Annotated in this window: 55 protein-coding genes and 1 pseudogene (1 of these 56 only partly in view); 16 read left to right on the forward strand and 40 right to left on the reverse strand. The window is 67.7% G+C overall.

The window, feature by feature from the left end:
* Nucleotides 1–154 precede the first annotated feature (154 nt).
* The 9 genes from mnhG to F817_RS0100575 form a co-directional block, all read right to left on the reverse strand.
* The gene (gene mnhG, locus F817_RS0100535) at nucleotides 155–550 is read right to left on the reverse strand and encodes a monovalent cation/H(+) antiporter subunit G (RefSeq protein ID WP_024325812.1); all 396 of its coding nucleotides are present in this window, start codon (nucleotides 548–550) and stop codon (nucleotides 155–157) included.
* Nucleotides 543–818 carry a cation:proton antiporter gene (locus tag F817_RS0100540; protein WP_024325813.1) on the reverse strand — a complete coding sequence of 92 codons (276 nt, stop codon included), beginning with the start codon at nucleotides 816–818 and terminating at the stop codon, nucleotides 543–545. Before F817_RS0100540 ends, mnhG begins: the two co-directional genes overlap by 8 nt.
* A gap of 15 nt (nucleotides 819–833) precedes the next feature.
* Nucleotides 834–1307 (reverse strand): Na+/H+ antiporter subunit E, encoded by a 474-nt coding sequence (locus tag F817_RS0100545; protein ID WP_024325814.1) that lies wholly within the window; start codon nucleotides 1305–1307, stop codon nucleotides 834–836.
* Nucleotides 1304–2803 (reverse strand): Na+/H+ antiporter subunit D, encoded by a 1500-nt coding sequence (locus F817_RS0100550; protein WP_024325815.1) that lies wholly within the window; start codon nucleotides 2801–2803, stop codon nucleotides 1304–1306. Before F817_RS0100550 ends, F817_RS0100545 begins: the two co-directional genes overlap by 4 nt.
* Complete coding sequence (locus F817_RS0100555) at nucleotides 2800–3147, reverse strand: Na+/H+ antiporter subunit C (protein WP_024325816.1); 348 nt, start codon at nucleotides 3145–3147, stop codon at nucleotides 2800–2802. The genes F817_RS0100550 and F817_RS0100555 overlap by 4 nt, the downstream gene beginning before the upstream one ends.
* Nucleotides 3147–3572 (reverse strand): Na+/H+ antiporter subunit B, encoded by a 426-nt coding sequence (locus F817_RS0100560; protein ID WP_024325817.1) that lies wholly within the window; start codon nucleotides 3570–3572, stop codon nucleotides 3147–3149. Before F817_RS0100560 ends, F817_RS0100555 begins: the two co-directional genes overlap by 1 nt.
* Nucleotides 3569–5869, reverse strand: coding sequence for a putative monovalent cation/H+ antiporter subunit A (locus F817_RS0100565; RefSeq protein WP_024325818.1), 2301 nt, complete (start codon nucleotides 5867–5869; stop codon nucleotides 3569–3571). Before F817_RS0100565 ends, F817_RS0100560 begins: the two co-directional genes overlap by 4 nt.
* A 199-nt stretch (nucleotides 5870–6068) precedes the next feature.
* The gene (locus F817_RS0100570) at nucleotides 6069–6770 is read right to left on the reverse strand and encodes a TIGR04211 family SH3 domain-containing protein (RefSeq protein ID WP_024325819.1); all 702 of its coding nucleotides are present in this window, start codon (nucleotides 6768–6770) and stop codon (nucleotides 6069–6071) included.
* A gap of 110 nt (nucleotides 6771–6880) precedes the next feature.
* A complete protein-coding gene (locus F817_RS0100575) occupies nucleotides 6881–8218 on the reverse strand; it encodes a hypothetical protein (RefSeq protein ID WP_024325820.1) in 1338 nt (445 codons plus the stop codon).
* Between the two features lie 203 nt (nucleotides 8219–8421).
* Here F817_RS0100575 and F817_RS0100580 point away from each other — a divergent pair, with 203 nt between their 5' ends.
* Together F817_RS0100580 and fabA are read left to right on the forward strand one after the other, a co-directional pair.
* On the forward strand, nucleotides 8422–8736 hold the full coding sequence (locus tag F817_RS0100580) for a hypothetical protein (RefSeq protein ID WP_024325821.1): 315 nt from the start codon (nucleotides 8422–8424) through the stop codon (nucleotides 8734–8736).
* Nucleotides 8737–8828: 92 nt separating this feature from the next.
* The gene (gene fabA / locus F817_RS0100585) at nucleotides 8829–9341 is read left to right on the forward strand and encodes a 3-hydroxyacyl-[acyl-carrier-protein] dehydratase FabA (RefSeq protein WP_018866911.1); all 513 of its coding nucleotides are present in this window, start codon (nucleotides 8829–8831) and stop codon (nucleotides 9339–9341) included.
* Nucleotides 9342–9636: 295 nt separating this feature from the next.
* Here the strand turns inward: fabA and F817_RS14790 are convergent.
* From F817_RS14790 to F817_RS0100595, 3 genes and pseudogenes are all read right to left on the reverse strand, one after another.
* Nucleotides 9637–9856: pseudogene (locus tag F817_RS14790) on the reverse strand (hypothetical protein).
* A gap of 363 nt (nucleotides 9857–10219) precedes the next feature.
* Entirely contained in the window at nucleotides 10220–11815 is a 1596-nt protein-coding gene (locus F817_RS0100590) for a hypothetical protein (protein ID WP_024325822.1), read from the reverse strand.
* Nucleotides 11816–11828: 13 nt separating this feature from the next.
* A complete protein-coding gene (locus tag F817_RS0100595; protein WP_024325823.1) occupies nucleotides 11829–12413 on the reverse strand; it encodes a cytochrome b in 585 nt (194 codons plus the stop codon).
* 127 nt (nucleotides 12414–12540) lie between these two features.
* On the opposite strand from F817_RS0100595, the gene F817_RS0100600 reads away from it, so the two are divergent.
* The 4 genes from F817_RS0100600 (at nucleotide 12541) to F817_RS0100620 (ending at nucleotide 19555) form a co-directional block, all read left to right on the forward strand.
* Nucleotides 12541–13287: an HAD family hydrolase gene (locus F817_RS0100600; RefSeq protein ID WP_024325824.1), complete on the forward strand. Its 747-nt coding sequence runs from the start codon at nucleotides 12541–12543 to the stop codon at nucleotides 13285–13287.
* A gap of 189 nt (nucleotides 13288–13476) precedes the next feature.
* Nucleotides 13477–14757, forward strand: a complete 1281-nt coding sequence (locus F817_RS0100605; protein ID WP_024325825.1) for a DNA repair exonuclease — start codon at nucleotides 13477–13479, stop codon at nucleotides 14755–14757.
* Nucleotides 14758–14764: 7 nt separating this feature from the next.
* Nucleotides 14765–18217 (forward strand): ATP-binding protein, encoded by a 3453-nt coding sequence (locus F817_RS0100610; protein WP_024325826.1) that lies wholly within the window; start codon nucleotides 14765–14767, stop codon nucleotides 18215–18217.
* A 477-nt stretch (nucleotides 18218–18694) separates the two neighbouring features.
* Nucleotides 18695–19555 carry a PA4780 family RIO1-like protein kinase gene (locus F817_RS0100620; RefSeq protein ID WP_024325827.1) on the forward strand — a complete coding sequence of 287 codons (861 nt, stop codon included), beginning with the start codon at nucleotides 18695–18697 and terminating at the stop codon, nucleotides 19553–19555.
* Nucleotides 19556–19670: 115 nt separating this feature from the next.
* On the opposite strand, the gene kdsB is transcribed toward F817_RS0100620, so the two are convergent.
* The 10 genes from kdsB to cysM are packed head-to-tail and all read right to left on the reverse strand — an operon-like array spanning nucleotide 19671 to nucleotide 28700.
* Nucleotides 19671–20438, reverse strand: coding sequence for a 3-deoxy-manno-octulosonate cytidylyltransferase (gene kdsB / locus F817_RS0100625; RefSeq protein WP_024325828.1), 768 nt, complete (start codon nucleotides 20436–20438; stop codon nucleotides 19671–19673).
* 8 nt (nucleotides 20439–20446) lie between these two features.
* A complete protein-coding gene (locus F817_RS0100630; protein WP_024325829.1) occupies nucleotides 20447–20641 on the reverse strand; it encodes a Trm112 family protein in 195 nt (64 codons plus the stop codon).
* Nucleotides 20642–20644: 3 nt separating this feature from the next.
* A complete protein-coding gene (gene lpxK / locus F817_RS0100635) occupies nucleotides 20645–21667 on the reverse strand; it encodes a tetraacyldisaccharide 4'-kinase (RefSeq protein WP_024325830.1) in 1023 nt (340 codons plus the stop codon).
* Nucleotides 21668–21669: 2 nt separating this feature from the next.
* Complete coding sequence (locus F817_RS0100640; RefSeq protein WP_024325831.1) at nucleotides 21670–22806, reverse strand: glycosyltransferase N-terminal domain-containing protein; 1137 nt, start codon at nucleotides 22804–22806, stop codon at nucleotides 21670–21672.
* Nucleotides 22796–24577, reverse strand: coding sequence for a lipid A export permease/ATP-binding protein MsbA (gene msbA / locus F817_RS0100645; protein WP_024325832.1), 1782 nt, complete (start codon nucleotides 24575–24577; stop codon nucleotides 22796–22798). Before msbA ends, F817_RS0100640 begins: the two co-directional genes overlap by 11 nt.
* Nucleotides 24567–24995 carry a biopolymer transporter ExbD gene (locus tag F817_RS0100650; protein WP_024325833.1) on the reverse strand — a complete coding sequence of 143 codons (429 nt, stop codon included), beginning with the start codon at nucleotides 24993–24995 and terminating at the stop codon, nucleotides 24567–24569. The genes msbA and F817_RS0100650 overlap by 11 nt, the downstream gene beginning before the upstream one ends.
* On the reverse strand, nucleotides 24992–25630 hold the full coding sequence (locus F817_RS0100655) for a MotA/TolQ/ExbB proton channel family protein (RefSeq protein ID WP_024325834.1): 639 nt from the start codon (nucleotides 25628–25630) through the stop codon (nucleotides 24992–24994). The genes F817_RS0100650 and F817_RS0100655 overlap by 4 nt, the downstream gene beginning before the upstream one ends.
* A gap of 27 nt (nucleotides 25631–25657) precedes the next feature.
* On the reverse strand, nucleotides 25658–26986 hold the full coding sequence (gene rlmD, locus F817_RS0100660) for a 23S rRNA (uracil(1939)-C(5))-methyltransferase RlmD (RefSeq protein ID WP_024325835.1): 1329 nt from the start codon (nucleotides 26984–26986) through the stop codon (nucleotides 25658–25660).
* Nucleotides 26986–27792 (reverse strand): 3'-5' exonuclease, encoded by an 807-nt coding sequence (locus tag F817_RS0100665; RefSeq protein ID WP_024325836.1) that lies wholly within the window; start codon nucleotides 27790–27792, stop codon nucleotides 26986–26988. The genes rlmD and F817_RS0100665 overlap by 1 nt, the downstream gene beginning before the upstream one ends.
* On the reverse strand, nucleotides 27789–28700 hold the full coding sequence (gene cysM, locus F817_RS0100670; RefSeq protein WP_024325837.1) for a cysteine synthase CysM: 912 nt from the start codon (nucleotides 28698–28700) through the stop codon (nucleotides 27789–27791). The genes F817_RS0100665 and cysM overlap by 4 nt, the downstream gene beginning before the upstream one ends.
* Before the next feature lie 146 nt (nucleotides 28701–28846).
* Here cysM and F817_RS0100675 point away from each other — a divergent pair, with 146 nt between their 5' ends.
* On the forward strand, nucleotides 28847–29554 hold the full coding sequence (locus F817_RS0100675; protein ID WP_024325838.1) for a MarC family protein: 708 nt from the start codon (nucleotides 28847–28849) through the stop codon (nucleotides 29552–29554).
* Between the two features lie 17 nt (nucleotides 29555–29571).
* On the opposite strand, the gene F817_RS0100680 is transcribed toward F817_RS0100675, so the two are convergent.
* Nucleotides 29572–30342, reverse strand: a complete 771-nt coding sequence (locus tag F817_RS0100680; RefSeq protein ID WP_024325839.1) for an HAD family hydrolase — start codon at nucleotides 30340–30342, stop codon at nucleotides 29572–29574.
* A gap of 169 nt (nucleotides 30343–30511) precedes the next feature.
* On the opposite strand from F817_RS0100680, the gene dksA reads away from it, so the two are divergent.
* Genes dksA through thpR form a run of 6 tightly spaced genes read left to right on the forward strand, consistent with a single transcriptional unit; the run spans nucleotide 30512 to nucleotide 37013 of the window.
* A complete protein-coding gene (gene dksA / locus F817_RS0100685; RefSeq protein WP_024325840.1) occupies nucleotides 30512–30964 on the forward strand; it encodes an RNA polymerase-binding protein DksA in 453 nt (150 codons plus the stop codon).
* A gap of 13 nt (nucleotides 30965–30977) precedes the next feature.
* Entirely contained in the window at nucleotides 30978–31928 is a 951-nt protein-coding gene (gluQRS, locus tag F817_RS0100690; RefSeq protein ID WP_024325841.1) for a tRNA glutamyl-Q(34) synthetase GluQRS, read from the forward strand.
* 50 nt (nucleotides 31929–31978) lie between these two features.
* Nucleotides 31979–32194, forward strand: coding sequence for a hypothetical protein (locus F817_RS13645; RefSeq protein ID WP_042799033.1), 216 nt, complete (start codon nucleotides 31979–31981; stop codon nucleotides 32192–32194).
* Entirely contained in the window at nucleotides 32184–35111 is a 2928-nt protein-coding gene (locus F817_RS0100700; protein WP_024325842.1) for a sensor histidine kinase, read from the forward strand. Before F817_RS13645 ends, F817_RS0100700 begins: the two co-directional genes overlap by 11 nt.
* Complete coding sequence (locus F817_RS0100705; RefSeq protein WP_024325843.1) at nucleotides 35108–36466, forward strand: sigma-54 dependent transcriptional regulator; 1359 nt, start codon at nucleotides 35108–35110, stop codon at nucleotides 36464–36466. Before F817_RS0100700 ends, F817_RS0100705 begins: the two co-directional genes overlap by 4 nt.
* A gap of 10 nt (nucleotides 36467–36476) precedes the next feature.
* A complete protein-coding gene (gene thpR / locus F817_RS0100710; protein ID WP_024325844.1) occupies nucleotides 36477–37013 on the forward strand; it encodes an RNA 2',3'-cyclic phosphodiesterase in 537 nt (178 codons plus the stop codon).
* Here thpR and F817_RS14795 read toward each other — a convergent pair.
* The 3 genes from F817_RS14795 to F817_RS0100725 all read right to left on the reverse strand — a co-directional run bounded on the left by F817_RS14795 (nucleotide 37010) and on the right by F817_RS0100725 (nucleotide 38954).
* Nucleotides 37010–37570, reverse strand: a complete 561-nt coding sequence (locus F817_RS14795; RefSeq protein ID WP_024325845.1) for a hypothetical protein — start codon at nucleotides 37568–37570, stop codon at nucleotides 37010–37012. The genes thpR and F817_RS14795 overlap by 4 nt on opposite strands.
* 141 nt (nucleotides 37571–37711) lie before the next feature.
* The gene (locus tag F817_RS0100720) at nucleotides 37712–38002 is read right to left on the reverse strand and encodes a nitrogen regulatory protein P-II (RefSeq protein ID WP_024325846.1); all 291 of its coding nucleotides are present in this window, start codon (nucleotides 38000–38002) and stop codon (nucleotides 37712–37714) included.
* A gap of 4 nt (nucleotides 38003–38006) precedes the next feature.
* The gene (locus F817_RS0100725; RefSeq protein ID WP_024325847.1) at nucleotides 38007–38954 is read right to left on the reverse strand and encodes a sodium-dependent bicarbonate transport family permease; all 948 of its coding nucleotides are present in this window, start codon (nucleotides 38952–38954) and stop codon (nucleotides 38007–38009) included.
* Nucleotides 38955–39153: 199 nt separating this feature from the next.
* On the opposite strand from F817_RS0100725, the gene F817_RS0100730 reads away from it, so the two are divergent.
* A complete protein-coding gene (locus tag F817_RS0100730; protein ID WP_024325848.1) occupies nucleotides 39154–39732 on the forward strand; it encodes an NAD(P)H-dependent oxidoreductase in 579 nt (192 codons plus the stop codon).
* An 87-nt stretch (nucleotides 39733–39819) separates the two neighbouring features.
* Here the strand turns inward: F817_RS0100730 and F817_RS0100735 are convergent, their stop codons facing one another.
* The 14 genes from F817_RS0100735 to F817_RS0100800 form a co-directional block, all read right to left on the reverse strand.
* Entirely contained in the window at nucleotides 39820–40341 is a 522-nt protein-coding gene (locus F817_RS0100735; RefSeq protein WP_024325849.1) for a phosphatidylglycerophosphatase A, read from the reverse strand.
* Nucleotides 40342–40354: 13 nt separating this feature from the next.
* Entirely contained in the window at nucleotides 40355–41365 is a 1011-nt protein-coding gene (gene thiL / locus F817_RS0100740) for a thiamine-phosphate kinase (RefSeq protein WP_024325850.1), read from the reverse strand.
* 26 nt (nucleotides 41366–41391) lie between these two features.
* Nucleotides 41392–41919 (reverse strand): transcription antitermination factor NusB, encoded by a 528-nt coding sequence (gene nusB / locus F817_RS0100745; RefSeq protein WP_081644432.1) that lies wholly within the window; start codon nucleotides 41917–41919, stop codon nucleotides 41392–41394.
* A 23-nt stretch (nucleotides 41920–41942) separates the two neighbouring features.
* Nucleotides 41943–42428 (reverse strand): 6,7-dimethyl-8-ribityllumazine synthase, encoded by a 486-nt coding sequence (gene ribE, locus F817_RS0100750; protein WP_024325852.1) that lies wholly within the window; start codon nucleotides 42426–42428, stop codon nucleotides 41943–41945.
* Nucleotides 42429–42637: 209 nt separating this feature from the next.
* Entirely contained in the window at nucleotides 42638–42964 is a 327-nt protein-coding gene (locus F817_RS0100755; protein ID WP_017941277.1) for a P-II family nitrogen regulator, read from the reverse strand.
* Nucleotides 42961–46098: a DUF2309 domain-containing protein gene (locus tag F817_RS0100760; protein ID WP_024325853.1), complete on the reverse strand. Its 3138-nt coding sequence runs from the start codon at nucleotides 46096–46098 to the stop codon at nucleotides 42961–42963. Before F817_RS0100760 ends, F817_RS0100755 begins: the two co-directional genes overlap by 4 nt.
* On the reverse strand, nucleotides 46095–46847 hold the full coding sequence (locus F817_RS0100765; protein WP_024325854.1) for a hypothetical protein: 753 nt from the start codon (nucleotides 46845–46847) through the stop codon (nucleotides 46095–46097). The genes F817_RS0100760 and F817_RS0100765 overlap by 4 nt, the downstream gene beginning before the upstream one ends.
* A gap of 1 nt (nucleotide 46848) precedes the next feature.
* Complete coding sequence (locus F817_RS0100770; RefSeq protein ID WP_024325855.1) at nucleotides 46849–48531, reverse strand: NADH-quinone oxidoreductase subunit L; 1683 nt, start codon at nucleotides 48529–48531, stop codon at nucleotides 46849–46851.
* 288 nt (nucleotides 48532–48819) lie between these two features.
* Nucleotides 48820–49926 carry a bifunctional 3,4-dihydroxy-2-butanone-4-phosphate synthase/GTP cyclohydrolase II gene (gene ribBA / locus F817_RS0100775; RefSeq protein ID WP_024325856.1) on the reverse strand — a complete coding sequence of 369 codons (1107 nt, stop codon included), beginning with the start codon at nucleotides 49924–49926 and terminating at the stop codon, nucleotides 48820–48822.
* A gap of 24 nt (nucleotides 49927–49950) precedes the next feature.
* Complete coding sequence (locus tag F817_RS0100780; protein WP_024325857.1) at nucleotides 49951–50637, reverse strand: riboflavin synthase; 687 nt, start codon at nucleotides 50635–50637, stop codon at nucleotides 49951–49953.
* 352 nt (nucleotides 50638–50989) lie between these two features.
* The gene (gene ribD / locus F817_RS0100785) at nucleotides 50990–52165 is read right to left on the reverse strand and encodes a bifunctional diaminohydroxyphosphoribosylaminopyrimidine deaminase/5-amino-6-(5-phosphoribosylamino)uracil reductase RibD (RefSeq protein WP_024325858.1); all 1176 of its coding nucleotides are present in this window, start codon (nucleotides 52163–52165) and stop codon (nucleotides 50990–50992) included.
* Nucleotides 52165–52746, reverse strand: coding sequence for a transcriptional regulator NrdR (gene nrdR / locus F817_RS0100790; protein ID WP_029680990.1), 582 nt, complete (start codon nucleotides 52744–52746; stop codon nucleotides 52165–52167). Before nrdR ends, ribD begins: the two co-directional genes overlap by 1 nt.
* A gap of 31 nt (nucleotides 52747–52777) precedes the next feature.
* Nucleotides 52778–54037: a serine hydroxymethyltransferase gene (gene glyA, locus F817_RS0100795; RefSeq protein ID WP_024325860.1), complete on the reverse strand. Its 1260-nt coding sequence runs from the start codon at nucleotides 54035–54037 to the stop codon at nucleotides 52778–52780.
* Between the two features lie 269 nt (nucleotides 54038–54306).
* Nucleotides 54307–55101, reverse strand: coding sequence for a transglutaminase family protein (locus F817_RS0100800; RefSeq protein ID WP_024325861.1), 795 nt, complete (start codon nucleotides 55099–55101; stop codon nucleotides 54307–54309).
* Between the two features lie 150 nt (nucleotides 55102–55251).
* Here F817_RS0100800 and F817_RS0100805 point away from each other — a divergent pair, with 150 nt between their 5' ends.
* Together F817_RS0100805 and F817_RS0100810 are read left to right on the forward strand one after the other, a co-directional pair.
* A complete protein-coding gene (locus tag F817_RS0100805; protein WP_024325862.1) occupies nucleotides 55252–56250 on the forward strand; it encodes a TAXI family TRAP transporter solute-binding subunit in 999 nt (332 codons plus the stop codon).
* Nucleotides 56243–56445 carry the beginning of a TRAP transporter permease gene (locus tag F817_RS0100810; RefSeq protein ID WP_024325863.1) on the forward strand. 2581 nt of this gene lie beyond the right edge of the window, so 203 of the gene's 2784 nt are visible here — the first part of the coding sequence; the start codon lies at nucleotides 56243–56245; its stop codon lies beyond the right edge, outside the window. Before F817_RS0100805 ends, F817_RS0100810 begins: the two co-directional genes overlap by 8 nt.

The raw sequence follows: 56445 nt of genomic DNA on the forward strand, positions 1-56445 counted from the left end.
TCCAGCATCGCTCCCTCCCGTGTCCTTCCTGGCTCCACGCGAGACTACGATGCCCTTCAGCGGTCGAACACCTCCCCGGTATCCTTCGATGAACTTTTTTTGTGGGCTCCGGTTCCGCCCTGGATGCGGCGCGAGCGCAGACCCCGGCACCGCCTCAGGAGCGCGGTGCGTCGTCCTCGGAGCGCTCCCGCATCTCGGGAGGCGACTCCAGGGTGTGGGTCTTCTCGTCATAGCGGCCCTTCAGTTCGTCGGTCTTGCTGTGCTCCCACAGCGGCACGCCGACGAAGTATCCGGCGCGGCCGATCGCGTGCGCGGCCACCGGCGCGGTCAGCAACAGGAAGCCGATGACCGCCACCGCGCGGGTGGTCACCCCACCATCGCCGAAGTACACGGCCACCCCGACCATCATCAGACCGGCCCCCAGTACCCCCGCCTTGGTCGTGGCATGCAGGCGCATCGGCAGGTCGGGCATGCGCACCAGGCCCAGCGCCGCGACCACCATGAACGCGGCACCCACCACCAGAAACAGGCCAGTAAAGAACTCAGTCATCGTCGCGGTGCCCCCCTTTCTCCAGATAGCGGGCAAAGCCGACCGCAGCGAGGAACGCGGTCAGCGCCAGCACCATGGCCACATCAATAAACGGCGTCCGCCCGCTGGACACTACATACACCGCGATGAAGCCGATGGTCAGCGACGCGATCAACTCCAGCGCGACCACGCGATCCGGCAGCGTCGGCCCCAGATACAGCCGCCAGAAGCCCAGCAGCAGTGCGATACTCAGCAGCACGTTGGCAGCAATGATGGCGATATCGAACATCTGCATCCCCTGCGGCTAGCGCAGGACCTCCAGGGCACGGTGTTCCAGGTACTTGATCGAGCGAATCACCTCGTCCCGGTCCTCGATGTACATCACGTGGATGTACAGCACTTTCTTGTCCGTGGACACGTCCAGGCTCAGCGTCCCCGGGGTCAGCGAGATCAGGTTGGCGACAATGGTGATCTCGCCATCGGTCTCGGCATCCAGCGGGAACGCGATTACGCCTGGCACCATGTGGTGGGTCGGCGTCATCACGTCATACGCCACCTTCAGATTGGACAGGAACAGCTCCCACAGGAAGTAGCCAATGAACGCAATGAACTTCGGCACCCGCCGCGCGTAACTGGAAAAACCCGGTTTGTCACGCAGCGCAAAGGCCAGCAGCACATAGCCGAGGAAGAACCCCACCAGCAGATTGCCGGTGGTGAAGGTTCCGGTCAGGAAGACCCAGATCAGGGCCAGCGCGATATTCCAGGTCAAGGCGATCATTGCCGCGTCTCTCCCAGCACGGCCTCGATGTACTGCGACGGATCCAGCAGCTGCTCGGCCGACATCAAAGCCATCTGGTAGATCGGCTCGCCGTACAGACCGATAGCGACGGTCATCAGGGCCAGCATGATGACCGGGATCCACATCCAGATCATCGGGCCGGAAGTCACGTCATCCGTCTCCACCCCTTCCGGTTGCGCCTTCCAGAACACCTCGGCCCAGATCTTGATCATCGAGTACAGCGTCAGCAGGCCCACCACCAGCGCGACCGCCACCGCCCAGTACGCCTCCGCCTCGATACCGGCGCGGATGATGATGAACTTGGCGAAGAACCCGGACAGCGGCGGCAACCCGGCCAGCGACAGCGCCGGAATCAGGAACAGCACACCCAGCATCGGATGCGTGCGGTAGATGCCCCCCATCTGCTTCAGCTCGTGGGTGCCCTTCATCACGAAGGTGATCCCGCTGATCAGGAACAGATTCGCCTTCACGATGATGTGGTGCATGATGTAGAACACCCCGCCGACCAGCGCCAGCGGCGTGAACAGCGCCAGCCCCATGATCATGTAGCCGATCTGGCTGATGATGTGGAACGACAGGATGCGCCGGAATTCGTAGTGCGCCGCCGCCCCGAGCACGCCGGTCAGCATGGTCGCGGCCGCGACCCACAGCAGGATCTCGTGGGTATAGTCCACGTCCTGATTGAAGATCAGCGTGAACACGCGATACAGCGCGTACACACCGACCTTGGTCAGCAGGCCCGCGAACAGCGCGGAGACGGCGACCTTGGGCGTGTGATAGGAGGCCGGCAGCCAGAAAAAGAACGGAAACGCCGCCGCCTTCACCCCGAATGCGACCAGGTACAGCATCGCAATCACGGTGATCAGACCGGTGTCCTCCACCGTAGACAACTTGTCGCCGATGTCCGCCATGTTCAGCGTACCGGTCAGACCATAGGTCAGGCCGATCGCGGTCAGGAAGATCATCGACGACAGCAGGTTCAGGGTGACGTACTTGATCGCCCCCTCCATCTGCGCGCGCTCCCCGCCCAGGATCAGCAGCGCGAAGGAGGCGACCAGCATCACCTCGAACCACACGTAGAGGTTGAAGATATCGCCGGTCAGGAAGGCGCCGTTCACACCGGCCAGCAGCAGGTGCAGCAACGGGTAGTAGCCGAACTTCTCCGACATCTTGCCGATGCCGGAGAGCGAATAGAGCGCGGTGGCAAAGCCGATGATGCCGGTCAGCACGACCATGATCGCGGCCAGCATGTCCGAGACCAGCACGATGCCGAACGGAGCGGGCCAGGAGCCCATCTCCATCACCACGTGCCCGTGCTCCCAGGTATCGGCCAGCAACCAGACGCTGACGGCCAGCATCGCACCGGTGCCCAGCACGCCGAGCGAGCGCTGCGCGAAATGCGAGCGCCAGAACATCACCGACAGCGCGCCGAACAGCAGCGGCAGCACGACCGGAAGGGCCACCGACATCATCATCGATCGGTATCCTTCATCTGGTCCATGTCATCCGCCTGCACCACCTCATAGGCGCGGTGGATCAGCACCACGGCGAACGCCAGCACCCCGAAGCCAATGACGATCGCGGTCAGCACCACGGCCTGCGCCAGGGGGTCGGCCGCGATCCCCTCGGGCACCGTGTCCCCGGGCGAGATCAGTGGCGGCGCGCCCGACATCATGCCGGCCACGGTGAAGATCAGCAGGTTGGCAGCATTCGACAGCAGCACCAGCCCGATCACCAGCTTCACGATCGAGCGGCGCAGCATCATGTAGATGGCCGCGGCGTAGAGGCCGCCGACCACGAAGGCCATGACGACTTCCATTATTCCTCCGCCTCCGCGAGGTTCAGCATGATGGTCAGCACCGAGCCGATCACCACCAGATACACGCCGATGTCGAAGATCAGCACGGTGGAGAGCTTCATCTCGCCGAACAGGGGCGCGGTGAACTCCCACCACTGGGCGGTAAAGAAGGCCTGACCGCGGAAAACCCCGGGAATGGCGCTGATCACGGCCAGCACCATGCCGGTGCCGAGCACGTCGCGCGGATCCACCCGCAGCACCTTGCGCGCCGACTGGATGTCCATCGAAAACAGGTACAGCACGATGGCCGCGGCCGCGACCAGCCCGCCGATGAACCCGCCGCCCGGCTCGTCATGGCCGCGCAGCAGCAGGAACACGGAAAACAGCAGCAGCAGCGGCAGCAGGAAATGCCCCGCCGTGCGCAGGATCAGGGAGTGCATGTTCATCGGCGGTCCTCCGCGCGGAAACGCAGCATCGCGTACACCCCGATCGCCGCCAGCGCGAGCACGAAGATCTCGCCCAGGGTATCCAGCGCGCGGAAGTCCACCAGCACCACGTTGACGATATTGCGGCCATAACCGGAGGGCACCGACTCGTCGATGAAGTACTGCGAGATCGAGGGGAACAAGCGCGCATCCAGAGTGCTCAGGATCAGCAGTGTGATCATCCCGCCCATCACCAGCGCGATACCGGCATCGCGCACGCGCAGCGCCTTGGATGACAGGTTCAGGAAGCCCGGCAGGCGGAACAGCACCAGCACCAACAGGATCACGGTCAGGGTCTCGACCAGCACCTGGGTAATGCCGACATCGGCGGCGCTGTAGAGCACGTAGACCAGCGCCACGGTAAAGCCCATTGAACCGAGGGCCACCACCGCCCCCAGGCGCGAGCGGGTCAGCACCGCGAACAGCATGGAGGCGACCAGGATCGCCAGGATCGCGATCTCGTGGATCTGCAGCGCGGCCCAGTCGACCTGCCCGACACCCACGTCGAACAACTGCGCCGTCACGCCGACCAGGCCCGCGGTCATCGCGACGATCACGATCACGTAGTAGCGCAGGTAGCCGTTCTGCAACACGCGAGTCTGCCATTCGGACAGTGCCACCAGGCCGTCCATCATCTTGAAGTAGCCCTTCTCCGGCCCGTATTCGGCGGCGCGGTCCACCCATGCCAGCGCGCGGCGCGCCTGTTCCCAGCGCCAGTACAGGACACCACCGGCCACCAGGCTGAACGCGGAGATCGCCAGCGGCCAGTTAAGCCCGTGCCACAACGCCAGATAGCCGTCCACCGGCGTGCCCTGCACACTGGCCGCCGCGGCGTTGATCAGGCCCTCGTCCGCCAACCCCGGCCCGAGACCGAAGATCAGGCCCAGGCTCGCGAGCACCGCCGGACCGGCGAGCATCGCCACCGGGGCGTCATGGTGCGGCGTCTTCGGCGTATCCACCTTCGCCCCAAACCAGGGGCGGATACCGACGATCGCGGCCACCGCGACCCCGAGGATCGCGGTCAGCACCGCCAGCAGGGCGAGGATGCCGCCCAGGCTTGGTGCGTCAAGCACCGCCTCCAGCATCAGTTCCTTCGCAACAAAACCGAACAACGGGATGACCCCGCCCAGCGACAGTGCCGCGAGGATCGCGAACGCCGCCGTCACCGGGAGCGCGCTGCGCAGCCCCCCGGTCTGCAGGAAGTCCTTCGCCCCGGCCTCGTGGTCGAGGATGCCGGCGACCAGGAACAGCGCGCCCTTGTACAGCGAATGCGCCAGGAGGAAGGCCATCGCCGCCATCAATGCGGTCTCGGTGCCGATCCCGATCAGCATGGTCAGCGTGCCCAGTGCCATCACGGTGGAGTACGCCAGCACCTTCTTCACGCCGGTCGAGCGGAAGGCCAGGAAGACCCCGGTGAACATGGTCACCGCGCCGAACAGTGCCAGCGTGGTGAACCAGATATCGGTCCCCCCCAGCGAGGGATTCAGGCGCGCCATCAGGTACACGCCTGCTTTCACCATGGTGGCCGAGTGGAGGTAGGCGGAGACCGGCGTCGGCGCGGCCATCGCGCGCGGCAGCCAGAAGTGGAACGGGACCTGGGCCGACTTGGTGAATGCCCCGAGCAGAATCAGGATCAGCAATGGCAGGTAAAGCGCGTGCTCGCGCACCACGTCGCCATTGTTGAGGATCTCGGACAGCTCCCAGGAACCACCGGCCATCGCCAGCATGATGATCCCGGCCAGCAGCGCCAGGCCGCCGCCCACGGTGACGAACAGGCCCTGCAACGCGTATTTCCGCGCGTCCAAGTTCTCGTGGTTGTAGCCGATCAGCAGGTAGGACGTGATGCTGGTCAGCTCCCAGAACACGAACATCGCGACCAGGTTGTCCGCCAGCACCAGCCCCAGCATGGAGCCCATGAAGGCGAGGATGATCACGTAGAAACGCCCGAGGTCGCGATCGCCCTCGAGGTAGCGCCCGGCATAGGTGACGATGAAGAAGCCGATGCCCGAGATCAGCAGCGCGAACAGCAGCGAAAGGCCATCCACCAGGAACGAGAGCTGGATATCCAGCCCGGGCAGCCACGGCCAGGCCAGCACGATGGACTCGCCGCTGGAGACCGCCGGCAGGAAGCTGAGGAAATAGACGAACAGCGCCGCCGGCAGCAGACCCAGCACCCAGCCACTGGTACGGCCGCTCAGGCGGTGGACCGCGGGGGCAAACGCCGCGACCAGGAACGTTGACAGAATCGCGTAGAGCATCCGGCCAGCTCAGTCCTTTTGGTTCCGGGCCATATACGCGACCGGTCGCCGCGCGTGTAGGGTTCTACTAGCCCCGCTCGAGTTGGATCGGCACATCTTGGTGCAACCCCGGATCGAACGGTCGCGGAAGCCTACCGACTCGGGTGGGACCGCGCAAGAAACACGATGTTCCTCGGAACGATCCTTGGCGAAATGTCGGTCAGACCCAGTCGCTGCGGCGTCGGCGCGTCGGGATACGAGTCAGGATGATGCCCAGGATCACGGAACCCACCGTCACCAGCGCCCCGGTCATGAACCACTTGCGCTGGCTGTCTGCCTGCATCACCTCGACCTGGCGACGGTACTCGTCGGCGGAGTCACGCGCCTCGATCAGCTCCTGCTCCAGGCGCCGGTTCTCGCGCTGGATCTCCTGCGGGCGCTCGGCAATGTCACGCAATTCTTCCAGCTCCGCCTCCATGTCCGTGATCTGTGCCTGGAGCTCATCGCGCTCGGTGGTCAGTTCGTTGCGCCGATCCAGCAGTTCCGCGATCCGACCCTCCTGGTCATCCGCGCCGGAGCGGATCTCGGCAAGTTCGGCCTCGACCTCCGCCAGGCGTTCGCGGGAATGCGGCTCGTCCTGCAGGTAGCGCGTCAGGATCCAGGCCTCGTTGCCGCTGGGCAGACGCACCCGGCTCCAGCCGTCACCGGACTGCTCCATCACCGTGACCGGCTGCCCCGCACGCACCGCACTCACGATACGGTTCTGATTCGACGGACCACCGCGAACCCCGACCTCGAGTTCCTCGCTGACGTATCGTGTCTGCTGCGCGGCCGCACCCGTCCAGGCCACCATCAGCAACCCGCCCAGGATCAGCACCACCGCACGCATCGGCCACCCATTCATCGTCATGTCTGCTGCCATCTCTTGATTCGTCCGGGAACAACGGCGCTGCATTCTACAGCGGTACAGGCCGGGCGCGCGCCGGGCCGCGCCAGGGGTTGATGCAGTTCACATAACGCCCGGCGGATACCTCACATGAACTGCTCGCGCACCGCGCGCGCCGGGAACGTGACCAGGTCAAAGGCCACCGGCAACAACCGCCGGATCTGGACCGCGGTCACCGCCAGCAGGTACAGGGTTCCGGCCAGCACCGCGAGGAACAGGCTGACAAGCCCGCCCAGCATCACGCGGGTCGCCTGCAGCACACCCACCAGCCAGATCGGGGCCAGCGCTACGATCAGGGGGATGACCAGCCCGAGAACCGCGCCCACCGACTGTTCGAACAGATCCAGCGTCGCCGGGGGCGCGGCATCCCCGCCGGCCAGCAGGGTATCCACCAGCTCCCGCCGGTACGCCACCCATTCCAGATGATACCCGCCAAAACCCGACACCAGTGCGACCATGGCCAGTGCGACCGCGGCCACTACCACGAGGCCACGGCGCACACCCTCGCTCCCGTCCATCAGGGCCTGTGGCAGGAGCCGCGAGACCCCCCGGGCCTCGGCCAGCAACCAGCCGCAGACCGCCGCGACCCCGAGCAGGAGTGCGATCACCAGGTCCGGAAAGGCCACGCCGCCGGTCTCCATCGACCCCGGCAACTGCGCCCCCAGGGCCGGGTCGAACAACCCCTGGTACACGATCACCGCGACCCCGGTCAGGACCAGCCCGGCCGCGCCCAGCAGCCACTGGCTGCCGGCCTGGGCATACGCCGGCAACTGACGCCGGGCCGGATGGTCGCGGCTCTCGCAACGGGCCAGGCCGTTGTCCAGGCGCTCGCCCTGGCGCTGCAGGTCCGCCAGCCGCCGGTGCACCTGCTCCAGCCGCCCGGTGAGTTCGTGCAGCGGAGCCTCCAGACGACGACGGGCCGACAACAAGCCGCGCGCCATCTGCCGATGCTCCTCCATGCCCAGCCGGGCGATCCGCAGGACCGTCTCCTGCATGTCCTGCGCCAGGCGCTGCCCCTGCGGGCTATCGCTGACCGGTGTACGAACCAGGGCCTCAAGTCGGCTGACCCAGCCCGGCTCGGCGGAAAGCCGCCCCTCGTCGCGGCCGTAGGCGTCCTCCAGCTGCCGCAACGTCTCTTGGACCTGCTGGCGCAAATCGGGGATCTCGGCCAGGTCGTGGCCGACCAGGCGGGCATAGCGACGTTCCAGGGCATGGACCGCGACATGGACGCGTTCGGCCTCCAGCCGCGCCAGATGCGCATGGTGCCAGCGCAGGGTCGCATCGCGCAGATGCAGGACCTGGCGGCGCAGGGCACAGACCAGGCGGGTCAGCCCGCCCGTCACGCCCACCAGCAACCGGCGCAATGGCCGTCGCGCCAGGTCCAGCACCACGATCGCGACACCAACCCCCAGTACCCACAGCAATACAGTGACGGCCACGACTACCCCTTGCTTGTTGTTCTTTGAGGCATGGTCCGTGCCCGCCGCGTCCGGCGCAACTCCGGGCGCGAGAAACCCGCTGCACCATTATGTCGAATCGTTCCGGTTTCTGCCGCTGGACGCAGGGACCGCTCTCAAGTTTGACCGGCCCACGCCGATACCCCGGTTAAATCCCCGGAGACCTCGCGATGCTCAGCCTCGACCTCCTGCCGACCCCCACGCCGGCCCGCACCGAGAACCCCGCCTGGCTGGACGCCGGCTTTACCGCCGGCTGGCTTCCGGCCTTCCGCCACCGTCGCACCGGCGAAGTCCATGCCAGCCACCTGGAAGACGGCCGCCTGGCCTGCACCCACATCCTGGACACGGTCCCCGCGCCCTGGGTCGCCGAGCGTGACGGTCAGGGGCGCCCCGGTGCCCTGATCGCCGACATTCAGGCCGGCTACCTGCGCGGCGATCGCTTCTTCACCCTCGCGGAACTGCTACGGTATCCGTCCGACGCCTGACGACCGGCCGGTCAGCGTCACCACGCCCGCCGCAATTGCTTTTGCGCGCGGGTTTCGGTCCAATACCGGCCTTTTCCCCGAGCGGCGCTCCCATGCAGAAGAACCAGTACGATCGCGACGAACTCCTGGCCTGTGGCTACGGCAACATGTTCGGCCCGGGCAACGCCCAGTTGCCGGTCCCCAACATGCTGATGATGGACCGCGTCCTGGAGATCAACAGCGACGGCGGCCAGTACGGCAAGGGCGAGATGATCGCCGAACTGGATATCAACCCCGACCTCTGGTTCTTCGCCTGCCACTTTCCCGGTGACCCGGTCATGCCCGGCTGCCTCGGCCTCGACGCGATGTGGCAGCTGGTTGGCTTCTACCTGGCCTGGCTCGGCAACCCGGGCCGCGGTCGCGCCCTGGGCGTGGGCGAGGTCAAGTTTACCGGCCAGGTTCTGCCCACCGCGAAGAAGGTCACCTACCACATCGACATGAAACGGGTGATCTCGCGCAAGCTGGTCCTCGGCATCGGCGACGGCATCGTCAAGGTCGACGGCCGCCCGATCTACGAGGCCCATGACCTCCGCGTCGGCCTGTTCACCTCCACCGAAAACTTCTAGACCCACCGGCTTCCGCCATCGCCTGCCTGGTAGAGGCTGGTCCTGGATCGTCGTTCGATGTTTACGGTGGCTCCGGTCCGCCGCCTGCCGGTTGCTGGCTGGCCCTGGTTCGGCGCTCGGTGTTTACGTGCCTTCGTCCGGCCGCCTGCCACGCGCTCTCTCGCGAGCGCACCGCGAGGTACTTTCTTGCTTGCCCAAGAAAGTGCCCAAAGAAGGGCACCCGGATTCCGCCCGGGAACCTTGCTCCAGGGCCCTCGGGCCGGCGGCGCTGAACTCGCTGCGCCTGCGGCTCCGCTCAGACATCCAGCGCCCCGAATTTGTAGAAAACGGGCCGGCCCGAGAACCCTTCCGCAAGGGGCTCCATACGGGAGGGGAAGGTCAAAACCGACCGTATCCCACGCTTCCGCCTGACCAAAGGCACAGCCATCCGAAAGCCCCAGCGCCCGCTCCGCGGGCGCGGCACGCAACGGCCGCAGGCCGAGCGTGCCGAAGATGCTCGAAGACCTAGCCATCATCCACTGGCAAGAACATGGGGATAGCCGTTGTTTGGACCTGCCTCCCCGTTGTCGTCGCGCCGAGTGGAGAGGCTTTTCGCGGGATTCAAGGCGCTGGATGTCTGAGCGGAGCCGCAGGCGCAGCGAGTTCAGCGCCGCCCGCGAAAAGCCTCGGAGCGAGGGAAACCCCGGCCCGCACAGCGGGCCGGGGTCGCGGCAGTCGGGCGTGTTTCTTGGGTACTTCTTTGCACGAGCAAAGAAGTACCTCGCGGTGCGCTCGCGAGAGAGCGCCTGGCAGGCGGCCGGACAGAAGCCACCGTAAACACCAGACGATTAACCAGGCCCGGCCATTCGGCTCGAGAAACCGCGACAGTCACCACTCGATCAGTCCTTTCCGGGCGCCCCGCCAAATGCATCGCGCAGCCAGCCACGCAGGGCATCGAAGCCATGTTCCGCCTGCTCCGAAGGCGGCTGCATCCCCGGCACGAAGCCGCGCGCCCGGAACGGCTCCAGTAATTCCGGATCGCCCGAGATCACGTGAACCGGTACCGCCCAGCTCGCGTCCTGACCGGTAATCAGCGCGGCCGCCGGGTGATCGCCCAGCATGAAGAACAGCGTTTCCTCGTCGGCAAACCGGGCGGCGTAGGCCCCGGTGACCTCAAGCGAGTAGCGCACCGACTCCGCGTAGTACTCGCGCACGCGACCAAAGTCCCGCCACAGCGTCTCCGGCGCGGGCCCCTGGTCGGCCCACTGGTCAAAGATCGCGCCATCCCCGATCGCATCCCAGTCCTCCAGCACCGGCAGGATCGGCGTCCAGGGCGCATGCGAACTGACCAGCGCCAGCATCGCGAAGACCGGGTCTTCCGACCTAGCGCGCACCTCGCGCTCGAAGAACGACCAGGTGTACTGATCCGGCATGGTCACCCAGAAAAACGGCGGGCCGGCGTAGTCGAAGTCGTGCTTGTCCACGATCCGGTCCCAGCCGAACCACCGGCCCTCCGGCCAGTCGAGCTGGATCGCCGGCGCGAGCATGGCCGTGCGGTGCCCGGTCGTCTGGAAATCCTGCACCAGGGTATCGCGGGGCTCGGCCTGCAACGCGTCGTAGTGCCCGGCGTAGCGGACCTGCAGACCCGACAGCAGCGAGGCCTGCGCCAGCCACGACTGGCCGCCGGCAATCGGCGCCTCCAGCACCCCAGTCACCACGTGCAGGCCAGCGGCGTCGAGATCCTCGCCGATCGACTCGAGTCCCGGCACGATCACGGGCGCATAGCGCTCGTCGAAAACAGTGGAGACGCCATAGGACTCCACCAGGCCCAGAATCACGTCGACCCCGGCGAGCCCCGGCAGCGGCTGTGCCCCGGCCTGCTCGCGGCTTTGCTGCAGCCGCGCACGAAAGGCCCGGTTCTCCGCGATGGCCGCCTGCCCCGCCGTGATCTGCTGCTGCACCATGCCGGCCGCCGGCGCGACCGTTCCGGCGGGCGCCACGTCGCGCATGCCGGCGGCCGTACCCACCAGGCCAAACGCCAGGAGCCCAACGGCAAGGGGCAGCGGCACCCGCCGCGCGCCTGCGGCACGGCTGCCCAGTGCATACAGGCCCCGAGCCGCCCCCCAGATCACCACGATCAGCCCGGCGATCAGGACGATGGCCAGCAACACCGTGGCCAGCAAGTCGAGATTCCCGGTCACCAACTGGTACACCGCATCCAGCAGTATCCAGTCCTGGATCAGGTTGAGCGGCCGGGTCAGACTGGCCCGGGTCAGGGCATCGAACAACGCCAGCACCACCAGCGCCAGCAGGAGCCCGCCCGCCAGCCATGCCAACCCCCGCGCAAGCCGGCCCGCCGGCAGAAGCACGAACAGGCCCACCAGCAGCACGGCCTCCCAGGCCAGCCAGTACGGTGCGAGCCCCGCGTAGCGCGGGGTTTCCAGACCCAGCAGCACCGCATTCAGCGCAACAAGGGTCAGCAGCAATCGCAGCATCGGCGCCCCGGAATCAGCGCCGAGCCGAACCGAAGGTCATTCGCTGCATCACGCCATCCCGACGCACGCGCCAGTGGTAGAACGCCGCCGCGATATGCCCGAGCGCCAGGAACAAGATGGCCATCCCCAGCGCCTGGTGCCAGCCGAACAAGATCTCCGAGAGGGCTTCGTTGTCCGGGAAAAAGCCCGGCAGGATTAACGGCCCCAGTTGGACCGGATAGCCACCGGCCGCGGTCGCCCACCACCCGATCACGGGCATCACGATCAGCAGGACATACAGCAGTCCGTGCACCACCTCCGAGCCGATCCGCTGCCACCTGGCGATTGCCACCGCGTAGGGCGGCTTCCCGTGGCGCAGCCGCAGCCCGATGCGCACCAGCATCAGTGCCAGAATCAGCACCCCGAAGCTCTTGTGCCAGGTGTAAAGGGTGTTGGTCGCATCCTCGCCGAAGCGCGCCTGCAACCCCTCGAAACCGAACCAGCCAATCGTCCCGCCGAGACTCAGCGCGCCCAGCACCAATACCGCCACCAGCCAGTGCACCACCCGCTGGCCCCGGCTGTAACGCGGCCAGACACCGGAATCGTTGGTTGTTTGCATGTCGAAGACCTCCTCGTCGCTTCCTTCCCAGCGTAGCAGTCCACTCCGACGGCCGAACGCCGTGAGTACCCCCAAAGGTGTTATCCGAATGGTCGCGCCGTCGCAGTTCCACGCTACCCTTGTACGGATGAACCACGCACCCCGTCGCGAGCCTGTTCGACCTCGAGCGTTCGAACCCGGCCGTATCCGCTGTCTGACCTTCGACCTGGACGATACGCTGTGGCCGGTGATGCCGGTCATCCATCACGCCGAGGCGCGCTTCTACGCCTGGCTGCGCGAGCATGCCCCTGCGGTCTGCGAACGCTTTGATGCCGACTCCCTGATCCAGGCGCGCATGACCTTCATGCGCGCCGCCCCCGACCACGAGCGCCACGACCTGACCCGCCTGCGCAAGCGCTGGCTGCGCGAGTTGGCCGAGACCTGTGGCTGCTGCCCGGACCACCTTTCGAGCGAAGGCTTCCAGGTGTTCTGGGAGGCACGCAACGAGGTCACGCCCTATCCCGAAGCCGAAAGTGTGCTGACGACGCTGTCGCGTCACTTCCGCCTGGGCGCGATCAGTAACGGTAACGCGGATGTCTTTCGCACGCCCCTCGGGCAGTACTTCGACTTCGCCGTCGCCGCCGGCGAAGCGGGTGCGGCCAAGCCCGATCCGCATATCTTCGATCAGGCCCGCAAGCATGCGGGGATGGAGCCCGACGCCATCCTGCACGTCGGGGACGACAGCACGGCGGACGTCCTGGGCGCGCTGCAGGCCGGCTTCCGGGCCGCCTGGTTCAACCCGCAATCCCTCCCCTGGGAACACGGTCACCCCCGCCCCTGCCTGACCCTCGGCCGCCTCGGCCAGCTGCCCCGGCAACTCGGCATCGAAACCTGACCCGGCGCCGCCTTCTGTAGGAGGCCAGCCCTCTAGCCGATGGGGCGCTGGTAAGCCCCGCATCGGCCAGAGGGCTGGCCTCCTACAGGGGATACCCATTGGATGCGGGTCCATCCCATGCTCCGGGATTGGCTTTAGTCCGCGATTCTTCCAAACTGCGCCCATGATCCCGACCGCCTCCCCGCGTCCATGAAGCTCCTGTGCGTGGGCGACATCCATCTGGGCCGACAGCCGTCGCGCATCCCGCCCGCGGTGGACGAGGCGCTCGGCATCGTAAACCTCGGCCCGGCCGCTGCGTGGCGTCGCAGTGTCGACTACGCCGTGGAACAGGGCATCGACGCGGTGCTGCTGGCCGGCGACGTAGTCGAACAGGAGGACGACTTCTACGAGGCCTACCGTGACCTGAGGGCGGGCGTCGAGCGCCTGACCGAGGCGGGCATCCGGGTACTCGGCGTCGCCGGCAACCATGACGTCCAGGTCCTGCCACGGCTGGCCGAATCCCTGCCGGCCTTCGAGCTGCTGGGGGCCGGCGGGCAGTGGGAAACCCGCGAGCTGCGCGGCCATGATGATCAGCGTCTACGGATTGCGGGCTGGTCGTTCCCCGAAGCGCGCGTAACCACCAATCCGCTGGAAGGCGATTTCCCCGCCCCCACAGACTGCCCCACCGTCGGGCTGCTGCACTGTGATCGTGACCAGTCCCGCAGCCCGCACGCCCCCGTACGCAGCAGCGATCTGGACGCCGCCCCGGTCGAGGCCTGGCTGCTGGGCCATATCCACCGCCCCGATCCACTCGCCGCGCCCCGGCCGATGGGCTATCTGGGCTCCCTGAGCGGCATGGATCCGGGCGAGCCCGGCCGCCATGGCCCCTGGTGTCTCGAGATCACCCCGGGCGGCGACCTCGCGATCGAGCAGATTCCATTGGCACCGCTGTACTGGCATACCCTCGAGATCGCCGTGGATGGCCTGCAGCAAGCGGCCGATATCCACCGGCGGGTGACCGAGGCCCTGGAAGCCCTCCATACCGAGCTGGAGACCTGGAGCCACAGACCTGCGGCCGTCGGCTGCCGCCTGCGCTTTACCGGGCGCAGCGATCAGCGCCACGCGCTGGAGCGCAGCCTGCACGCCGACGACCCGCGCACCACACCGCAGGACCTCGGCGGCCGTTTGTATTTCGTCCACGACTGGCGCCTGGAGGCCCTGCCCGCCCTGGATCTGGCGGAACTCGCCGCGGGCAGCGATCCCGCCGCATTGCTGGCCCGCAAGCTGCAGTTGCTGCAAGGCCCGGATAACGCGGCCCGCAGCGAACTCCTGGAGAAGGCCCGCGACCCGCTCGCCCAAGTGATTCATGACCCGCGCTATCGCGCCCTCGCCCCCGACGTCCCGGATGACGAGGCGATCGCCCGCCACCTGGAAGCGGCCGCCCTGCACGCCCTTGACCGGCTGCTGCTCCAGCGCGAGAGCGAAGCGTGAGGGCCGCATGAGACTGGACTCACTGGATATCGTCCGTCTGCCGGGCATCCATCCGGGGTTCCGCCTGGACGCCCTGGGGCCGGGCGTGAACGTGGCCATCGGGCCCAACGCGTCCGGAAAATCGAGCCTGGTGCGCGCCTTGCGAGCCGCCCTGTATACCCAGGAACTGCGCCAGACCGGAGTCCACATCGAGGCGACCTTCGTCGATGCCCAGGGCCCGTTACAGGCCCATCGGCTGGGGACCGACTTGTCCTGGTCCCGCAACGGCGAACGCGTCGAAGCGCCCCCGCTGCCGGATCATCGCTTCATCGACTGCTACACCCTGCGCATCGAGGACCTGCTGAACGCCGACCACGGCACCGAGCAGGAGATCGGCCTGCGTCTGGCCCGCGAACTGGCCGGCGGCTACGACCTGCCCGCCCTGCGCGACGATCCCGCACTGAGCCTGAAGACGACCCATGCCCGCAGCGAGTCTCAGGCGCTGACGGCCACGGAACAGGAACTGCGCGAGCGCCGTCAGCAGCAACGCGGCCTGCAGCACGACGAACAGCGCCTGACCGACCTGAAAGCGCAACGCCAGCAGACCCAGCGCGCCGCCCACGAGGCCGATCAGTACGCACGCGCCCTGGACCTGCTGGGGGCCCGCCGCGAACACCGGGATCTGGAGACCCGGATGGCGGCCTTGCCTCCCGGCCTGGAGGCACTCCGTGGCGACGAACTGCAACGCCTCGCCCCGCTCCAGGACGAGTTGCGGCGCCTGGAACACGAACAACAACAGGCCCGTGAACGCCTGGAGGACGCCCGTCAGCGCCGCGAGGAAGCTGGCCTGGCGGACTCCGAGCTGCATACGGATTCCGTGGACGATCAACGCCCCGTGGCACGCAGGCTGCTGGAGCTGGAGAGGGGGCTGGAACAGGCGACGAGCGAGCTGCACGCGGCGCAGGCAACACTGCGCCAGGCAACCGAAGAACTGGGGGGCACGCCAGAGGCGGCTCCAGCCCTGGACCCCGCCACGCTCCACGGGGTGGAACAGTCCCTGGAGACCCTGCGCGGGCTGCAGGCCGGCATCACGCAACGGGAAGACGAACTCGCCTCCCTGCCTCCGACCGAGGACGCCCTGCCCACCCCCGACACACTGCGCCGCGGCCGCGACGAGCTGCTGCACTGGCTGGGGTCTCCGCTCCCCGCCCCCTGGACCGGCCTGCGCCGGTTCGCCGCCGGGATCGCCCTGCTCGCGGCGAGCGGCGCCATTGGCACCGCGGCGGTGCTGGTACACCCCGCCTTCGCCGTACTCGCGCTCCCGGTCGCCTGGGGCGCCTACATCGCCGCTCGTCCGGCGACCGACCGCATACCCCGCGAGGCGGCCAAGGCACGCTTCCGCGATACCGGTCTGGAGCCGCCCACGGACTGGGAGACCGACGCGGTCCGCGAGCGCCTGGCCCACCTGGAGCGCGACCTGGAAGCTGCGGAGGCCGCGCGACGAACGGCGGAGCGCCGCGCTCGACTCGGACGCGAACTGCAAGAGCGGCGCGCCGCCCGCGACCGGGAAGAGGCGCGCCTGAGTGACATTGCCAAGCAGGTCGGCTTCGACCCCGCCTGCATGGATGCCTCGCTGCAACGCTGGATCCACCTGACCGCGAACCATGACCGGGCCCGCCAGGCCGTGAACACCGCACGGGCAGAGCAGGAACGCCTGACAGCCGAGCTGGAGGCGACCCGGGCACCCGTCATGGCCTTTCTCGCCCGGTATGCCGCGGCCCCTCCGGACCCCGCCCCTTCGGCGGATACCCTGGCTCAGCGCCTGGACCGTCTCGCCGCCCGGCTGCAGACGCGGGACACCGCGCAGCGCGAGGAAAAGGCCGCCCAGCGCGAACTCGAACGCCTGCAAGCGGACACGAACCGCACGCGAGAGCAGATCGCCGCGCTGTACGCAGCGGCCGGCCTGGAGAACGACGATGAATCGACCCTGCGCGAGAGGCTGCGCCTATGGCCCGACTGGCAGGAACTGAGCGTGCAACTGGGTAATGTGCGCGAACGCGAGCGCGAACGCCGCCGCCACCTCGAGGACCGCCCGGACTTGCTGGAGGCGGTCGAGGCCGATGCCACGGAGCCCCTGGAATCGCAACTTCAGACCCTGCGCGACCAGGCGGCGGACCGCGACCGACTGAGCGAGGAGATCGCCCGCATCGAAGCGGCCATCGACCGCGCCGGCCATGAACGCCAGCTGGAATCCGCCCGCGCCCGCCGCGAACTCGCCCGCGACGCCCTGAGCGAGCGCCTCGACCAGGCCCTGTTTGCCACGGCCGGAAACTTTCTGCTGGACCAGGTCGAGATGGAACACGAACAGGCGGTGCAGCCTGCGGCCCTGCGTCAGGCCCGGGAGTGGTTCCAGCGCTTCACTCGCCATCAATACGAACTTCAGTTCTCGCCCCATGCCACGGCCCGATTCAGCGCCCGCGAGACCGCCAGCGGGGCGACCCGCGCGCTCACCGAACTCTCCAGCGGGACGCGGATGCAGCTTCTGCTCGCCGTACGCATCGCCTTTGCGCTGGAGGCCGAGCGCGGCCGCAGCGCGCTCCCGCTCATCCTCGACGAGGCGCTGGGCACGGCGGACCCGGACCGCTTCCGGGCGGTGGCCGAAAGCCTGCAGGCACTGGCCCACGAGGCCGGCCGACAGGTCTTCTACCTGACCGCCCAGCCCGAAGATGCCCGTTACTGGCAGGCACAGGACTCCAGCGTCGAGATCATCGACCTGGCCGCACGCCGCTGGGGACAGCAAACGCTGGGGAGCCCCGAACAGCTGACCCTTCCGGAAACCGAACCGGTACCCGCCCCCGGCAACGATTCGCCCGAGGACTACGCCCAGCGGATCGGAGGCGTCCCGCTGATCGCCCCCTGGCAGGACCCGGCCGGCATCCATCTGTTTCACCTGCTGCGCGACCGTCTGGAGCTGTTGCAGCGCCTGCTGGAGCTGAGAGTGGATCGCCTGGGCGCGCTGGAGTCCCTGCTGCAAGGCCCCGCCGACTCCCTGCTGGACCACGCGGAACGCCAGATGCTTCAGGCCCGTAGCGAGGCCGCCCGCGCCTGGATTCGCGCCTGGCGCCAGGGTCGCGGCCGCCCGGTGGACCGCGCGGCCCTGGAGGCCTCCGAGGCGGTCAGTGCGACCTTCATCGACGCCGTCTCCGACCTGGCGAGCCAGCTGAATGGCGACGGCCAACAGCTCCTTGGCGAACTGGAGAACGGTACGGTCAAGCGCTTCCAGACCAGCGCCCGCGAACGGCTGTCCGAATGGCTCACCGACAACGGCTATATCGACCCGAACCCGGTCTTGACCGAAACCGAACTCGAACACCGCGCCATCGCGACCCTGAAACCACACCACACCACACCGGAGCGGGCCGTCACCGAAGGCCAGGCCCTGGCCCGCGCCCTGCAAGCCGGCTTGCACCCGCCCGCCTGAACGGCACGGAGACGAAAACTCCGGGCGCCGCCTTGCGCTGCTGCGTGCGCTCCCCCCTGCGGCGATGTTTCGGTGCTATTGTGGAGAGACAACGCTTCGTGACCCCGCCTCGCTGGCGACACCCCGATGGAGACCCTGCTGCCCTATGGCCAAACCGAACTACCAATACGAAAAGCGCCAGCGCGAGCTGAAGAAAGCCGCCAAGCAGGAAGAAAAACGCCAGCAGAAACGGGCACGCAATCAGTCGGATGACCCGTCCGGCGCCCCAGAGGACCCACCCCATGAAGACCATGGATCGTAAGCGCGACAGCAAGAAGAAGGCCGAAAAGACACTGATGGAGAAACGCGCCGCCAAGGCGGAGAAGCGCAAGCCCAAGGTCTTTCTGCCCTGACCCAACCATTTCGGAACGCACGACGCCGGCCTCCGGGGTTCTCCCCAGGTCGGCGTCTTTCGTTTCGCCAACCCCGTACGCGCTCATGAAAATCCCCAAGATGCTCCAGCCGCTGGTCGAAGACGGCGTCATTGATACCGTCCTCGGGCAGCTGCAAAGCGGCAAGGAGGCGAACATCTACCTCGTCCGCAGCGGGGGTGCGACACGCTGTGCCAAGGCGTACAAGGAAGCCAAGCATCGCGGCTTCCACAAACTGGCCGAGTATCAGGAAGGCCGCAAGGTCCGCGGCAGCCGCGATGCGCGGGCCATGGCCCGACGTGGGCGTCACGGCCGCGAGGTCGAGGAGACCCAGTGGAAGAACGCGGAAGTCGAGGCGCTCTACCGCCTTGCCGACGCGGGCGTTCGAGTGCCCGTCCCCTACGGCGTATTCGACCGCGTCCTGTTGATGGAACTGGTGCTGGACGCCGAAGGCAACACCGCACCCCAGCTGCACGAAGTCGAACTGGACCTCGAGACGGCTCGCACCTGGTTCGCATTCATGATCCGCCAGATCCAGCGCATGCTGTGCGCCGGCCTGATCCATGGGGACCTGTCCGAGTACAACGTGCTGGTGGACGCGCACGGGCCCGTCATCATCGACCTCCCCCAGGCCGTCAACGCCGCCGGCAACAACAACGCATTCCGCATGCTGCAGCGGGACGTGAACAACATGCGCGCAACCTTCGGCCGCGTGGACCCCACGCTGCTGGAGACGCAGTACGCCCACGAGATGTGGGACCTGTTCGCCAACGGTGACCTGACGCCGGAAACACCCCTGACGGGGCACTTCGAGCACAGCGAAGAGACCCCCGACGTGGACGGGGTGCTCGACGAGATCGAGGATGCGCGACTGGAGCACGAGGCCTTGCTGGCCGCCCTCGACCCGACCCACCCCGACAACCAATAGGCGACTGGGTGCGTGATCCCCGAACCCGGTCCTGACGGAACCGGAATCTCCGCAACGATCCCTTCACCTGCGAGCTGGCGTCCGCGCAGGCGAGCGGTAGAGGCCCGATTGCGCGTTACACGCGGGCCGTGCCCGAAAGAAAGGCGTCCACGCGGTCCAGGTCCTCGGGGGTATCGACGCCGGGCGGATGGGCCTCGGGGCGGCGCCCGACCTGGATCCAGGCACCCATGTCCAGGGCGCGTAATTGTTCCAGTTGTTCCAGCCGCTCCAGCGCCGACGGCGGCTCGGCACTCATGCGCCGCAGGAAACCGGCCCGGTAGGCATACAGCCCCAGGTGACGGGTGGCCTGCTCCAGCGCCGGCGCCTGCCCGGCACGCCGGGCCTCGCGGTCCCAGGGAATGGGCGCACGGGAGAAGTACAGGGCCCGCCCGTTGCGGTCCGTCACCAGCTTGACCTGGTTGGGGTCCGCCAGGTCCTGCGCGCAGCGGATCGGGACACCCAGCGTGGCCATGTCCGCCTGCAGGTTCTGTTCCAGCAGGGCCGCCAGGTCGTTCAGCAGCGGCCCCGGGGTTAGCGGCTCGTCGCCCTGCAGGTTGACCACGATAGACTCGTCGCCCCAGCCCTCGGACGCGGCGACTGCGGCAATGCGGTCGGTACCCGAGGGCAGCGCAGGGTCGGTAAGGAAGGCATCGGCCCCGCACTGGCGCGCCACGTCGAGGATGCGCTCGTCATCCCCGGCCACGATCACACGCCGCGCGGCGCTCTCCTGGGCACGACTGATTACGTGCGCGATCAACGGGCGCCCGGCCACCGCGGCCAGCGGCTTGTCCGGCAGCCGGCTGGAGGCCATGCGGGCCGGGATCACCACGACAAAGCCCGTCATGTGGACGCTCAGACCTCGCGCCAGCGTTCCTTCTCGTCCTCGGAGAGGACCCGCGCCTCATCCTCGAGCATCACCGGGATGTCATCGCGGATCGGGTAGGCGAGGCCGGCGGAGACCGAGATCAACTCCTGATTCTCGCGATCGTACTTGAGCGGACCCTTGGTGACCGGGCAGACCAGAATATCGAGCAGACGCTTGTCCATGCATTACCCCAGGTGTTTGAGCCGGCTGACGGTTTCCAGACGCGCGAGCAGTGCCGGCTCGAAAGTGGTTGGCAACCGGGCCGCGATCGGCCAGTACCAATGATTATCCTGCGCAAACGACCGGCATTTTACGGCATCCTTCTCCGTCATCAGAACCGGCAATTCGTCGTCGAACCGGATCTGGTGCGGCAGGAAGCGGTGATGGTCCGGAAACGGATGCCGGATGATACCGATCTTCGCCTCCTCCAGGGTACGGAAAAAGCGCTCCGGGTCGGCGATTCCGGCAATGGCGTGGGCGTCGCGCCGGGCAAAGCGGTGGGGCTTGCGCGCCTCCTCGGCCCCGTCGACCCGCTGCAGGCGGCTCGCCGGGACCAGTTCCATCGGAATCTCGCCGGGTTCCGGCTCGCCACCGGTCACGATGACGAAGTCGGCCCGCTCGCGGGCCCGCCTGGGCTCCCGCAGCGGGCCCGCCGGCAGGCAAAGCCCGTTCCCGAACCGGCGTCTCCCGTCGACCATCAGGATGGTGATGTCGCGTGGCAGCCGGTGGTGCTGCATGCCGTCGTCGGCGATCACCACATCGACACCCTGATCGGTCAGGGCTCGCGCGCCGCGCACCCGGTCACGGTCCACCTGCACCGGCACGCCTGTACGCCGCGCGATCAGCAACGGCTCATCACCCACCACGACCGGGTCCGAATCGGCCGTCACCGCAATCCCGGCGACGTCCCCGCGTCCCCCGTAGCCGCGGCTGACGATCCCCGGCCGATAGCCGGCCGCGCGCAGACGCTTCGCCAGCCAGACCGTCATCGGGGTCTTCCCGCTACCGCCCAGTGTCAGGTTGCCCACCACGATTACGGCCTTCGCCGGAATGGCGATCTCGCGCCGCAACTGCTCCTGGCGCTGGCGATTCCACTCGGCCAGACCGGCATAGATCAGCGACAGGGGAAACATCGCGGCCGCGAACGGTCCGCGATGGTTCCACTGGTCCCAGAACCGGGCACTGAGCCATGCCTGTAGCGAGCCCATGGCTACCAGTCCCAGACCTGCTGCAGAACGGAATCGAAGTTCGCGTCCACCTGCCGCCGCTCCTCCCAGAAACGCCGGCGTGCCGCATCGCCCTGCTGGCGCCGAGCCGCCGGATCGTCGCGCAGACCCTGCCAGGCCTCCAGCACCGCGGCGGGTTCGTCCAGCACCGGACAGGGCACCGCGGCGGCCGGCGTCTCGCCCAGGCTCACCGCGGCCCCGCCGGCCAGGCCCTGCCACAGGGCCTGGCGATCCGGCGCAGCCAGATGCACCGCGTGGGCCGCGCTGGCCGCGGCGGCAAACCAGCGCCGGTCATCCAGATGCAGGATCGTCCCTGGTTCCAGTGCCGAGCGATCCCAGCTCGAGACCGCGAGATCCGCGTCCGGCAGTTCGGCCGCCCCCGCATCCTCGCGCAGGCTCGCCAGCAGGATGTCACTGCGCCCGAATCCGGAGGCCTCCCAGGCCGCACGCCATGCGGGCCACTGCCCCGTCGTGCCATGCCACCACCACAGGCGCTCCACCTCGCCACCGACCAGCGAACGCAGGACCACATCGGCCTGGGCCTCGACGAAGCGCGCCTGTGGATCGGCCGGCAACAGCCCCTGCGCGAACGCCCCTTCCGGCCACAGCGCCGCGGCCGGCGGATCAACCGGCCAGTGGCGCACCACGGGGCGCACGGCCCGCGTCGGCGGCGCCGAGTTGACCGCAATCACCGGGACTTCGGCCGCCTGCAGCAGGTTCGCGGGCGCGCGGCCACCGGCGAGCAGGATGCCGTGGGGCTGGAAACGCCGGAGCACCCGGCGCACCACGCGCGGCCGGTCGCAGGGGCCATAGCCCACGCCCACCTTGCGGAACGCCTGCATGTGGCGCTCGAAGAGTTCCGGGTAATCCTGCTCGAAGGTCAGGACGATACGCACGTCGTGGCGCTTGTCGCGCACCGCGCCAAGCAGCTCGATCCCCAGGCGCACGTCCTCGGGGCTGCCGCCGGCCTTGATCCAGATCAGCCGCCCGCGATCATCAGGCGGCGTGAGAAAGCCCCGGCGAGCCCGCGCCCGACTCCCGTTCCCGTGGCGGTAGTCCCGCCAGGTCGCGCGCCAGACCGGGAGCGGACGATCCCCGTAGCCCCGGGCATCAACCGCCATCCCCCACCTCCTCGCGGAACTGGAGACGGTGCAGATGCGTGTAGACCCCGCTGCGGGCAATCAACTCGTCGTGGCGCCCGCTCTCGACAATACGTCCATTGTCCATCACCAGGATGCGGTCGGCGCCTTCGACCGTGGACAGGCGGTGAGCGATCACCAGGGTCGTTCGGGTACTCACCAGCGCATCCAGGGCCGCCTGCACCTGACGTTCGGACTCGTTGTCCAGCGCGGAGGTCGCCTCGTCGAGGATCAGGATCGGGGCATCACGGAGCAGCGCACGGGCGATCGCCAGGCGCTGGCGCTGCCCGCCGGACAGCCGGGTTCCGTTTTCTCCCACCAGCGTCCCCATGCCCTGCGGGAGCCGGTCGATGAATTCCAGTGCATGCGCCGCCCGCGCCGCCTCGCGGATCTCGGCCTCGGTCGCCTCGGGCCGCCCGTAGGCGATATTGGCCGCGACGGTATCCGCGAACAGGGTAACGTTCTGGCCCACGTAGGCGATCTGCCGCCTCAAATCGCGCAAGCGGATGGTCTCGAGGTCGTGGCCATCCAGCAGGATCCGCCCCTCGGTGGGGTGATAGAACCGCGGCAGCAGATTGACCAGTGTAGTCTTGCCACTGCCCGAGCGGCCCACCAGGGCCACGTTCTCGCCCGGCTTCACCTCGAAGGAGATGGACTTCAGCACGTCCGGGCCCTCCGGACTGTAGCGGAACGCCACCTTCTCGAAGACCAGCTGACCCTCGGCACGGTGCAGCGGTACGTGACCCATATCGCGCTCCGGGGTCTCGTCCAGAACCGCGAAGATGTTCTGCCCCGCCGCGATCCCGCGCTGCAGGGTCGCGTTGATCATCGACAGCCGGCGGATTGGGCTCAGCAGCAGCAACATCGCGGTCAGGAAAGAGACGAAGGTCCCGGCTGTCACGGTGTCATCGCCGAAATCCGAGGTCGCCACCCAGATCACGAAGGCCAGCACCGCCGCCACCAGGAACTGGATGGTCGGGGTATAGGCGGCCTTGATGCCCTCCATGCGCATGTGCAGCCGTCGGTTACGCTCGTTGATGTCCTCGAAGCGCCCGCGCTCGTAGGTCTCGCCGCCGAAGATGCGCACCACCCGGTGCCCCTCGATCACCTCCTGGGTCACATGGGTCACGTCGCCCATGTTGTACTGCAGGCGATGCGAGATGCGCCGGAAATGCTTGGTCACCACCCGCACCAGGATGGCCATGACCGGCGCGATAACCAGGATGGTGAGCGTGAGACTCGGCGTCAGCCAGAACATCCACGCCAGCAGCGCGATGATGGTGAGGGTGTCCCGCACCAGCGTACTGAACCCGTCCGTGGCGGCCGTCGCCACCTGCTCGACGTTGTAGGTCACCCGCGAGATCAGTTCCCCACTGCTCTGTTCCTGAAAGCGCTGCACCGGCATGTGCAGCAGCCGGTCGAACAACTCCTCGCGCAGACGCTTGACCACCTGCCGGCCCACGTAACGCATCGCGTAGACGGAGCCGAACTCGGCCACGCCCCGGATCAGGAACAGCCCGATCAGCGCGACCGGAATCCACGGCACCAGCGGATGCCCCTCGCCTTCGGCGAAGGACTCGTCCATCAACGGCTTCATCAGCGCGGCGAAGCCGGCCTCGGTCGCCGCCATACCGAGCATCGCGACCGTAGCGATTGCCAGCAGCGGCCAATAGACAAAGGCGTAGCTCAGGAGGCGGCGATAGACCGTCCAGCCGGAGTCGAAGTGCTGCGGGTGCTGGGCCTCAGTCGTCATCGGCGCCGTCACCCAGGGTGGCGATGGAGACCGACGTGATCCCGAGGCGGCCGACCACGTCCAGCGCGCGCACCACGGACTGGTGGCTGGCATTGGCGTCGGCGCGGATCAGGACCGGGTCGTCCTCGCGGCCCTCGCGGGCCTCGGACAGTACCCGCTCCAGGGTCTCGGCGCGGCGGTTGATCAGCTCCTGGCCATTGATGAAGTAGTTGCCGTTGGCGTCCACGACGATGTCGATCCAGGCACGCTCCACCGCCTCGGCCTCGCGGTCGGCCGAGGGCAGGGTCAGTTCGATGTCCGCGTGCTGGTCGAAGGTGGTAGACACCATGAAGAAGATCAGCAGCAGGAACACCACATCGATCAGCGGCGTCAGGTTGACGCCCGGCTCTTCCTGGCGGCGCGGCGTACGGAAGTTCACGCCTTCGCCCCGCCCTCGGTCGCACCGGCCTCGCGCTCGCCATGGATCACCTCGACCAGCTTGGTGGCCTCCTGCTCCATCTCCAGCACCAGTTCGTCGATATGCCCGCGGAAGTAGCGATGAAAGGCCAGCGCGGGAATCGCCACGCCAATACCGGCGGCCGTGGTAATCAGCGCCTGGGAGATGCCGCCGGCGAGGTCGCGCGGGCTGCCAACGCCGATCTCGGTGATCACGGTGAACACCTCGATCATGCCGACCACGGTCCCCAGCAGGCCAAGCAGCGGGGTAATCATCGCGATCGTGCCCAGGGTGTTCATGTAGCGCTCGAGTTCATGGGCCACGCGGCGGCCCGCCTCCTCGATACTCTCCTGGGTGATCTGGCGGGCGCGGTCATGGGTCGCCAGGCCCGCGGCCAGGATCGCCCCCAGCGGGGAACCGGCACGCAGACGCTGGATGTCGTCCAGTTTGAGCCCCTGCGTACGCATCTGCTCCCACACCGAGGTCAGCAGGCGCGGCGGCACCACGCGCGACCGGCGAAGCGTCCACAGCCGCTCCAGCACGATGGCCACGGCCAGTACGGAACACAGCAGGATCGGCAGCATCAGCCACCCGCCCGCTTGTACGATCTCCAGCATGCAATTCCCCCTCAGGTACGGTGCGCGTCAGGCGCGCCGGAACACGGCCATGGATTCCACGTGGGCGGTATGCGGGAACATGTCCATGATCCCCGCCCGCTCCAGGCGATAGCCATGATGATGCACCAGGCGCTCGGCGTCACGGGCGAGCGTGGCCGGGTTGCAGGACACATAGACCAGGCGTTCGATGCGCTGCGGCGCGAGTGCCTCGATCACCGCGGCCGCGCCGGTGCGCGGCGGGTCCAGCAACACGCGGTCGAAGTCCTCGCTTAGCCACGCGGCGTTCTTCAGCGCCTCCACGTCGTCCAGATCGGCGCGCTCGTAGCGGGTGTTGACGATACCCTGGTCACGAGCGTTCGCTCGTGCCCGCGCCAGCATCGCGTCGTCCACCTCGACACCGACCACCTCGCCCTCGGAGACCGTCCTCGCCAGCGGCAACGTAAAGTTGCCCAGCCCGCAGAACAGGTCCAGCACCCGCTGGCCCGGCTGCGGGTCCAGGGCTTCCAGCGCCTGCGGGACCATTTTCCGGTTAATCTGCGCATGCACCTGGATGAAATCGGTCGGCATGAAGGGCACCGACACGCCATAGTCCGGATGGCGGTAGACCAGTGGCTCGATCGGCCCGGCCAGCGGCTCCACCGTGTCCGCCCCGCCCGGCTGCAGATACACCTGGATGCCCTCGGCCTCGGCCCAGTCGGACAGGCGCTGGGTATCCGCCTCCGACAGCGGATCAAGGTTGCGAAAGATCAACGCCACACGTTCGTCGTCATCCACCGCGACCTCGATCTGCGGCAGGCGATCGCGCGCCTCGAGCCCGTCCATCAATTCGCGCAGCGCCTGGATACGCCCACCCACTGCCGGGTGCAGCACCTCGCAGTGGGTCATCTGGGCGAGATACGGGCTGCCGCGCTCGCGAAAGCCGACCAGCACCCCGCCCTTCTTCGGCACGTACTTCGCCCCCAGCCGCGCGGTGCGGCGATAACCCAGGGTGTCGGCGGTCAGCGGCTCGAAGCGCGCCTCCGGCGTCACGTGGCCGATGCGTTCCAGCGCGTCGAACAGGGCCTGTTCCTTGATTTCACGCTGGGTCTCAACCGAGGCGTGCTGCAGCTTGCAGCCCCCGCACAGGCCGAAGAACTCGCAGGGCGGCTCGACCCGGCCCGAGGCCGGCTCCAGCAACTCGACCACCTCGGCCGTATCAAAACGGCGCTTGCGCCCGGTCTGCACCGCCATCACGCGCTCGCCCTTCAGCACGCCGTGGATGAAGCAGGCCTTGCCCTCGCGACGGATCACGCCCTGGCCGTCCAGGGTGACCTCCTCGATCCGGGCCTCGAACGGGGTCTTGTCGATCCGTGCCATCAGATGTCGGTCCCGGCAGGCTGCCAGGCGTCGAGGAACTCACGGTGGTGCGCCGCACCACTGCCCTCCAGATACTCGGCCAGCTGCTGCTGCCGGTTCTGCAGCGCCTGGTCGGTCAGGTTGCCGCGCATGTACTCGAAGCGCAGCCAGACTAGATAGGTATTCAGCACATCGTGCTCGACGTAGTCGTGGATCTCGGCCTGACGCCCGTCGCGCCAGGCCGGCCAGACCTTCGAGCCATCCATGCCCAGCTTGCCGGGGAAGCCGAGCAGGCTGGCCATCATGTCGAGGCTGGTGACCGCGCGGCCCTGGAAGCCCGCCAGCACGTCCATCAGGTCCACATGGCGCCAGTGGAAGCGCGACAGGTAGTTGTTATAGCGAAACTCGCGGTCGTCGTTGCCCTGCTCCCAGTAGCGCGGGGCCTGCACGCCGTTGATCAGCGCTCGGTAGTGCAACACCGGCAGGTCGAAGCCGCCGCCGTTCCAGCTCACGAGCTGCGGCGTGCGCTTGTCGATCACGTCAAAGAACTGCCGCAGCAGTTCGGCCTCGGAGGGCGTCTGGCCGTCCTCGCCCTCGCGGCCGAAGGCGGAGAGCTTCAGCGCATCGCCGCCCTGATAGAGCACGCCGATCGACACGATGCGATGCAGCGGATGCTTGAGGAACTCGGAACCGGTCTGGGCACGGCGCAGCGCGAACATCGCCTCGGCGACCTCGTGATCGCTCAGCCCCTCGAAGTCGTGCAGGCGGCGCGCACCCTCGATGTCCGGGACCGTCTCGAGATCGAAAATCAGGACCGGGGCACTCATGCGGGGAACACGCCGGTGGAGATGTAGCGGTCGCCGCGGTCACAGATGATCGCGACGAAGGTGCCACCCTCGGTCTGCGCCGCCAGCTTCAACGCCGCGGCCACCGAACCACCGGAAGAGACCCCGGCGAAGATGCCTTCTTCACTCGCCAGCCGATGCATGGTCTCCTCTGCCTCCTCCTGGGTCACGTCCACGGTCTGGTCCACCCGCGAGGCCTCGAAGATGGTCGGCAGATAGGCCTCCGGCCAGCGCCGGATGCCGGGGATGGACGCCCCCTCGGCCGGCTGCACGCCGACGATCTGCACCTCCGGATCGCGCTCCTTGAGATAGCGCGACACGCCCATGATGGTGCCGGTAGTCCCCATCGCGGAGACGAAGTGGGTCACCGTGCCCTCGGTATCGCGCCAGATCTCCGGCCCGGTGCCGATGTAATGCGCATCCGGATTGTCCGGGTTGCCGAACTGGTTCAGCACCCGGCCCTTGCCCTCGGCCTCTAGGCGATCCGCCAGGTCACGCGCGCCCTCCATGCTCTCCTCGCGCGAGACCAGCACCAGCTCGGCCCCAAATGCCTTCATCGAGGCGCGGCGCTCGGCCGACATGTTGTCCGGCATCACCAGGATCATGCGATAGCCCTTCATCGCCGCGACCATCGCCAGCGCGATGCCGGTATTGCCACTGGTCGCCTCGATCAGGGTATCGCCGGGCTGGATGTCGCCGCGGCGCTCGGCTGCCTGGATCATGTTCAGCGCGGGCCGGTCCTTGACCGAACCGGCGGGGTTGTTGCCCTCGAGCTTGACCAGCACGGTGGACGGCAGATCCGCCGGCATGCGCTGCAGGCGCACCAGCGGCGTGTTGCCGACGAAGTGCTCGAGCGTCGGGAAGGATTCCGGATGCAGTCGTTTCTTCATGCGCGCAGAGTATAACGACCGGGCCCCGTCCCTGCCCACGCGCCTCTCACTGTCGCAGGCGGCCTCCCGGCACTGTGATCCGTCCATACACCGCCATGGCACCCATGCCGCTGGCAACGAAACACGTTCCGGCCTAAGCTCGGGCCATGCTCGTGCTACTGGAATACCTCGTCGTCGCCTTCCTCGCGGTGTTCGTGATCGTGAACCCGCTGACCACGGCCTTCATCTTCATGGCGATGCTGCCGCGCGCCTCGGAGGAGAAGCGCCGGGCAATCGCCCTGCGCTCGGTGAAGGTGGCCACCTCGCTGCTGTTCGCCTTCGCCCTGCTGGGCGGGGTGATCTTCCAGCTGTTCGGGATCACGCTGGCGGCGTTTCGCATCGCGGGCGGCATCATCCTGTTCGGCATCGCCATCGGCATGATCCGGCAGAAGGGCTCCACCGAAAAGGAAACGGCGGAGGAAGTGAAGGCCGACAAGGGACACGTGACCGAGGATATCTCGGTCATCCCGCTGGCCATCCCGTTCATGAGCGGCCCGGGCGCGATCGCCACGGTGATGATCCTGACCAGCGAGGCGCCGACGGTCTATCACACGGGGCTGGTGTTCCTTGCCGTACTGGCCTGCATGGTCGCCTGCTACTACGCGATGGTCTACTCGCGCTACATCGTGAAATACCTCGGGGACACCGGGAAGGACATCCTGACCAAGGTGTTCGGCCTGATCCTCGCGGTGCTGGCAGTGCAGTTCGTGATCAATGGCGTCAGTGATGCCGCCGTCGGCTTCATGCTGGACACCCAGATGCTCGACGAGACCGAGGTCGAGGACCCGCGCGTTCCTCCGCGCGACCTCGACTGAACCGGCACGTTGCCGGACTACCTCCCGCCCCCGGCGAACCAGGCGCGCAGCGTGGCCACGTCCACCGCCGGGCCCCGCAGCTCGGGCCCGGCCAGCACGGTCGCCGGGTCATCCTGCTCGCCAAACCCGTCGAGCACGGCCAGGGCGCCATCGAAATCCTGGTCGCGGGTGTAGTCGTTGGTGGTCACGACGACCTCCAGGCCCGCGCCGCGCGCCGCGCGCACCCCGTTGTCGGAATCCTCCAGCGCCAGGCAGGCCTCCGCGGGCAGGTTCATCGCCTCCAGGGCATGGGTGAAGATGTCCGGCGCCGGCTTCTTGGCCGGCACCACGTCACCGGCGGAGATCACCTCGAAGCGGTACGGCCCTTCGCTGCCCAGCGTGGCCTCCAGCAGGGCGGTGACGTTCTCCGGGGTCGTGGTGGTTGCGATCGCCAGACGCAGGCCCTCGGCCTCGGCCTCGTCCAGCAGGCGGCGAACCCCCGGGCGCAGCGGGATCGAACCGGTCTCCAGCAACGCCACGTAGTGACGCGTCTTGGCCGCGTGCAGCTCGCGGATGCGCGCGTCGATCCCCGGTTCCTCGAGGATCTCGGGGTGATCCTCGGACAAGTACTGGCGAATGCGCTCCTTGCCGCCGGTCACCCGCAGCAATTCGCCGTAGCGGGCCACACTCCAGTCCCAGTCGAGGCCCGCCTCCGCGAACGCCTGGTTGAACGCGACACGGTGACCGTCGCGTTCGGTGTCCGCCAGCGTGCCGTCCACGTCAAAGATCAGCCCCTGCAATTGCGTCATGCCGTTTTCCCCGTCCTGTCCTGTATCTCGCTGATATCGCCCGCTGCCCTCCCGGATTCCCTGCCCGGGCAAGCGCGCACGGGCGCAAGCTGTCATGGCACGGGACTTGCCCGACCCGTCCGACTCTGGTACTAAGTGCGCCTCATTTTTCCAGCCGGAGAAACCCCGCATGGCTGCAGACGAAAAGACCGACAAGCCCTCCACCCAGCACATGGTCGCCGGGGGCATTGCACCCTACGTGCCAAAGCCGGACGAAGAGTACATGAATCCGGATCAGCTGGACCATTTCCGCAGCCTGCTGCAGGCATGGCGCCAGGAACTGGCCGAGGAAGTCGATCGCACCGTGGGCCACATGCGTCAGGATGCGGCCAATTTTGCCGATCCGGCCGACCGCGCCACGCAGGAAGAGGAGTTCGGGCTGGAACTGCGCGCCCGGGATCGCGAACGCAAGCTGTCAAAGAAGATCGACGAGGCCCTGCGCAAGATCGAGACCCACGACTACGGCTACTGCGAAACCTGCGGCGTGGAGATCGGCATTCGGCGCCTGGAGGCCCGCCCGACGGCCACCATGTGCATCGACTGCAAGCAGCTCGACGAGATCAAGGAAAAGCAGCGCGCCTGATCGCCACCGGGCCGTGACTGCCACGCCCGCACGGACTGCCCCCCCGGCCGACGGCTATGTCGGCCGGTTTGCCCCCACCCCTTCGGGCCCGCTCCATGCGGGCTCCCTGCTGGCCGCCGTCATCTCCTGGCTGGACGCCCGGAGCGCCGATGGCGACTGGCACTTGCGTATCGACGACATCGACGCCCCCCGGGTTCGCCCGGGGGCGGCCGATGCCATTCTCCGCACGCTCGAGGCCTTCAGCCTCGGCTGGGATGGCCCGGTAACCTGGCAAGGCCGGCATGGGCCCGCCTACCAGCGCGCCCTGGACACCCTGATGGAAACCGGGCAGGCCTTTCCCTGCGGCTGTACCCGCAAGGACCTGGCCATGCACGGCCGGATCGGCTGGGAAGGCCCCGTCTATCCGGGCACCTGCCGCCACGGCCTGCCACCCGGCCGCGAAGCCCGGGCCCTGCGCGCCCGCGCCACGACCCGCTACTGGACAGTCGAGGACCGCTTTCTCGGCCCGGTCGCCTTCGACCTGGAAGCCCTTGGGAGCGACTTTGTCATCCGTCGGGCGGACGGCATAGTGGCCTACCAGCTCGCCACGGTAGCGGACGATCTCGACCTCGGCGTGACCCGCGTCGTCCGCGGGGTCGACCTGCTCGGCTCCACGCCGCGCCAGATGCAGCTCTACCAGGCCCTGGGCGCCGCGCCGCCGGCCTATGCCCATCACCCGGTGCTGGTGGCACCCGGTGGCGACAAGCTCGCGAAGGCAACCGGGGCCACCGCCGTCCGCGTGGATGCCGTCCGCCGCGAACTGGCTCGTACCCTCGCGCTGGTGGGCCTGGCGCCCAGCGACTCGCAAACACCCGACGCACCGGCCACCCAGCTGGCCGAGGCCCTGGAACACCTGGAGCGGCTCAGCCTCGCGGATTGCCTGCCGGTACGCTCGGCACTGCCGGGAGACCTGCACGCGGTGTAGACTCGCCGCATGCCCCTCCTTCGCGCGCCAACCCGGACGGCCCCGCAGGCATGCCCGTCTGTCCGCCCGCCAGTGGCGACGGGCACCGGATCATGAACGCCCAGCGCGCCATCCTGGTCGCCCTGCTGGGGGCGCTGCTGTTCCTGAGCCCCCTGGTCATCTGGGTCGCCCACTTGAGCCCGGCCTGGTGGTGGCCGTTCGCGGCCTGGGTCCTGTTCATCGTGACCATCGCGGCGCTGACCCGGAGGGAGCGCCGTGACCCTTAGCCTGGGGCTGCTGTATGCCGTCGGGGTGGCCTACCTCGCCCTGCTGTTCGGGATTGCGTTCCTGGCCGACCGGGTACCCCGTGTGGGGCGGCTGGCGGCCAATGGCTGGGTGTTCAGCCTGTCGCTGGGTGTGTACGCAACGTCCTGGACGTTCTACGGAAATCTCGGTTTCCTCGCCGACCAGGGCTACCTGTACCTGACCATCTACCTGGGCGTGACCCTCGCCTTTGCCGCCACGCCCTGGCTTCTGCGCCCCATCCTGCGCCTGACCCGCGAGCAGCAGCTGACCTCGCTGGCCGACCTGTTCGCCTTTCGCTACCGCAGCCGCTTCACCGGACCAGTGGTGGCGCTGTTCATGCTGGCCGGGGTGCTCCCGTACATCGCCCTGCAGATCAAGGCCGTCGCCGAGTCCGCCGCCGTGCTGACCGCGGAGACCCCGCCGCATCTGCTGGCCCTGACCTTCAGCGCCACCATCGCGCTGTTCGCGATCCTGTTCGGTGCCCGTCACATCGCCCCGCGCGAGAAACACGCCGGCCTGGTCCTGGCCATCGCCTTCGAATCCATCGTCAAGCTGATCGCCATTCTCGGCATCGCCGCCGTGGCCCTGTATGCCGTCTTCGGTGGCTTCAGTGGTCTGAATGACTGGCTGGTCGAGCATCCCGAGGCGGTCGATGCGCTGTATGCCCCGGTGCGCGAGGGCGGCTGGTTCGCGATGATGATCCTGGCATTTGCCGCGGCCTTCCTGCTCCCGCGCCAGTTCCACATGCTGTTTACCGAGAACATCAACCCACAGGCCCTGAACACCGCCGCCTGGGCCTTCCCGGCGTTCCTGCTCCTGCTGAATCTGCCGATGCCGGTGCTCTACTGGGCCGGGGAGGCCGCCGGGCTCGGCATCTCGCCCAACTACTACGCCATCGGCATTGCGGGGCTGCTGGAGTCCCCCAGCCTGGCCCTGCTGGTCTTCATCGGCGGGTTGTCCGCCGCCAGTGCGATGATGATCGTGACCACCCTCGCGCTCGCCCACATGGGCACCAACTACCTGTCGCCGCTGACCCGACTGCACGAGGAGGAGCGCAGCGCCAACCTCTATACCCGCCTGCTGTGGGGCCGGCGCATCTGGATCGTGTTCATCATCGGGCTGGGCTATGCCTTCTACGGCCTGCTGCAGGTGGTGGAGGGCCTGGCGCAGCTGGGGCTGATCTCCTTCGCCGCCGTAGCCCAGCTCCTGCCGGGCCTGATCGGCCTGATGCTGTGGAAGCAGGCGACCCGCGTCGGCTTCCTGGTGGGACTGGCGGCGGGGATCGCCGGCTGGACCTTCACCCTCGTCATGCCCCTGCTGTCGGATGCCGGGATCGCCACCGGCCTTCCCGACCCGCAACGCCTGCTGCGTGCCGAGATGCTGGACCCGTGGACCTTCGCCCTGATGCTGAGCCTGGGCATCAATGCACTGCTATTCGTGCTCGGCTCACTCCTGACCCGCCCCAATCGCGAGGAGGCCGAGGCCGGCCGGGCCTGCTGCCCCAATGAATCCACCGGTGCCGGCAGCGGCCTGCCCCTGGCCGGCGACGTCACCGAGATGGAAACCGCGCTGGCCGCCACCCTGGGTCCGGGCGCCGCGCGCCACGAGGTCCAGCGCGCGCTGGACGACCTTGGCCTGCCACGGCACACACGCTCGCGGGGCGACCTGCGCCACCTGCGCGAGCGGATCGAGCGCAACCTCTCCGGCCTGCTCGGGCCGGTCCTGGCGCGCATGATCGTCGACCAGCACCTGCGCCTGGACGCTGCCGGGCGCCATACCCTTAGTGAGAGCCTTCGGCGTATCGAGGAACAGCTGGAGACCCGCTCCCTCCCGTTGTCCGGTCTGGCGGCCGAGCTGGATGCCCTGCGCCGTTTTCATCGCCAGATCCTGCACGAACTCCCGCTGGGGGTGGCCAGCCTCACCAATACCGGCGAGATCACCGGGTGGAACCAGGCCCTGGCGCAGCTCACGCAGGTCCCCACGGAACAAGCCGTGGGCCAGAGCATCCATCAGCTCAACAGTCCCTGGAGCGGCCTTCTGACCGCCTTCCTGGAGAGCCCGGACCGCCAGTGGTACAAGCTGAACGTGGATCTGCCCACCGGCAACCGCCGCCTGAACCTGCACCGTTCGGAGCTGCAGGATGCCCACGGTGAAGTGGAAGGCCGCGTGGTCCTGATCGAGGACGTAACCGAACGCGCCCAGCTGGAATCCGAGATCGCCCACGGCGATCGCCTCGCCTCCATCGGCCGCTTCGCCGCCGGAGTCGCCCACGAGATCGGCAATCCGCTGACCGGGATCGCCTCGCTGGCCCAGACCCTGCCCCTGGAGAACGATCCGGACGAGATCCGCGGCATCGCCGACGACATCCTGGCCCAGACCCGGCGCATCAACGCCATCGTCCAGTCGCTGATCACCTTTGCCCATGCCGACGAGGGCCCCTCGGCCGGGCATTTCGAGACCATCGCCCTGGACGAGCTCGTGGCCGAGGCCATCCGCCTGACGCGCCTGGCCGGGCGCAAGGACCTGCAATTCGCCACAACGGGCCTGGAGGGGCTGCATGTCCGCGGATCGCATGCCACGCTCCTGCAGGTCTTCATCAACCTGCTGACCAACGCCGAGCAGGCCTCGCCCGAGGCCTCCACGGTCAGCATTGCGGCCCGGCTCCACGGTCGTCACATCCAGGTCACCATCGACGACGCCGGCCCCGGGATCGACGAATCCAGCCTGGAGCGCCTGTTCGAGCCGTTCTTCACCACCAAGCCGGCCGGCCAGGGCACCGGTCTCGGCCTGCCGGTGGCCTACAGCATCGTGCGCGACCACGGTGGTACCCTGATGGCCGCCAACCGCCCCGAGGGCGGCGCCCGATTCCTGCTGACACTGCCACGCCAAGACTCATGACCCGCATCCTGCTCGTTGACGACGAAGCCCCGATCCGCCGCGCCGTGCGGCGGTTCCTGGAGCATCACGGCTTCGAGGTCGGCGTGGCCGAAAACCTGGCCGAGGCGCGGGCCCTCGCAGCCGCCGATCCCTACGATCTGCAACTGGTGGATCTGCGTCTGCCGGATGGCGAAGGGATCGAGCTGCTGCCGGAATTCGCCCACACGCCCACGGTCATCATGACCAGCTATGCGTCGGTACCCTCCGCGGTCAACGCGATGAAGGAAGGCGCCGCCGACTACATCGCCAAGCCTTTCGACCACGACGCCCTGCTGCTGACCCTGCGCGCCGCCCTGCGCGAGCGCGACCGCCCCAACACCGACGAACCCGACGACGAGGGAGCCGATCCCGCTCCGCGCCCCGGACTGGGCCTCATCGGCGAGAGCCAGGCCATGCAGCAATTGCGTGATCAGATCCGGCGCGTGGCCATGACCCATTCCACCGTACTGTTGCGCGGCGAGTCCGGCACTGGCAAGGAGCTGGCCGCGCGCGCCCTGCACGAGTTGAGCCCGCGCGCCTGCGGCCCGTTTGTCGCGGTCAACTGCGCCACCATCCCCGAGGGTCTGGTCGAGGCCGAACTGTTCGGCCACGCCCAGGGGGCCTACACCGGCGCGGTCAAGGCGCGCACCGGCCTGATCCAGAGCGCGCACGGCGGTACGCTGTTCCTGGACGAGATCGGCGAGCTCGCGCCGGCGGCCCAGGCCCGCCTGTTGCGCGTCCTGCAGGACGGCGAGATCCGCCCGGTCGGGGCCAACGAGAACCTGAAGGTCGACGTGCGCCTGCTCGCGGCCACCCATCGCGACCTCGAGGCCATGATCGAGGAACAGGCCTTCCGCGCCGACCTGTACTACCGCCTGCGGGTGCTGGAGCTGGCCATTCCGCCCTTGCGCGATCGGCGCGAGGACATCCTGCCGCTGGCGCAGCACTTCCTTGAAGAGCTTGCCGGATCGGGTCCGATGCCCCGCCTGACCCAGGCCGCGCGGGACACACTGGAATCCCAGGACTGGCCGGGGAACGTGCGCGAACTGGCCAACGCCCTGGAACGCGGCTGGGTGCTCAGCCCCAACGGCCACATCGGGCCGGAACACATGGGCCTGGAAACCCGGGATGCCGACAATGCCGACGACATCCCCAACCCGGCCTTTCCCACCCGGCGCAAGGGCGCGGGCGCGAGCCTGAACGAATATTTCCGCCAGTTCGTGCAGGAGAACCAGGACCGCATGACCGAGACGGAACTCGCCCGGGCACTGGGGATCAGCCGCAAGACGCTGTGGGAACGCCGGCAGCGCGAGAACCTGCCCCGCCCGCGCACCTGAAATCAGCGCCGTGGTGGAACAGCCCGAAGCCCGGCGTGTGTTCCTGGCCCTGTGGCCCGACGAGGGCACGCGCGAGGCCTTGCATCGACTGGGGCGCTCGCTGGGCGGTGACGGACGACCGGTCCCGCGCGATCACCTGCACCTGACGCTGGCCTTCGCCGGGACGGTCCCGGCCAGACAGGCCGACTGCCTGGCCAGTCGCATCCCGGAACTCGCCTGCGCCCCGCTCGAGCTGGCCCTGGATCGCCTGGGCCACTTCGCGAGGCCACGCATCACCTGGATCGGGCCCGGCGAACCGCCGGCGGACCTGCTGGCCCTCGCCGATCGCGCGCATGCCCTGTGCCGCGAATGCGGGATCGACACCGGCCCGCCACGCCCGTTCCGGCCCCATGTATCCCTGCGGCGCCACGCGGCACCCCCCGCCCGCGAACGCATCGAACAACCGCTGCGCTGGCGGGCCGACACGATTGTGCTGATCGAATCGGGCCGCAACGGGCATCCCGGACCCTACCGGATTCTCGCCCGCACTCCGGTAACCGCGGGTTAATCGAGCGGCGGCAGGTTATCCGTCGCCGAAGGGTCCGCCGGCTCGGCGGGATCTGCGGGCTCGGCCGGCCGTGTTCCGGTGTCCGGTTGCGTCGGGGTCCCGTCGCCCAGCGGCGGGGCATCCTCGCCCCGAGGCTGACGCTGCTGCCCCAGTGGCGGGGCATCCTGGGGCTGACCCTGTCCTTGCGGCTGGCCCTGGCCTCCCGGTGGCTGGCCCTGCCCCTGGGGCGCGGTGGGCGCGCCGCCCTGACCCGGCGCCGGCTGGCCGCCGCGCTCCATCTGGCCGGGGGGGTGCTGCCCCTGCGGCTGGCCGGGGGCCTCCTGGGGCTGCCCCGGGGGCATGCCCTGCCCACGCTCCTGGCCCTGGCCGCGTGGCATACCGCCCTGCCCCGGCACGTCCTGCCCGCCCGCCGGCGGGGCACCCCGCTCGGCGGGCGGCGTGCCCTGCCCCATGCCACCATGATGGTCGTCATGTTGCGGGGCCTGCGCATGGGCTGCGCCAACGGCGAAGAGGGCACCGAGGGCGATGGTCAATGCCGTACTGCGAAATCTCGTCATGGAAAAACTCCTTGCGGGCGTTAAGCCATTCGTTCAGGGCCCGTAATAGCAGCCACCCACCGCAGCCCCCAAGGACCACACTCGAGTTCCCCGGCGTTTCGTGAAGCACTTCACTTCATGAGAGACGCCTGCGCGGCCGGATCAGTTCTTCAGCGCGACCGGAATGGTGAACATCAGCAGTCCATAGTCGGTCTCGTACTGTTCCTTGAACCGGGCCGCGATACGGTCGCACAGATCGGCCGAGGCCACGACCTCCAGCTTGATGTTGCCCCCGGCCCGCCAGTTGCCCCGGCGCTTGCCGTGCCGTCCCCAGCCACGTGCATCGGTGACGGTGTAGCCGGCCGCCCCCATGGCGCGCACCTCGTCGATCAGCATCTCTTCGAGGATCGCCTCGGCCACCACCGTCAGCAGGTGCATGTCATCGGATTGCATCGAGCTAGCCTCCCAGCGAATAGAGGGTCTGGGCCATCCAGAAATACAGCGGCACGCCCACGAAGATATTGAACGGGAATGTCACCCCCAGCGAGGCGCCGATCGACAGCGCGGGATTGGCCTTGGGGACCGCGATACGCATGGCGGCCGGTGCCGCGATATACGACGCACTGGCGTACAGCGTGGCGAGCAACAGCGTCCCGCCGATCGACATCCCCAGCGCATAGCCCAGCAGCGTCCCCAGCACCGCCGATACGATCGGCATCAGAATCGCGAAGACGACCAGGAACAGCCCGTACTGGCGCACGTCCGCGATACGGCTGGAGGCCACCAGCCCCATCTCCAGAAGGAACAGCGCCAGTACCCCCTTGAACAGGTCAAAGAACATCGGCTCCAGCGGCTCGATGTGCACCGGGCCGGCGATGAAGCCAATCACCAGGCCGCCGGCCAGCAGGAAGATGCTCTTGCCGAAGAAGACCTCGTGCAGGGTCTGGCCCCAGCGGGCAGGACCCTTGCTGCCCATGCGCGCCAGCAGGATCCCGATAATCAGCGCCGGCATCTCCAGCAGCACGAGGAACACCACCATGTGGCCCTCGTAATCGAGATCGCGGGACGCCAGGAAGGCCACCGCCACGGAGAAGGTCACCACCGAGACCGAGCCGTAATGCGCGGCGATGGAGGCGGAGTCGGCCCGCGGCATGCGGCCCAGCCAGCGAAGGACGGGAAACGCGATCAGCGGGATCAGCGAACCCACGGCAAGCACCGCGAGGCCGGGCAGCAGGAGTGGAAGCAGCTCGCTTTCCGCCAGCTTCACCCCGCCCATCAGGCCAATCGCCAGCAACAGGTAGATCGACAGCGCCTCGTAGATCGCCATCGGGATCTTCAGATCCGACTTGGCGAGCCCGGCAATCGCGCCCAGCAGGAAGAACAGTACGACCGGATCGAATGCCATTGCGCCTCCGTCCACGTTGCAGGCACGACATTTCCTGCGGTTTGCCTTGGTATCGTAGGCGAGACCGGGGCCGGAGGAAACCGCCGAACCACCCCGCCCGCGCCCGGCAGGCCCGGATCACGGCCACCTCGCCGGACCGTCATCTGCGCGATCCACTGAGCTACGCTCGGGAGAAGGGGCTCTTCAAGAGGACAACCGCATGACCCGAATCCTGATCCTGCAGGGCCACCCGGACCCGGCCGGGGGTCATCTCGACCACGCCCTGGCCGACGCCTACCGCGAGGGGGCCGAACAAGGCGGCCTCGCGGTGGACACCTACACCATCGCCCACCGCGACTTCCCGCTGCTCAAGAGCCAGGCCGAATTCCTCGACGAGACGATTCCGCCCGCCATCCTGGAGGCCCAGGAGCTGATCGAGACCGCCCACCACATCGTCCTGGTCTACCCGCTCTGGCTGGGCGACATGCCGGCCGTGGTGAAGGGATTCCTCGAGCAGACTCTGCGGCCATCCTTTGTCGCCGATGGCGACATGAACCGCCTGCGCCACACGCGGCTCAAGGGCCGGTCGGTTCGCATCGTCGTGACCATGGGCATGCCGGCCCTCGCCTACCGCTGGTGGTTCGGCGCCCACAGCCTGAAGAGCCTCGAGCGCAACGTCCTGCGCTTCTGCGGTTTCGGCCCCGTCCGCCACACCCTGATCGGTCTAAATGGCGGTGACGCCGCCGCCCGCGAGCGCTGGCTGAATCGCCTGCGCGAACTCGGCCGCCAGGGGCAGTAATCCCCCGCGTCAGGCCGGTAGATCCGGCGGCGGCGGGGTGGCCGGCTCGGGGCAATCGGACGGGGCCGGCATCGTGCAGTGCTCCCCCTACGCCTCGACCACCAGCTGCTGGAACAGTCCGCCCAGGATCACCAGGGCAAAGCCCGCGTACAGGCCGGCGACCACGTCGTCCATCATGATGCCGTGGCCGTCCTGCCACTTGTGGTCGAAGTAGTTCGCGGGCCAGGGCTTGAGGATGTCGAACACCCGGAACAGCAGGAAGCCGACAACCACCCACATGAGTCCCGCCGGCGCGAAGGCCAGCGTGATCAGCATGCCCGCCCATTCATCCCAGACGATGCCGGGATGATCGTGCACCCCCAGCTTGCGCGCGCTCTCGCCGCAGATGTGGAACCCGGCCATCACCACGATCACGGTGATCGCGATATAGGCCCATTCGGGGAAATTCATGATCGCGAAGTACAGCACCAGCGCGCCCAGCGAACCGGTGGTCCCCGGGGCCCAGCGCGACAGACCACTGCCGAAACCGAACGCCAGCAGGTGGATCGGATCGCCGAAAACGGTCTTCGCCGACGGCATCTGCGGTTTGCGGATCTTCTGCTCCGACATGGCTCCCCTGTCCCTAGTGTTTTTCGGTGTCCGCGAAATGATCGTGGCCCGCCCGCGCCACGTCCAGTCGCTGCCCGTCCGTGTCCTCGACGACCACCTCGTCGCCGGTGGTGCATTCCCCGATCACCGTCAGCGGTACATCGACGCTGAACGCCAGCAGATCGAGTGACTCTCCCGCCGGGAGGGCGAACAGCAGTTCGTAATCCTCGCCACCGCCGAGCGCGTGGTCGCGCGCCTGCGCATCGGGCACCTCTGCCAGCAACGGATCGCGGGGGATCGCCGGCCAGTCGATCCGCGCCCCACAACCCGAGGCCGCACACAGATGCCCCAGGTCCGCCAGCAGGCCGTCGGAGATGTCGATCGCCGCGCGGGCCCGGTTGCGCAGGCCGCGCCCCAGTGCCAACCGTGCCCGGGGCCAGAACAGCCGCTCGCAGGCCGGATCACCGGCATCGGCGGGCGGCATGTCACCTGCGACGCCCCGCGCCCGCCGGGCGGTCTCGTGGGTCAGCCCGAAGGCCGCCCCACCCAGCGCACCGGAGACCACAAGACGATCCCCGGGCCGGGCGCCGTCACGCCGCAGGGCCTGGCCCGCGGGCACGGCCCCCAGCACGGTCACGCTGATCGCCAGCGGGCCGCGGTTGGTATCCCCGCCGACCAGCGGAATCCCGGCCTCCCCGGCCAGGGCCAGGAAGCCCTCGCTGAAGCCCGCGAGCCAGCCATGATCCACCCGTGGCAGGGTCAGCGACAGCACGGCGCCCAGCGGGTCGGCGCCCATCGCCGCCAGGTCGCTGAGGTTGGAAGCCAGGGCCTTGTGGCCGACGCTCGCCGGGGGGTGATCGGGAAAGAAGTGGGTGCCCTCGACCAGGGTATCGACGGTGACGACCAGTTCGTGGCCGCCCGGAATGCCCAGCAGGGCGGCGTCGTCGCCGATACCAAGCCGGACGCCTTCGGCAGACGCTGCGGCCGCCGCAGGCGCGCCGAAATAGCGCCGGATCAGCTCGAACTCGGAATCGGGGCCGGTCATGGCCGTGGTGCTGATCCCGCCCGAGGTCAGCGCGGCGCGGAGCGCTCGGGACCGCGCAAGTCGGCGGAGAGCCGGTCCAGCACGCCGTTGATGTAGCGATGCGACTGCTCGGCGCCGTAGCGCTTGGCGAGATCGACGGCCTCGTTGATCACCACGCGGTAAGGCACCTCGAAGCGCTCGGCCAGCTCCCACTGCCCCAGCCACAGCAGGGCATGCTCCACCGGATCGAGCTGATCCAGCGGGCGACCCAGATACGGCTCCATACGGGCATCCAGCGCCTCGCGGTCGCGGGTCACGCCGATCAGGAGTTCGCGGAAGTACTCGGCATCGGCCTTGGCGTGTTCCTCGTCGTCGCGGAACTCGGCCAGGATGTCCTTGGGGTGAGCCCCGGTCATCTGCCAGGAATACAGCGCCTGCATGGCCCGACGCCGCGCGAACGAGCGCGCATGCCGCGCCCGCTGCTCGGGCGTGCTGCGCGGACGCTTGCCGCGCGAAGCGCCCGCGCCCTTGGCTGCCGGACGATCGGATTGGGAGGGATTGCCGGGTTCGGTCACGTCGGATTCGCGCTCGTGTTCGCTCAGGAACCGCCGCGCAGCTTGCGCATCAGGCTGACCATCTCGATCGCGCCCATCGCGGCATCCGCGCCCTTGTTGCCGGCCTTGGTCCCGGCGCGTTCGATCGCCTGCTCGATGGAGTCGGTCGTCAGCACGCCAAAGCTGATCGGCAGGTCCTCGGCCATCTGCACCTGCGCCAGGCCCTTGGCCGCCTCGCCGGCGACGTAGTCGAAATGCGGTGTGGAGCCGCGAATCACGCAGCCCAGGGCAATCACGCCATCGTACTGCCCGGAGCGCGCCATGGCCTGCGCCGCCAGCGGCAATTCGTAGGCACCCGGCACGCGGGCGATGGTCAGGTTCTTTTCCTGCGCCCCGTGGCGCTTCAGGGTATCCACCGCGCCTTCCAGCAGGCGCTCGACGATCAGGCTGTTGAAGCGCGCCAGCAGCAGGCCATAACGGTGATCGGCAACGTCGATGAAGTCGCCTTCCAGGGTCTTGATCTCGGACATGGTGTAATTCCGGTTGGGACAAGGCCGGGCCGCACGCCCGGGATGGTGGATACAGGAAGCCCAGAACGAATCGCGCGTTCGCGGGGATCCCTCCATGTTTCAACGCGCGACATCGGCTCGGGCGTGATCGTGCGATGGGTTCAGAACCGCCCTAGTGTAGCGCACCCGGAGCAGGCATCGTAGGACCCGGGCGAGACAAGCCGGCGCGATCACCCCTTGAACTTCACCAGCCGGCTGACCTGGATATCCGAGATAAACACGACGCCGCTGTGCTTGTTGAAGAACGGGGTAAAGCCCTCGAGGATCGGCTCCACCAATTCCTCGGGCACGGCGGCGATGATCATGATCAGTACCTCGTCCTCGTTGAACATCAGGTGCCCCTCGTGGAACCCCTGGCTCCCCTTTCCGGAGAGGTTGCCGATGATCGTGTAGCCCTTGACGCCGGCCCGGTCGAGCAGATCGGTGGCAAAGGCCTGGTGCTCACCCTCGAGGATGATCTCGAGCTTTTTCAGTGGATTGAGATTCAGGTCATTCATGAAGGGGCCCCCTCCGCAGCAGATTCGTCAGTTGCATCGCGCCCGGCATCCGGCAGGGCTTCCTCGCGCCACTCGCCCTCCACGAACCGGTATAACCGATCCGTCGCGGGATCCAGGATCATGACCAGAATCCAGCCATTGACGACCAGGCTCCTGACCTTGGCGACACCCTCGATCGCCGCACGGGCATGTTCGAAAGGGGCCTCGACCAGGGTCAGCAGGCGCACCGGGTCATGGTAGGGCCAACCATCCTGCAACACCGTTTGCGAGGGGAGTCCGGTACGCAGGTCACTGAGGTTCCCGGTGATGACGCCCAGGCGGCAGGCCACGTTGTGGTACACCTTGCTGCCGCTGCCGTAGCGTTCGTTGTCGACCGCCGAAAAGTAGTGCTCCATGTTGATCCACTGGGCGACCACCAGCGGGCCGGTCAGGATGCTCTCGAGCAGGCGTCCCCGGGGGTCGAGCCGGTAGTCGTAGGAATGCAGGAAGGCTCGGCCCTCGAGGTCCGAGGCCTCGGTCAGGTGGCGACGCCCGATAATGAAACCGGCGTTGCGCGCCAGTCCCCATTCGGGGCGCACCTGCGCCCAGTCCACGGTGTTGCGCTCGGCGATGCGCGCGGCCCGGATCGGGTCGGGTTCGGGTGCGCCTTCTGGCAGCAGCGTCGGCACACGCTCGGCCGCACACCGGCGCTTCGCCGCATGCAGCCCGTTGCGCAGACGTTCCAGGTAGACGAGGTGGCTGGCCGGCAGCAGGTCCAGGTCGTGTAGCTGGATCTGGTCGGAGGTGGTGTTGTGAAACGCCGGCAGGAACCAGGCATCGTCCGGGATGTGGATGCCCTGCTGTCGTATGCGGCGGCGCACCGCCGGCTTGTTGGCCATGTGCGCGAGGACCCGGGCGCTGACAAGCCCGTGGCTGCCGCCGCACGCACCGCAGTCGAGTGCCGACTCGTAGGGATTGTTGTGCGAATGGCTGCCGTGGCCCGTGAGGATGACGAAGCGCGAGAACCCTTCGGTCAGGCCGATCGAGCGCAGCGCCTGGGCCACGAAGTAGGTCTGTTCCTCGAGCGAGAAGCCAATCCGGCCCAGGCGCTCGAGCTGCATCTGGGCGTAGGAACGGTTGATACGATAGTCGCCCTGCAGCGTCCTGATGAACCTGGATTCCGCGCTCTCGCTCAGGGCGAAGTCACGCGCGAACTGGGTCTGCCCCGCGTGGTTCTCCATCGCCGCCTCACGCAGTTCGCGAATCATCGCATCGGTGATCGACTCTCGTTCGATACCGAATTCCTTGTGAATCGCCTCGACGATAATCACCCGCTGGAGGGCACGAACGACCGAGTCCGCCTGCTCGCGGGTGAGCTTGTCGACCAGCAGCCGCGTCGAGGGCTTGTCGGTCTCGATCTTGTGGCGCCAGCGATTGTAGGCGCGCGGGGCGATGGTCTTGCCGACCAGGTCGAACCCGAACAACAGACCGATCGCCTCCACCGTGAAGTAGGGCGAGAGCACCGAGTGCTTGAGGTCGTGCAGTAGATGCTCGGCCGACGAGTACAGATCGGTATCCAGCTTTTCGGCGCCCGTGCTCACCTCGAGCACGAGGTTTTTCGGCGTGACCACCACGGGGCATAGATGGTCCTCGCTCCCCTTGCCGAGCGCGATGAAACTGACCGGCACGCCGAAGAAGCCGGCAATGCCGTAGGTCTGATAATCGCCGATGGTCTCGAGCTGGCGGCGGATCCGTTCGGAGCGTACATCGATACAGAACAGCAGTTGCGCGAACGGCCGCTTGGCACGCGGCGCGGGCGGCTCCCAACGCAGCCTGGCGAGCAGTGAATGGCGATACCCCGCCTCCATGGCCTCCAGCCAGATCATGCCCTCGCGCTTCTCGAACGCGGCCAGTTCGTCGAGCACCCGGCCCAGATGATCCCGGTCAAGCTGGCGGAAGGCCTCCGGCATGCCGGCGAGTTCCGCCAGATCGTCGAGTGCCCGGGCCTGACGCTCGCTCTCGACGCGGCGCCGGGCCGGCACATACCGGCCGAGCAGCGTGGCGACCTCGGCCGGGCGGCCGCGGGCGACGACATCCTCGACGCGCTCGGCCAGCGGCGGGAGCACCACACCGGTAAACAACTCGTGGCGCAGGTAGCACTCGGCCGGGCGCTCGGTGATCAGGGTATCGAGCTCGGTTCGGTTGCCGGGCATCCGCCAGCGCGACGCGTGCTCGCGGACGAGCGCCAGCGCCAGAACCAGGCGAATGGCCAGAAAGTCCACCAGATCGGCGGGATACTCCCGGGCCCAGTAGTAGTGGCTGGTCGTCGCACGCCAGCGGATGAAGCCGGCCCAGCCATGCAGGTGGGTCAGTTCGCGCGCAATCAGGTCCGGCCAGGCCTCCTCGGGGATGCCCAGTTCGTCGAGGATGAAGGCGATGACCCCCTCGGGCGAATCGGCCTGCCCCACGATCCTGTGCACGTGCAGCCCGCGCAGGAACAACCGCAGATTGCGCCGTGCCAGGCGGCTCCAGGCGGTAAACAGCCCCTTCTCCCGGCCCGGCATCTGCCAGGCAGACTGGCCCTCGTCGAAGAAATCCAGGCAGGTCTTGATCAGGAGCTCGTCGAGCGTCTCGCCGGTCCGGGTACCGAACAGCGCGTCCAGCACCTCGTAAAACGGTCGTTCGGGCGGAAAGGCTCCGCGCAGCTGGTCGGCGAGTGCCTCGACATTCACGCCATGCGGCGCCTGCGGTGCCTCGCCCGCCAGTGTTGCCGCGACGTCATCGAGACTCGCGAATGCGCGTTGACAGGTTACCGGATCACGGCGGCGGGTCAGCAGGGCATGGATCAGCGCGTTGCCGTCGATCGATTGCAGGGCCGGATACTCGCCAACGGTCGCGTGAATGCTGGCCTCCAGCGAATCGCGATCGACCCGCCCAAGGGCGAGCCACTGCTGATAGTCGGCACGCTTCAGGAAGCCGCGCCCGTGGAACAGCGCCTCGCCCTGCGCGACCGCTTCGGGGAACGGCAGATCCTCCAGCCCGTGCAGCGGGTTGTGGTGGATGAAGGTACGCATGGGCCAGAGGTTCGGGATCGGCTCGGCGGCCATGTGCACCATCGACCGGATCTTCAGTCGGCGTCCAAGGGAAAGGTTCACAGGGCACCTCCGGTCCAGGCCAGGCCGCCGGCCACGATCACCCCGATCAGCAGGGAAAGCCCCCAGGCCGCAAGGACGGTCAGATCAGCCGCGATCGGGCCGCTGCGCGGACCGAACACCGTACCCTCCAGTAGTCGCACGCCCGCCCAGCTCCATAGCAGCCAGGTCAGCAGGATGCCGATCGCCATCCAGAGTGTCGCCCCGCCCAGCACAGCCAGAAGGGCGAAGAAGCCCGGGAACAGCGGCAGGGCCATGGCCGCAAGCGTGGTCACCACAATCACCCCGGACAGCCGCGGAAGATCCCGGGCAAGTCCACCGTGCAGGCCGGTGTAGGCGGCCTCGAGGCGAGTCGTAAGCGCCGCACACACCAGCAGCATCAGCACCGGAGCGACCGTCAGGGCCAGGGTGAAGGCAACGAGATTCGCCACACCCGGCGTCTGCAGGGCATACAGCCAGGCCAGCGGCCAGGCGGAACTGGCCAGCATGGCGCTCCAGCGGCCCACTTCCCGCACGGTCAGCATCCGGAAGGCGTACAGGAGCGCGCTGAGCAGCGCCCAGGCCGCAATCAGCCCCGGCGCCACCGCAAGATCGCTCCACAGGATCAGCAGCACCCCGATCTGGGGCCAGAGGACGAACAGGGCCAGCCGCACCCCAAGGTGGTCATTGGCGGCTGCCAGCCTGTTGAACACGACACTGGCCGGAAACAGGGGAAGAAAGAATGCCGCGAGGACCAGCAGGAGAATGGACATGTCAGCTCCACCTCAACCAGACATTCAGGCGCTTCGAGAGATCCAGCAGCCGGGCCGTCACGCGCTCGCAAACGTCGGCGACATACAGTTCGCGCGAGAACAGCGAGTACAGGATCAGCCAGGTGCTGCCGTTGCCCTCGTCGGCGGGCGGGCGACGCACCCGGGTGAAGTAGGCGCCCATCCAGCCAAGCACCATGATGATGGCCAGCAGGACCACCAGCATGTTGAAGGTGAGCTCATGGATGCTGGCGGCCGAGTAGAGCGCGGCGCGGAACGCCGCATCGGGGTACAAAAAGGCTTCGAAGGTATGCCCGACAACCACGTAGCCCACCACGACCACCGTGAACGACAAGATGATCAGCGCCATCATGCGCAGCGGGTTTTCGGTGTCCAGACGATAGGCCGAGAACAGGACCTGGACACCGGCCACCCAGCCGAAGAACAACAGGACAATGGCGCCCTGCTGCTGGAAGAAGTCCTGCGCGGCCCAGGCGTGGACCATCACCAGAATGGCCAGCGGCACAATCAGCGTAACCGCCGCAATCATCAGCCACGGCAGGCGGGTTGGAGCGGACTTGCGCTCGACCAGGAAGTCGTAGAGCGGCTCGTTGGGAACGCCGTCGTGCCGGCGCGCGGCATTGATGACATTCCCCGCGTTGAGAAACAGCGTCCCCTTGAACACCCCGTGGGCGATGAGATGAAAGATCGCCAGGGCAAAGGCCCCGGCGCCGGCCTCCATCACCATGAAGCCCATCTGCCCCATGGTGGAGTAGCCCAGCGCCTTCTTGATGTCGTTCTGGGTGAGCATCAGCACCGATCCGATCAGCGCCGTCAACAGCCCCACCACGAACAACAGATGCAGGATCTCGCTGCTGTGGACAAAGACCGGGGCAAACCGATTGATGATGATGCCGCCGGCATTCACGATGCCCGCATGCATCAGGGCCGAAACCGGTGTCGGGCCCTCCATGGTGTAAGGCAGCCAGACATGCAGCGGGAACTGGGCCGACTTGGCGAAGGCGGCCAGGGCCACCAGAAAGGCCACGCTGCCGGTAACCGGGAGATCCATGAACGTGCGGGCGTCCGGCATCGCGGCGATGCGCTCGAACAGGGTGGGGAAATCCAGCACGCCATAGGTCTGAAACAGGATCACCGCCGCCAGGACCAGCGGCAGATCCCCCAGCCGGTAGGCAATGAATGTCCAGAATGCGTACCGCTGCGTGCGAGGAGGCTCGGTGTTGTGCCCGAGCAGGAAGTAGAGCATCACCCCGATCAGGTGCCAGGCCACCAGCAATGTAATCAGGTCACCGGCCACGACCATGAGCAGGATCGACCCGGTCATCAGGTCGAGCAGCATGAAGAAGCGCCCGTACCCGGGCTCCTCGACCATGTAGCGGACCGAGTAGATGTGCACGACCAGGCTGATGCCCGAGACCACCAGCGCCATGATCGCGCTCAGCGGATCGATCTGAAGGCTGACCCAGCCGCCCGCCAGGGCCGCCCACTGGGGCCCGGTGTCCGCCGCGATGTAGTGAAACAGCTGGTAGGCCGCGAGGATCACGACGACCAGGTTGAGCGCCACGCTGAGGCGTGCGACCTGCTGACCCGGCCGACCCGAAAGGAGGTGCACCAGCAGCGCTGCGACAAAGGGCAGCAGGGGTATCAGCCACTGGAGCTCGATCATCGATTCACCATTGTCGGCTCACCTCCCGCTCATCGAGCTTAGCAGGAAGATTCCTACATAGTGGATGACCTTTTCGACCGGGAACACGCCGCGTCAAACCCCCGGCAGGATTCCCCCTCCGGTCGTGGCCGTCCGCCGGTCACGCCGGCGGCCGCAGCGCCTTGCGGACTTCGTGGGGATTTGCCGCCCGGACGGCGGGCGGACACTGCGCCGCGGGGGCCGCAGCAACCAGCCCTCATCCGCGTCGTCCCGCCAGTCGCAGTGCCCGGCACCCGCGACCGGGAGCGACTACTCGTGAACGTAGTCGACCACCTCGAGGCCGAAGCCCCCGAGGCCGTGGAAGCGCTTGGGCGCGGACATCAGCTGCATGCGACCCACGCCGCAGTCGGCCAGGATCTGCGCGCCAATGCCGTACATGCGCCATTCGGCCGAGTTCTCGCGACCGCTGCTCTCCTCCGGCGCGGGCTGTCCGATATGCTCCAGACGCTGGGCCAGGGCCTCCGCGCTCTCGTGCTTGCGCAGAACCACCACGACGCCCTCGCCCGCCTCGTCGATCCGGCGCAAGGCATCATCCAACGGCCAGCCACGATCCGGGCCGGCATAGCCGAGCGTGTCGTACAGGGTGCTCTCCAGATGCACCCGCACCAGGGTGTCCTTGTCCGGTTTCGGCTCGCCACGCACCAGGGCGAAATGCAGTTCGTGGTCCACCTCGTCCTCGAAGGCCAGCAGACGAAACTCGCCATGCTCGGTCGGGAAGGGACGCTCGGACACCCGCCGGACCGTCTTCTCGTTCTCGATGCGGTAGCGGATGAGGTCCTCGATCGTTCCCATTTTCAGGTCGTGCTCGGCGCAGAACCGTTCGAGATCGGATCGCCGCGCCATGCTGCCATCCTCGTTCAGGATCTCGACGATCACCGCAGCCGGCTCGGCCCCGGCCAGGCGCGCGAGATCACAGCCGGCCTCGGTATGCCCGGCGCGCACGATCACCCCGCCCGGCTGCGCCATCAGCGGGAACACGTGGCCCGGCTGGACGATGTCCTCGGGCTTCGCATTGGGCGCCACGGCGGTGCGAATGGTGTGCGCGCGATCGTAGGCGGAGATGCCGGTGGTCACGCCCTCGGCCGCCTCGATCGACAGCGTGAAGTTGGTGCCGTGCACATCGTTGGTATCGGTCACCATCAATGGCAGCGCCAGCTGCTTGCAGCGTTCGCGGGTCAGCGTCAGGCAGATCAGTCCGCGGCCGTACTTGGCCATGAAGTTGATGTCCTCGGGCCGCGCGTGCGAGGCCAGCATCAGCAGATCGCCCTCGTTCTCGCGGTCTTCGTCATCGACGATGACCACCATGCGTCCGGCCTGAAGCTCTTCCAGGATGGTTTCGGTATCGGAAAATTCCATAGATTCCTGCTTTCGGCCGCGCGACTAGTCGCGCGAACCGGAGTGATTGGGAAAACCCTGTTCGGCCAGCCAGGCCTCAGACAGATCGCCCGCCTGCCCGCCCGGCTCGGCCGCGCGATCGCCCAGCATCAGGCGTTCCAGATAGCGAGCGATCAGGTCCACCTCGAGGTTGACCGGCGTGCCCACCGCGTACACGGCAAACCGGGTCAGGGACCAGGTGTGCGGGATAATGTTGACCTCGAACTCGGCGCCATCCACCCGGTTCACGGTCAGGCTGGTGCCGTCGATGGTAATCGAGCCCTTGGCCGCGATGTAGCGGGACAGGGCCGCCGGCGCCCGGAAGCGCACGCGGGTGGAGCGCGCGTCGGGTTCCATCGCCACCACCTCGCCCACGCCATCGACATGTCCGGACACCATGTGCCCTCCCAGGCGGTCACCCAGGGCGAGCGCGCGTTCCAGGTTCACCCGGTCACCCGGACCGAGACGGCCCAGCGTGGTGACTTCCAGCGACTCGCGCGAGACGTCGGCGGCAAAAAAGCCATTGCCCGGTAGATCGGTCACCGTCAGGCAGACCCCATTGACCGCGATGGAATCCCCCAGTCGGGTATCCGAGAGGTCCATCCCGCTCGCATTGACGTCCAGCCGCACATCGCCCCCGCTGGGGGTGAGGCGCTCCAGGCTGCCAAGGGTCTCGATGATTCCGGTAAACATGGATGTCCACTCGTTCGGGCACGCCCGCGATCGCAACGCCGGGCTACAGGCCGCCCATCATAGGGAAACGCTAATCAATTCGCACCACGACCCGGGCGTTTATAGTGGCAACGCCGGTCCTCGCAAGTCCTTCAAGGGCCATCACGAAGCCACGAAGCAGGTCAATGGCGATTACAGATCGGAAGGCCTTGGAACGAAGCCGAACAGGGGGCCCTATGGTTTATCCAGAGCCGAGGCGTTGGATTGCCGCGCCTCGAGCTCCATCATCCTCCCCGTCTTCCTGTCGATCGCTCTTGCTACTTGCCCTGCCCGCTCTTCCTGTCGTCGTGCGCTTCGTGATGCAAACAAGCCCTTACGAACGCGGACGGGCACGCAGGCGCAGAGTGTCGCCGACCCAACGGCTGTCGACGACCTCGAGTTCGGCCCGATCCGCCATGCGCGCCAGCGGCCATTCCACCAGCGGGCGGGCACTGGAACCCAGCAGCAGAGGCGCCTGGTAGATCAGCCATTCGTCCACCCAGCCCCCGCGGGCCAGTGCCCCCGCCAGGCCGGGGCCGGATTCCACGTGCAGCTCGTTGATCTCGGCGCGTCCCAGCTCATTCAGCACGGCGCCCAGATCCAGACCGCCCTCGGCCGATTCCTCCGCCAACGGCACGGCCCGCACCTCGGCACCCTTGCCGCGCAGCGCGTCCGCCGCGGGCGAGCCCACGACGTCCGGGCCCGTAAGGATCCAGACCGTCCCCTCGCGCAGGATCTGCGATCCCGGCGGCGTACGCAGGCGGGCATCCACGATCACCCGCAAGGGCTGACGCCCGGGCAGGTCGTGATAGTGCGGGTCGTCGGGGAAGCCGGCGTGGACGGCCAGTTCGGGCGGCTTCATCCGCACGTTCAGGCGCGGGTCGTCGCCGACCACGGTACCGCTGCCGGTCAGGATCGCCCCAGCGCGTGCGCGCCACAGCTGCACGTCACGGCGCGCCGCCTCGCCGGTAATCCACTGCGACTCGCCGGAGGCCATGGCCGTGCGCCCGTCGAGGCTTGCCGCCAGCTTGACCCGCACCCAGGGGCGGCCGTGGACCATGCGCTGGACGAAGCCGGGGTTCAGGGCCCGCGCCTCGGCCTCCAGCACCCCGCTGTCGACCTGGATGGCCGCCGCCTGTAGCGCCCCGACGCCGCTCCCGCAGACCTGCGGGTTAGGATCCTGCATCGCGATCACGACCCTCGCCACACCCGCCCGGATCAACGCATCGGTACAGGGCGGGGTACGGCCGTGATGGCTGCAGGGCTCCAGGGTGACATAGGCGGTCGCGCCCCGGGCGGCCTCGCCGGCTGCCTGCAGGGCGTTCACCTCGGCATGCGGATCGCCGGCCTTCCAGTGCAGGCCGGCACCGACCTCGCGGCCATCGCGCACAATCACACAACCCACCCGCGGGTTCGGATCGGCGGTGAACCGGCCGTAGTCCGCCAGTTTCAGGGCGCGAGCCATGTGACGGCGGTCGGCGATCGCCTGCTCGGTCGTGGGCGTCTCCATTACTCCCCCTTCTCCGAGCCGCTCCCGGTCTCCGGGGTGGCCCGTCCATCCGCTGTCGGTTCCGGGGCGATGCCGGTCGCCTCCTCGTCGATCAGGCGCATCTGCGACCGGCGCATCTCCGGGCTGAGATCTTCCTCCAGCCGTTCGATCGCCTCGCGGAAGGACTGCACGCTGGCGAAGCTGAGATAGATGGAGGCAAACCGGATATAGGCCACATGGTCCAGCCCGTGCAAGGCCGCCAGCACCATTTCGCCGATCCGGTCGGACTTCACCTCGGGGGCGGTGAGCGCCGAGAGCTGGCGCTTGATATCGTCGATCACCCACTCGACATCGTCGGTCTTCACCGGGCGCTTGTGCAGTGCCCGGCGCAGACCGCTGCGCAGCTTTTCCTCGTCGAAAGCGACCCGTTCGCCGGAACGCTTGACCACCCGCGGCAGGCTGAACTCCGCCCGCTCGAAGGTGGTGAAGCGCGCGCCGCAGGCGCGGCACTGACGCCGGCGCCGGATCTGTTCCTGCTCCGGGCCGGCCACCCGCGAATCGACCACGCGGGTGTCCTGGTCATGACAGGACGGACAGCGCATCGCAAACCGTCAGCCCGGCGCCCGGCCGGAATTATTCGCCGGCGCCGTACACCGGGAAGCGACGGCAGATCTCCAGCACCTTTTCGCGCGTCGCGTCGATCACCTGCTCGTTCTCGACATCGTCCAGCACGTCGGCGATCCAGCCGGCCAGTTCGCGGGACTCGGACTCGGTGAAGCCACGGGTGGTCAGCGCGGCCGTACCAATGCGGATGCCAGAGGTGACGAACGGGGACTGCGGGTCGTTCGGGACCGCGTTCTTGTTGACCGTGATGTTGGCACGCCCGAGCGCGGCGTCCGCCGCCTTGCCCGTGATGCCCTTGGCAACCAGGCTCAGCAGGAACAGGTGGTTATCGGTACCACCGGAGACGATGTCGAAGCCGCGTTCGACCAGCACCTCGGCCATCGCGCGGGCATTGGCGATCACCTGCTTCTGGTAGGTCTTGAATTCCGGCTCCAGCGCCTCCTTGAACGCCACCGCCTTGCCAGCGATGACGTGCATCAGCGGGCCACCCTGGGTGCCCGGGAAGATCAGCGACTGGAACTTCTTGTTCAGTTCCGGCTGGCCCTTGGAGATGATGAAGCCGCCACGCGGCCCGCGCAGGGACTTGTGCGTGGTGGAGGTGACCACGTGGGCGTGGTCGATCGGGTTGGGGTACTCGCCGGCGGCAATCAGGCCGGAGACGTGGGCCATGTCGACCATCAGGTAGGCACCCACGGAATCGGCGATCTCGCGGAAGCGCTTCCAGTCCACCACGCGCGAATAGGCGGAGAAGCCGGCCACGATCATCTTCGGCTGGTTCTCGGTGGCCAGGCGCTGGACCTCGTCGTAGTCGATCAGGCCTTCGTCGGTGATGCCGTACTGCACGGCGTTGTAGATCTTGCCGGAGAAGTTCGGCTTGGCGCCGTGGGTCAGGTGGCCGCCCGCGTCCAGGCTCATGCCCAGCACGGTGTCATGCGGCTGCAGCAGGGCCATGTAGACCGCGGCATTCGCCTGCGAGCCGGAATGCGGCTGCACGTTGGCATAGTCGGCACCATAGAGCTGCTTCAGGCGGTCGATCGCCAGCTGCTCGACCACATCGACATGCTCGCAGCCACCGTAGTAACGCTTGCCCGGGTAACCCTCGGCGTACTTGTTGGTCAGCACCGAGCCCTGCGCCTCCATCACGCGGGGGCTGGTGTAGTTCTCCGACGCGATCAGCTCGATGTGCTCTTCCTGGCGCTGCGCCTCGTTGCGGATCGCGTTCCAGAGTTCGTCATCGTAGCCGTTGATGCTCATGTCGATCGAAAACATTCGGGTCTCCCGTTCAAAGCTTCGGATTCAGCGGATTTCGGCGCGCCAACCGAGCGGAGCGCTGCCGTCAAAAAGGCCGCTTAGCATACGCCATCCGGCCCTTTATTTCAGGCCGCCCCCGGCCCGACGGCGCGGCGAAGCTCTCTCCTGCGTGCGCCATTCCGCTGCGTTTCCGATGTTGAATCAGGGACTTCCGGACCCTCGGCCGGCCCTCCTGGCGGGCCGCGACGAATCCTCTTCCACTACCCGGGAATGCGGGCCCCGGGAGCTCAGTCGGGCATCTCGATACGGCGCACGGCGACCTCGTGGCGCGTGGGGTAGACCGGCAGCCCGAACTGGTTGTAGATCGCCACGTCGGCCGCATCACGCCCGTAGCCCACCACCACATAGCCGCCACGCAATTCGGCCTGGGTCGGGTCGAAGGTATACCAGCGCCCCCCGACAAAGGCCTCGAACCACGCATGCATGTCCATCGGCTGCAGGCCGTGCAGATACCCGACCACCATGCGCGCCGGGATGCTGAGACTGCGGCAAAGCGCGATGCCCAGGTGGGCCAGATCGCGGCACACCCCGCTGCCGCGCTGGTTCACCTCCACCGCCGAGATCGGGATGTCGCTGGTGCCCGGGAGATACTCGATGCGCTCGCGCAACCACTGCGTGATCGCGGCCACCTGGTCGTAGCCCAGCCACTGGCCGGCCGTGATCTCGGTTGCCATCAGGTTGAAGCGATCCGACTCGCAAAAACGGCTGGGCAGCAGATAGCCGAGCACGGCATCCGGCAGGGACTGCACCTCCACGAAGGGAGCGCCAGGGGTTTGTTCCAGCGCGTCGGCCGTTTGCACCTCGGCCGCCGTATGGATCGAGAAAGGCCCTGGCGGCGCCACCAGGCGCTGGCAGAGATTGCCGTAGACGTCCACGAACTCGGTCACCGGTGCGTTCGGCACCAGCCGGTATTCCTCGCGCCCGATCCACTGGATCGGCCCGCTGCGCGGGCGCAGCATCAGCACGAACGGCGTCGGGACCGGGATCTCGAATTCGAAGTCACAGCGGGTTTCAAGCCACATGGAGCAATGCCTGCGTCGGGTGAAGCTTCCACACTACGCGCCGGCCCGCCATAGAACCAGCGAATTCGTGCGCCCGCGCGACTCGCGCGGGCGTGTACATTGCGCTTCAATTCCCTACACTCCCGATACCGCCTGTTCCCCGGAGAACACATGCGAGGATCGCACGTGCGCTGCACCCCGACACGCCGCCTGACCGGTGGACTGCTGGCCCTGGGCCTGTTGCTCCTTGCGCCGCTGTCCGCGGCGGAACAACGCTTCATCAACATCGGCACCGGCGGCGTCACCGGCGTGTACTACCCCGCCGGCCAGCACCTGTGCCGGCTGTTCAACACCCGCCGCGACAGCCACGGGATGCGCTGCACCGCGGAGAGCACCGGGGGTTCGGTATTCAACCTGAACATGGTGCGTTCCGGCGACATGGACTTCGGCGTGGCCCAGTCGGATCTCCAGTACCACGCCTATCATGGCAGCGGCCGCTTCGAGGCCTTCGGACCCGGCGACCACCTGCGGGCGATGTTCAGCCTGCACCCCGAGCCACTGACCCTGGTGGTGCGCCCGGATGCGGACATCCAGGGTCTCGATGACCTGCCGGGCAAACGGGTGAACATCGGCAACCCCGGCTCCGGACAGCGCACCCTGATGGAAGAGCTGATGGCGGAGCTCGGCTGGGACCACGACACCTTCCGCCGCGTCGGCGAACTGCCCTCGCGCGAGCAGGCGCAGGCGCTGTGCGACAACCGGATCGACGCCTTCGTCTTCTCGGTCGGGCATCCGTCGGCGGCGATCCAGGAGCCGATCGCCACCTGCGACGCCCGCCTGGTGTCCATCGAGGGCCCGGCGATCGAGGAGCTGATCCGCTCGACGCCCTATTACCTCACGGCCGTGATCCCCGCCGATACTTACCCGGGGCAGGACCAGGACATCCGCACCTACGGGGTCGGCGCCACCCTGGTCACCTCGGACCGCACCTCGAACACCGCTGCCTACGAGCTGACCCGCGCCGTATTCGACAACTTCGACACCTTCCGCGGCCTGCACCCGGCGTTCAGCGGTCTCGAACGCGAGGGCATGGTGGACGAGGGCCTGTCCGCCCCCATGCACCCCGGCGCACGGCGCTATTTCCGCGAGGCAGGACTGATCGATGACTGAGACTCGACCCCAGGACCCAGCCGCCCCGGATGACCGCCAGGTCGCCGAACTGGAGACCGGCGGCCGCCACCCGGGCCGCGCCACCCGCAGCCTGATCTGGCTCACCGCCGTGGCCTGGTCGCTGTTCCAGATCTGGATCGCCTCGCCGATCGCCGACTGGGTGGACATCTTCGTCGTCTCCGAGACCGAGGCCCG

Source organism: Thioalkalivibrio sp. AKL19, from assembly GCF_000420165.1.
Lineage (GTDB): Bacteria > Pseudomonadota > Gammaproteobacteria > Ectothiorhodospirales > Ectothiorhodospiraceae > Thioalkalivibrio.

Coding starts and splice junctions, on each gene's coding strand:
- F817_RS0100770 (WP_024325855.1), bottom strand. CDS start 48,531: ATGATCGAGCTCCAGTGGCTGATACCCCTGCTGCCCTTTGTCGCAGCG.
- F817_RS0100550 (WP_024325815.1), bottom strand. CDS start 2,803: ATGATGATGTCGGTGGCCCTTCCGGTCGTGCTGCCGCTGCTGTTCGGC.
- F817_RS0100545 (WP_024325814.1), bottom strand. CDS start 1,307: ATGATCGCCTTGACCTGGAATATCGCGCTGGCCCTGATCTGGGTCTTC.
- ribBA (WP_024325856.1), bottom strand. CDS start 49,926: ATGGAATTTTCCGATACCGAAACCATCCTGGAAGAGCTTCAGGCCGGA.
- F817_RS0100565 (WP_024325818.1), bottom strand. CDS start 5,869: ATGCTCTACGCGATTCTGTCAACGTTCCTGGTCGCGGCGTTTGCCCCC.
- F817_RS0100570 (WP_024325819.1), bottom strand. CDS start 6,770: ATGGCAGCAGACATGACGATGAATGGGTGGCCGATGCGTGCGGTGGTG.
- F817_RS0100665 (WP_024325836.1), bottom strand. CDS start 27,792: ATGAGTGCCCCGGTCCTGATTTTCGATCTCGAGACGGTCCCGGACATC.
- F817_RS0100640 (WP_024325831.1), bottom strand. CDS start 22,806: ATGGCGGTTGATGCCCGGGGCTACGGGGATCGTCCGCTCCCGGTCTGG.
- F817_RS0100675 (WP_024325838.1), top strand. CDS start 28,847: ATGCTCGTGCTACTGGAATACCTCGTCGTCGCCTTCCTCGCGGTGTTC.
- F817_RS0100590 (WP_024325822.1), bottom strand. CDS start 11,815: ATGCTGCGATTGCTGCTGACCCTTGTTGCGCTGAATGCGGTGCTGCTG.
- glyA (WP_024325860.1), bottom strand. CDS start 54,037: ATGTTTTCGATCGACATGAGCATCAACGGCTACGATGACGAACTCTGG.
- F817_RS0100655 (WP_024325834.1), bottom strand. CDS start 25,630: ATGCTGGAGATCGTACAAGCGGGCGGGTGGCTGATGCTGCCGATCCTG.
- F817_RS0100730 (WP_024325848.1), top strand. CDS start 39,154: ATGACCCGAATCCTGATCCTGCAGGGCCACCCGGACCCGGCCGGGGGT.
- F817_RS0100680 (WP_024325839.1), bottom strand. CDS start 30,342: ATGACGCAATTGCAGGGGCTGATCTTTGACGTGGACGGCACGCTGGCG.
- F817_RS14795 (WP_024325845.1), bottom strand. CDS start 37,570: ATGACGAGATTTCGCAGTACGGCATTGACCATCGCCCTCGGTGCCCTC.
- F817_RS0100725 (WP_024325847.1), bottom strand. CDS start 38,954: ATGGCATTCGATCCGGTCGTACTGTTCTTCCTGCTGGGCGCGATTGCC.
- thiL (WP_024325850.1), bottom strand. CDS start 41,365: ATGACCGGCCCCGATTCCGAGTTCGAGCTGATCCGGCGCTATTTCGGC.
- F817_RS0100540 (WP_024325813.1), bottom strand. CDS start 818: ATGTTCGATATCGCCATCATTGCTGCCAACGTGCTGCTGAGTATCGCA.
- lpxK (WP_024325830.1), bottom strand. CDS start 21,667: ATGGGCTCGCTACAGGCATGGCTCAGTGCCCGGTTCTGGGACCAGTGG.
- F817_RS0100580 (WP_024325821.1), top strand. CDS start 8,422: ATGCTCAGCCTCGACCTCCTGCCGACCCCCACGCCGGCCCGCACCGAG.
- mnhG (WP_024325812.1), bottom strand. CDS start 550: ATGACTGAGTTCTTTACTGGCCTGTTTCTGGTGGTGGGTGCCGCGTTC.
- F817_RS0100755 (WP_017941277.1), bottom strand. CDS start 42,964: ATGAATGACCTGAATCTCAATCCACTGAAAAAGCTCGAGATCATCCTC.
- F817_RS0100805 (WP_024325862.1), top strand. CDS start 55,252: ATGCGAGGATCGCACGTGCGCTGCACCCCGACACGCCGCCTGACCGGT.
- rlmD (WP_024325835.1), bottom strand. CDS start 26,986: ATGGCACGGATCGACAAGACCCCGTTCGAGGCCCGGATCGAGGAGGTC.
- fabA (WP_018866911.1), top strand. CDS start 8,829: ATGCAGAAGAACCAGTACGATCGCGACGAACTCCTGGCCTGTGGCTAC.
- F817_RS0100630 (WP_024325829.1), bottom strand. CDS start 20,641: ATGGACAAGCGTCTGCTCGATATTCTGGTCTGCCCGGTCACCAAGGGT.
- F817_RS0100780 (WP_024325857.1), bottom strand. CDS start 50,637: ATGTTTACCGGAATCATCGAGACCCTTGGCAGCCTGGAGCGCCTCACC.
- F817_RS13645 (WP_042799033.1), top strand. CDS start 31,979: ATGCCCGTCTGTCCGCCCGCCAGTGGCGACGGGCACCGGATCATGAAC.
- F817_RS0100600 (WP_024325824.1), top strand. CDS start 12,541: ATGAACCACGCACCCCGTCGCGAGCCTGTTCGACCTCGAGCGTTCGAA.
- F817_RS0100595 (WP_024325823.1), bottom strand. CDS start 12,413: ATGCAAACAACCAACGATTCCGGTGTCTGGCCGCGTTACAGCCGGGGC.
- F817_RS0100735 (WP_024325849.1), bottom strand. CDS start 40,341: ATGTCGGAGCAGAAGATCCGCAAACCGCAGATGCCGTCGGCGAAGACC.
- F817_RS0100720 (WP_024325846.1), bottom strand. CDS start 38,002: ATGCAATCCGATGACATGCACCTGCTGACGGTGGTGGCCGAGGCGATC.
- F817_RS0100610 (WP_024325826.1), top strand. CDS start 14,765: ATGAGACTGGACTCACTGGATATCGTCCGTCTGCCGGGCATCCATCCG.
- F817_RS0100560 (WP_024325817.1), bottom strand. CDS start 3,572: ATGAACATGCACTCCCTGATCCTGCGCACGGCGGGGCATTTCCTGCTG.
- msbA (WP_024325832.1), bottom strand. CDS start 24,577: ATGACGACTGAGGCCCAGCACCCGCAGCACTTCGACTCCGGCTGGACG.
- F817_RS0100555 (WP_024325816.1), bottom strand. CDS start 3,147: ATGGAAGTCGTCATGGCCTTCGTGGTCGGCGGCCTCTACGCCGCGGCC.
- F817_RS0100800 (WP_024325861.1), bottom strand. CDS start 55,101: ATGTGGCTTGAAACCCGCTGTGACTTCGAATTCGAGATCCCGGTCCCG.
- nrdR (WP_029680990.1), bottom strand. CDS start 52,746: ATGCGCTGTCCGTCCTGTCATGACCAGGACACCCGCGTGGTCGATTCG.
- dksA (WP_024325840.1), top strand. CDS start 30,512: ATGGCTGCAGACGAAAAGACCGACAAGCCCTCCACCCAGCACATGGTC.
- F817_RS0100620 (WP_024325827.1), top strand. CDS start 18,695: ATGAAAATCCCCAAGATGCTCCAGCCGCTGGTCGAAGACGGCGTCATT.
- F817_RS0100765 (WP_024325854.1), bottom strand. CDS start 46,847: ATGTCCATTCTCCTGCTGGTCCTCGCGGCATTCTTTCTTCCCCTGTTT.
- ribE (WP_024325852.1), bottom strand. CDS start 42,428: ATGTCCGAGATCAAGACCCTGGAAGGCGACTTCATCGACGTTGCCGAT.
- kdsB (WP_024325828.1), bottom strand. CDS start 20,438: ATGACGGGCTTTGTCGTGGTGATCCCGGCCCGCATGGCCTCCAGCCGG.
- cysM (WP_024325837.1), bottom strand. CDS start 28,700: ATGAAGAAACGACTGCATCCGGAATCCTTCCCGACGCTCGAGCACTTC.
- ribD (WP_024325858.1), bottom strand. CDS start 52,165: ATGGAGACGCCCACGACCGAGCAGGCGATCGCCGACCGCCGTCACATG.
- F817_RS0100705 (WP_024325843.1), top strand. CDS start 35,108: ATGACCCGCATCCTGCTCGTTGACGACGAAGCCCCGATCCGCCGCGCC.
- F817_RS0100605 (WP_024325825.1), top strand. CDS start 13,477: ATGAAGCTCCTGTGCGTGGGCGACATCCATCTGGGCCGACAGCCGTCG.